This is a genomic window from Novosphingobium sp. SG751A, assembly GCF_013149295.1.
Taxonomy (GTDB): domain Bacteria; phylum Pseudomonadota; class Alphaproteobacteria; order Sphingomonadales; family Sphingomonadaceae; genus Novosphingobium.
This window is the reverse complement of the sequence record NZ_JABGCB010000001.1, coordinates 113,133-169,098: the sequence shown is the minus strand read 5'-3', so window position 1 is coordinate 169,098 and position 55,966 is coordinate 113,133. Positions and strand designations below refer to the sequence as shown.

At 63.2% G+C, this 55,966-nt stretch carries 56 protein-coding genes and 1 tRNA gene (2 of these 57 only partly in view); 21 read left to right on the top strand and 36 right to left on the bottom strand.

What is annotated here, in order from left to right:
* The 6 genes from FHW96_RS00835 to FHW96_RS00810 form a co-directional block, all read right to left on the bottom strand.
* On the bottom strand, positions 1-667 hold the 5' portion of the coding sequence (locus FHW96_RS00835; protein WP_172338663.1) for a PepSY domain-containing protein. The gene continues 902 nt to the left of window position 1, outside the view; the window shows 667 of its 1,569 coding nt (coding positions 1-667); it begins with the start codon at positions 665-667; the stop codon falls past the left edge of the window.
* Positions 601-891 carry a hypothetical protein gene (locus FHW96_RS00830; protein ID WP_216650721.1) on the bottom strand — a complete coding sequence of 97 codons (291 nt, stop codon included), beginning with the start codon at positions 889-891 and terminating at the stop codon, positions 601-603. Before FHW96_RS00830 ends, FHW96_RS00835 begins: the two co-directional genes overlap by 67 nt.
* Positions 879-3,329: a TonB-dependent siderophore receptor gene (locus FHW96_RS00825; RefSeq protein ID WP_172338662.1), complete on the bottom strand. Its 2,451-nt coding sequence runs from the start codon at positions 3,327-3,329 to the stop codon at positions 879-881. The genes FHW96_RS00830 and FHW96_RS00825 overlap by 13 nt, the downstream gene beginning before the upstream one ends.
* Positions 3,330-3,408: 79 nt before the next feature.
* Positions 3,409-4,377 (bottom strand): FecR domain-containing protein, encoded by a 969-nt coding sequence (locus tag FHW96_RS00820; RefSeq protein ID WP_371815605.1) that lies wholly within the window; start codon positions 4,375-4,377, stop codon positions 3,409-3,411.
* Positions 4,378-4,881, bottom strand: coding sequence for a sigma-70 family RNA polymerase sigma factor (locus FHW96_RS00815; protein WP_371815604.1), 504 nt, complete (start codon positions 4,879-4,881; stop codon positions 4,378-4,380).
* A 143-nt stretch (positions 4,882-5,024) separates the two neighbouring features.
* Positions 5,025-5,441, bottom strand: a complete 417-nt coding sequence (locus FHW96_RS00810; RefSeq protein WP_172338661.1) for a helix-turn-helix domain-containing protein — start codon at positions 5,439-5,441, stop codon at positions 5,025-5,027.
* Between the two features lie 65 nt (positions 5,442-5,506).
* Here FHW96_RS00810 and FHW96_RS00805 point away from each other — a divergent pair, with 65 nt between their 5' ends.
* Complete coding sequence (locus tag FHW96_RS00805) at positions 5,507-6,334, top strand: class I SAM-dependent methyltransferase (RefSeq protein ID WP_172338660.1); 828 nt, start codon at positions 5,507-5,509, stop codon at positions 6,332-6,334.
* A gap of 17 nt (positions 6,335-6,351) precedes the next feature.
* On the opposite strand, the gene FHW96_RS00800 is transcribed toward FHW96_RS00805, so the two are convergent.
* Positions 6,352-7,182 carry an aldo/keto reductase gene (locus tag FHW96_RS00800; RefSeq protein ID WP_216650720.1) on the bottom strand — a complete coding sequence of 277 codons (831 nt, stop codon included), beginning with the start codon at positions 7,180-7,182 and terminating at the stop codon, positions 6,352-6,354.
* A 203-nt stretch (positions 7,183-7,385) separates the two neighbouring features.
* Between FHW96_RS00800 and FHW96_RS00795 the strand changes: the two genes are divergently transcribed.
* Positions 7,386-8,555, top strand: a complete 1,170-nt coding sequence (locus tag FHW96_RS00795) for a purine nucleoside permease (RefSeq protein WP_172338658.1) — start codon at positions 7,386-7,388, stop codon at positions 8,553-8,555.
* Positions 8,556-8,591: 36 nt separating this feature from the next.
* Here the strand turns inward: FHW96_RS00795 and FHW96_RS00790 are convergent, their stop codons facing one another.
* On the bottom strand, positions 8,592-9,395 hold the full coding sequence (locus FHW96_RS00790) for a nickel permease (protein ID WP_172338964.1): 804 nt from the start codon (positions 9,393-9,395) through the stop codon (positions 8,592-8,594).
* Positions 9,396-9,824: 429 nt separating this feature from the next.
* Between FHW96_RS00790 and FHW96_RS00785 the strand changes: the two genes are divergently transcribed.
* On the top strand, positions 9,825-11,825 hold the full coding sequence (locus FHW96_RS00785; protein ID WP_172338657.1) for a TonB-dependent receptor: 2,001 nt from the start codon (positions 9,825-9,827) through the stop codon (positions 11,823-11,825).
* On the opposite strand, the gene FHW96_RS26615 is transcribed toward FHW96_RS00785, so the two are convergent.
* Positions 11,758-11,994, bottom strand: coding sequence for a YccF domain-containing protein (locus tag FHW96_RS26615; protein WP_371815609.1), 237 nt, complete (start codon positions 11,992-11,994; stop codon positions 11,758-11,760). The two genes, FHW96_RS00785 and FHW96_RS26615, sit on opposite strands and share 68 nt — an antisense overlap.
* Between FHW96_RS26615 and FHW96_RS26610 the strand changes: the two genes are divergently transcribed.
* Positions 11,935-12,420 (top strand): tyrosine-type recombinase/integrase, encoded by a 486-nt coding sequence (locus tag FHW96_RS26610; RefSeq protein WP_371815603.1) that lies wholly within the window; start codon positions 11,935-11,937, stop codon positions 12,418-12,420. The genes FHW96_RS26615 and FHW96_RS26610 overlap by 60 nt on opposite strands.
* Positions 12,421-12,540: 120 nt before the next feature.
* Here FHW96_RS26610 and FHW96_RS00770 read toward each other — a convergent pair whose 3' ends face one another.
* Positions 12,541-13,320, bottom strand: coding sequence for an SDR family NAD(P)-dependent oxidoreductase (locus FHW96_RS00770; protein WP_172338656.1), 780 nt, complete (start codon positions 13,318-13,320; stop codon positions 12,541-12,543).
* Positions 13,321-13,420: 100 nt separating this feature from the next.
* Between FHW96_RS00770 and FHW96_RS00765 the strand changes: the two genes are divergently transcribed.
* The gene (locus FHW96_RS00765) at positions 13,421-14,317 is read left to right on the top strand and encodes a LysR family transcriptional regulator (RefSeq protein ID WP_172338655.1); all 897 of its coding nucleotides are present in this window, start codon (positions 13,421-13,423) and stop codon (positions 14,315-14,317) included.
* A 100-nt stretch (positions 14,318-14,417) separates the two neighbouring features.
* Here FHW96_RS00765 and FHW96_RS00760 read toward each other — a convergent pair whose 3' ends face one another.
* Positions 14,418-15,320: a LysR family transcriptional regulator gene (locus FHW96_RS00760; RefSeq protein WP_172338654.1), complete on the bottom strand. Its 903-nt coding sequence runs from the start codon at positions 15,318-15,320 to the stop codon at positions 14,418-14,420.
* Positions 15,321-15,411: 91 nt separating this feature from the next.
* Between FHW96_RS00760 and FHW96_RS00755 the strand changes: the two genes are divergently transcribed.
* Positions 15,412-16,356, top strand: coding sequence for an NAD-dependent epimerase/dehydratase family protein (locus FHW96_RS00755; protein ID WP_172338653.1), 945 nt, complete (start codon positions 15,412-15,414; stop codon positions 16,354-16,356).
* A 188-nt stretch (positions 16,357-16,544) separates the two neighbouring features.
* Complete coding sequence (locus FHW96_RS00750) at positions 16,545-18,275, top strand: amidohydrolase (protein WP_172338652.1); 1,731 nt, start codon at positions 16,545-16,547, stop codon at positions 18,273-18,275.
* Between the two features lie 114 nt (positions 18,276-18,389).
* On the opposite strand, the gene FHW96_RS00745 is transcribed toward FHW96_RS00750, so the two are convergent.
* Positions 18,390-19,694, bottom strand: a complete 1,305-nt coding sequence (locus FHW96_RS00745; RefSeq protein ID WP_172338651.1) for a sigma-54 dependent transcriptional regulator — start codon at positions 19,692-19,694, stop codon at positions 18,390-18,392.
* The gene (locus tag FHW96_RS00740; protein WP_172338650.1) at positions 19,691-21,418 is read right to left on the bottom strand and encodes an ATP-binding protein; all 1,728 of its coding nucleotides are present in this window, start codon (positions 21,416-21,418) and stop codon (positions 19,691-19,693) included. Before FHW96_RS00740 ends, FHW96_RS00745 begins: the two co-directional genes overlap by 4 nt.
* Before the next feature lie 238 nt (positions 21,419-21,656).
* On the opposite strand from FHW96_RS00740, the gene FHW96_RS00735 reads away from it, so the two are divergent.
* Genes FHW96_RS00735 through FHW96_RS00725 form a run of 3 tightly spaced genes read left to right on the top strand, consistent with a single transcriptional unit; the run spans position 21,657 to position 26,194 of the window.
* On the top strand, positions 21,657-23,021 hold the full coding sequence (locus FHW96_RS00735) for a dicarboxylate/amino acid:cation symporter (protein WP_172338649.1): 1,365 nt from the start codon (positions 21,657-21,659) through the stop codon (positions 23,019-23,021).
* A gap of 52 nt (positions 23,022-23,073) precedes the next feature.
* Entirely contained in the window at positions 23,074-24,570 is a 1,497-nt protein-coding gene (locus FHW96_RS00730; protein WP_172338648.1) for an alginate export family protein, read from the top strand.
* Positions 24,542-26,194 carry an NAD-dependent malic enzyme gene (locus tag FHW96_RS00725; RefSeq protein ID WP_253950665.1) on the top strand — a complete coding sequence of 551 codons (1,653 nt, stop codon included), beginning with the start codon at positions 24,542-24,544 and terminating at the stop codon, positions 26,192-26,194. Before FHW96_RS00730 ends, FHW96_RS00725 begins: the two co-directional genes overlap by 29 nt.
* 75 nt (positions 26,195-26,269) lie before the next feature.
* Here FHW96_RS00725 and FHW96_RS00720 read toward each other — a convergent pair whose 3' ends face one another.
* From FHW96_RS00720 to infA, 6 genes are all read right to left on the bottom strand, one after another.
* Positions 26,270-27,382, bottom strand: a complete 1,113-nt coding sequence (locus FHW96_RS00720) for an integrase arm-type DNA-binding domain-containing protein (RefSeq protein WP_172338646.1) — start codon at positions 27,380-27,382, stop codon at positions 26,270-26,272.
* 162 nt (positions 27,383-27,544) lie between these two features.
* Positions 27,545-27,620, bottom strand: a tRNA-Phe gene (locus FHW96_RS00715).
* 113 nt (positions 27,621-27,733) lie between these two features.
* Complete coding sequence (gene yacG / locus FHW96_RS00710; RefSeq protein ID WP_172338645.1) at positions 27,734-27,895, bottom strand: DNA gyrase inhibitor YacG; 162 nt, start codon at positions 27,893-27,895, stop codon at positions 27,734-27,736.
* A complete protein-coding gene (locus FHW96_RS00705; protein WP_172338644.1) occupies positions 27,892-28,848 on the bottom strand; it encodes a ribonuclease E/G in 957 nt (318 codons plus the stop codon). The genes yacG and FHW96_RS00705 overlap by 4 nt, the downstream gene beginning before the upstream one ends.
* A gap of 6 nt (positions 28,849-28,854) precedes the next feature.
* Complete coding sequence (locus FHW96_RS00700; RefSeq protein ID WP_172338962.1) at positions 28,855-29,424, bottom strand: nucleoside triphosphate pyrophosphatase; 570 nt, start codon at positions 29,422-29,424, stop codon at positions 28,855-28,857.
* A 10-nt stretch (positions 29,425-29,434) separates the two neighbouring features.
* On the bottom strand, positions 29,435-29,680 hold the full coding sequence (infA, locus tag FHW96_RS00695; RefSeq protein ID WP_168605162.1) for a translation initiation factor IF-1: 246 nt from the start codon (positions 29,678-29,680) through the stop codon (positions 29,435-29,437).
* A 239-nt stretch (positions 29,681-29,919) separates the two neighbouring features.
* Here infA and FHW96_RS00690 point away from each other — a divergent pair, with 239 nt between their 5' ends.
* Both FHW96_RS00690 and uvrC read left to right on the top strand, forming a co-directional pair.
* A complete protein-coding gene (locus tag FHW96_RS00690) occupies positions 29,920-32,550 on the top strand; it encodes a TonB-dependent receptor (protein WP_172338643.1) in 2,631 nt (876 codons plus the stop codon).
* A gap of 84 nt (positions 32,551-32,634) precedes the next feature.
* A complete protein-coding gene (gene uvrC, locus FHW96_RS00685) occupies positions 32,635-34,572 on the top strand; it encodes an excinuclease ABC subunit UvrC (RefSeq protein WP_172338642.1) in 1,938 nt (645 codons plus the stop codon).
* Positions 34,573-34,818: 246 nt separating this feature from the next.
* Here the strand turns inward: uvrC and FHW96_RS00680 are convergent, their stop codons facing one another.
* Together FHW96_RS00680 and FHW96_RS00675 are read right to left on the bottom strand one after the other, a co-directional pair.
* Positions 34,819-36,024, bottom strand: coding sequence for a GNAT family N-acetyltransferase (locus tag FHW96_RS00680; protein ID WP_371815602.1), 1,206 nt, complete (start codon positions 36,022-36,024; stop codon positions 34,819-34,821).
* A gap of 127 nt (positions 36,025-36,151) precedes the next feature.
* Positions 36,152-38,257 (bottom strand): sodium-translocating pyrophosphatase, encoded by a 2,106-nt coding sequence (locus FHW96_RS00675; protein WP_172338641.1) that lies wholly within the window; start codon positions 38,255-38,257, stop codon positions 36,152-36,154.
* A 279-nt stretch (positions 38,258-38,536) separates the two neighbouring features.
* Here FHW96_RS00675 and FHW96_RS00670 point away from each other — a divergent pair, with 279 nt between their 5' ends.
* Entirely contained in the window at positions 38,537-39,544 is a 1,008-nt protein-coding gene (locus FHW96_RS00670; protein ID WP_172338640.1) for a fatty acid desaturase, read from the top strand.
* 4 nt (positions 39,545-39,548) lie between these two features.
* Complete coding sequence (locus tag FHW96_RS00665; protein ID WP_172338639.1) at positions 39,549-39,743, top strand: hypothetical protein; 195 nt, start codon at positions 39,549-39,551, stop codon at positions 39,741-39,743.
* A 9-nt stretch (positions 39,744-39,752) separates the two neighbouring features.
* Here the strand turns inward: FHW96_RS00665 and thiL are convergent, their stop codons facing one another.
* The 4 genes from thiL to hisG are packed head-to-tail and all read right to left on the bottom strand — an operon-like array spanning position 39,753 to position 43,061.
* Positions 39,753-40,622, bottom strand: coding sequence for a thiamine-phosphate kinase (gene thiL / locus FHW96_RS00660; protein ID WP_172338638.1), 870 nt, complete (start codon positions 40,620-40,622; stop codon positions 39,753-39,755).
* 5 nt (positions 40,623-40,627) lie between these two features.
* On the bottom strand, positions 40,628-41,077 hold the full coding sequence (nusB, locus tag FHW96_RS00655) for a transcription antitermination factor NusB (RefSeq protein ID WP_172338637.1): 450 nt from the start codon (positions 41,075-41,077) through the stop codon (positions 40,628-40,630).
* Between the two features lie 29 nt (positions 41,078-41,106).
* On the bottom strand, positions 41,107-42,402 hold the full coding sequence (gene hisD / locus FHW96_RS00650) for a histidinol dehydrogenase (RefSeq protein WP_172338636.1): 1,296 nt from the start codon (positions 42,400-42,402) through the stop codon (positions 41,107-41,109).
* On the bottom strand, positions 42,399-43,061 hold the full coding sequence (gene hisG / locus FHW96_RS00645; protein WP_168605171.1) for an ATP phosphoribosyltransferase: 663 nt from the start codon (positions 43,059-43,061) through the stop codon (positions 42,399-42,401). The genes hisD and hisG overlap by 4 nt, the downstream gene beginning before the upstream one ends.
* Positions 43,062-43,102: 41 nt before the next feature.
* Between hisG and FHW96_RS00640 the strand changes: the two genes are divergently transcribed.
* Positions 43,103-44,167, top strand: coding sequence for a DUF2332 domain-containing protein (locus FHW96_RS00640; RefSeq protein WP_172338635.1), 1,065 nt, complete (start codon positions 43,103-43,105; stop codon positions 44,165-44,167).
* On the opposite strand, the gene FHW96_RS00635 is transcribed toward FHW96_RS00640, so the two are convergent.
* The 3 genes from FHW96_RS00635 to FHW96_RS00625 are packed head-to-tail and all read right to left on the bottom strand — an operon-like array spanning position 44,151 to position 45,668.
* Positions 44,151-44,930: an SPFH domain-containing protein gene (locus tag FHW96_RS00635; RefSeq protein WP_253950664.1), complete on the bottom strand. Its 780-nt coding sequence runs from the start codon at positions 44,928-44,930 to the stop codon at positions 44,151-44,153. The genes FHW96_RS00640 and FHW96_RS00635 overlap by 17 nt on opposite strands.
* A 19-nt stretch (positions 44,931-44,949) precedes the next feature.
* Positions 44,950-45,393 carry an NUDIX domain-containing protein gene (locus tag FHW96_RS00630; protein WP_172338634.1) on the bottom strand — a complete coding sequence of 148 codons (444 nt, stop codon included), beginning with the start codon at positions 45,391-45,393 and terminating at the stop codon, positions 44,950-44,952.
* The gene (locus FHW96_RS00625; protein ID WP_172338633.1) at positions 45,390-45,668 is read right to left on the bottom strand and encodes a BolA family transcriptional regulator; all 279 of its coding nucleotides are present in this window, start codon (positions 45,666-45,668) and stop codon (positions 45,390-45,392) included. Before FHW96_RS00625 ends, FHW96_RS00630 begins: the two co-directional genes overlap by 4 nt.
* 58 nt (positions 45,669-45,726) lie before the next feature.
* Between FHW96_RS00625 and FHW96_RS00620 the strand changes: the two genes are divergently transcribed.
* Positions 45,727-46,317, top strand: coding sequence for a J domain-containing protein (locus FHW96_RS00620; RefSeq protein WP_172338632.1), 591 nt, complete (start codon positions 45,727-45,729; stop codon positions 46,315-46,317).
* Here the strand turns inward: FHW96_RS00620 and FHW96_RS00615 are convergent.
* From FHW96_RS00615 to FHW96_RS00595, 5 genes are read right to left on the bottom strand one after another with little or no spacing between them, the layout of a single operon-like run.
* Positions 46,314-46,751, bottom strand: coding sequence for an SRPBCC domain-containing protein (locus FHW96_RS00615; protein ID WP_172338631.1), 438 nt, complete (start codon positions 46,749-46,751; stop codon positions 46,314-46,316). The two genes, FHW96_RS00620 and FHW96_RS00615, sit on opposite strands and share 4 nt — an antisense overlap.
* A 13-nt stretch (positions 46,752-46,764) precedes the next feature.
* A complete protein-coding gene (locus FHW96_RS00610; RefSeq protein WP_172338630.1) occupies positions 46,765-47,415 on the bottom strand; it encodes a glutathione S-transferase family protein in 651 nt (216 codons plus the stop codon).
* A complete protein-coding gene (locus FHW96_RS00605) occupies positions 47,412-47,918 on the bottom strand; it encodes a VOC family protein (RefSeq protein WP_172338629.1) in 507 nt (168 codons plus the stop codon). Before FHW96_RS00605 ends, FHW96_RS00610 begins: the two co-directional genes overlap by 4 nt.
* Entirely contained in the window at positions 47,915-48,577 is a 663-nt protein-coding gene (locus tag FHW96_RS00600; RefSeq protein WP_172338628.1) for a glutathione S-transferase family protein, read from the bottom strand. Before FHW96_RS00600 ends, FHW96_RS00605 begins: the two co-directional genes overlap by 4 nt.
* A 52-nt stretch (positions 48,578-48,629) precedes the next feature.
* Positions 48,630-49,415: a VOC family protein gene (locus FHW96_RS00595; protein WP_172338627.1), complete on the bottom strand. Its 786-nt coding sequence runs from the start codon at positions 49,413-49,415 to the stop codon at positions 48,630-48,632.
* A 67-nt stretch (positions 49,416-49,482) separates the two neighbouring features.
* Between FHW96_RS00595 and FHW96_RS00590 the strand changes: the two genes are divergently transcribed.
* A complete protein-coding gene (locus FHW96_RS00590) occupies positions 49,483-50,148 on the top strand; it encodes a helix-turn-helix domain-containing protein (RefSeq protein ID WP_172338626.1) in 666 nt (221 codons plus the stop codon).
* Positions 50,149-50,160: 12 nt separating this feature from the next.
* On the opposite strand, the gene FHW96_RS00585 is transcribed toward FHW96_RS00590, so the two are convergent.
* Positions 50,161-50,805 (bottom strand): glutathione S-transferase family protein, encoded by a 645-nt coding sequence (locus FHW96_RS00585; RefSeq protein ID WP_172338625.1) that lies wholly within the window; start codon positions 50,803-50,805, stop codon positions 50,161-50,163.
* Between the two features lie 88 nt (positions 50,806-50,893).
* On the opposite strand from FHW96_RS00585, the gene cobS reads away from it, so the two are divergent.
* Entirely contained in the window at positions 50,894-51,886 is a 993-nt protein-coding gene (gene cobS / locus FHW96_RS00580) for a cobaltochelatase subunit CobS (protein ID WP_168605183.1), read from the top strand.
* Between the two features lie 225 nt (positions 51,887-52,111).
* Here the strand turns inward: cobS and truA are convergent, their stop codons facing one another.
* Both truA and fmt read right to left on the bottom strand, forming a co-directional pair.
* Positions 52,112-52,858 carry a tRNA pseudouridine(38-40) synthase TruA gene (truA, locus tag FHW96_RS00575; RefSeq protein ID WP_172338624.1) on the bottom strand — a complete coding sequence of 249 codons (747 nt, stop codon included), beginning with the start codon at positions 52,856-52,858 and terminating at the stop codon, positions 52,112-52,114.
* A complete protein-coding gene (gene fmt / locus FHW96_RS00570) occupies positions 52,855-53,763 on the bottom strand; it encodes a methionyl-tRNA formyltransferase (protein ID WP_172338623.1) in 909 nt (302 codons plus the stop codon). The genes truA and fmt overlap by 4 nt, the downstream gene beginning before the upstream one ends.
* Before the next feature lie 53 nt (positions 53,764-53,816).
* Here fmt and recR point away from each other — a divergent pair, with 53 nt between their 5' ends.
* From recR to rmuC, 3 genes are all read left to right on the top strand, one after another.
* Positions 53,817-54,413 carry a recombination mediator RecR gene (gene recR, locus FHW96_RS00565; RefSeq protein ID WP_172338622.1) on the top strand — a complete coding sequence of 199 codons (597 nt, stop codon included), beginning with the start codon at positions 53,817-53,819 and terminating at the stop codon, positions 54,411-54,413.
* 92 nt (positions 54,414-54,505) lie between these two features.
* Complete coding sequence (locus FHW96_RS00560; RefSeq protein ID WP_172338621.1) at positions 54,506-55,075, top strand: peptide deformylase; 570 nt, start codon at positions 54,506-54,508, stop codon at positions 55,073-55,075.
* 52 nt (positions 55,076-55,127) lie between these two features.
* Positions 55,128-55,966: the 5' portion of a DNA recombination protein RmuC gene (gene rmuC / locus FHW96_RS00555; RefSeq protein ID WP_172338620.1), read on the top strand. The gene runs 565 nt beyond the window's last position; the window shows 839 of its 1,404 coding nt (coding positions 1-839); it begins with the start codon at positions 55,128-55,130; its stop codon lies off the right edge, out of view.

Sequence of the window (55,966 nt, the reverse complement as noted above, 5' to 3'; positions counted from 1 at the left end):
TGATCAGCCCGGTAAAACTGATCATAAGGCAGAAGGGCAGGGCCAGAACGCCCGCAACATTATGGGCGTCGAGCCAACTGCGCTGGCCTTTGCGCGGGCGGAACGTGAAGAAATCGGCGAATATCCGCCGGTGCGTGATGATCCCGCTGATGATGGCCACCAGCATGGCGATGGCGGCAAAGCAGACCAACCAGCGTCCAAGCCGGACTGGCGCGTGAAGATCGAAGTGGAAGTAATACAAGAAGTCGCCGCCCATGGTCTCGCGCCCGTGCAATTGCCCGCCGGTGCGCGGGTCGAGATATTCGGAGCGGAAGCCGCCTTTTTCCCCCTTCCACAAAATTTCCGTCACCGGGTTGCGCGCATTGGGCAGATCAATCCGCCACAGACGCGCATCGGGTGCTGCCTGGCGCAGGCGGTCTATGGCATGGACGGCGGCTTGCGGGTCGGCCGCCGCGCCGCTCAATTCGGGCCGCATCCACAGGGTGATTTCCTGCCGGTAATAGGTCAGCGAACCGCTCAGGAAGATCGCATAGAGCAGCCAGCCCGGAAACAGGCCTGCCCAACTATGCAGAAAGGCCATGGTTTGGCGAAAACCGTCCTTCATCGGCCGCCGCCCAGCCATCCCGCCAGCGCGAACATAGCGGCGGGCAGCAGGATAATCGCCCATGCCGTCGCACCCTTGCGCGGCAGGAATGCCGCCAGCGCCGCCATAACGAACAGGACATAGGCGGCGATCTGCGCCGTCACCACGGCCTCGATCCGTGGCATCGGCAATATCGCGGCCAGCCCGGCAGCCGCAGCGGCGGCCAGCAGATAGCCGCCGCCCAGCCCAGCCAGAATGCGGTTCAGGACAGCCTTTCGCCCCGGCACGGCCCGTTTCACCAGCGCCACGCCAGATCGACGATGACATTGCGCCCTTCGCCATAATAGCAACGGTTGGTGCCGACGCAGGACGCGATATAGCGCTTGTCGAACAGGTTGTTCGCCTTGGCCGAGAGTTCCAGCCCCTGCAGTCCGGGTAGCCACGCGCCGAGATCAAAACGAACCGAGGCATCGACCAGTGTGAAAGCAGGAACGCGCGAATAATTCGCGGCATCGCCAAAGGTCTCACTGGTATGGCGCAAGCCTCCCGCCAGCGTGATGCCCCGCGGGTCGGCATAGTTGAGCCAGAATGAGGCATTGTGCCGGGGCACCGCCATCAGGCGCAGCCCCTGCTGCGCGCGTGATTTAACCGTGAGATCGGCCGGGTCGATGCCCGATACGGTGTCATTGCTGTTTGTGACGCGGGAATCGAGCAGCGTATAGGCGCCTATCACGTTGAACCCGGCCGGAAGCTTGACATTCCCTTCCAGTTCCAGCCCGCGCATCCGCACCTCACCTATCTGCACGTAGAACAGCGCATGGTCCCGGTCGGCGGTGAGATAGTTCTTGCGCCGCAAGTCAAAGATCGCCGCCGTAATGAAGCTCTGACTGCCCGGCGGCTGGAATTTCATGCCCAGTTCATACTGGCGGCCCTTTTCCGGGTCGAAGGATTTGCCCGAATAATCCGATCCATATTGCGGCGTAAAGCTTTCAGCATAGCTGAAGTAGGGGGCCAGCCCATTGTCGAAATTATGGAGCAGCGCCGCGCGCTTGGTCAGCGCCGCATTGCTGTTGTCCGAAGCGCCCGCCGGGAGATAGGAGGTCAGCCTGTACCGGGTCCAGTCCTGCCGCAGGCCCAGCAACAGGCGCCAGCCCTCATAGGCGATCTGATCCTGTGCATAGAGGCCGACCTGCCGATTGTCATATTGCTGATTGCGAAAGGGCGCGCGGGCCGGGATTGTTTGATAATAGGTCGGCGCGAACAGATCGAGCGTCGGCGCGGTCACAAATTCCCGCACCGTGCTGTATTTGAAAGACTGTGCGTCCAGCCCGATCAGCACCTGATGCGCAACCGCGCCCGTATCGAATTTCAGCGTGACGCGATTGTCGATGGTGAAATCGTCGGACTTCTCGTTCAGACCGAAAGCCTGCCGCGTGACTGTGCGCAGATCGGCGGCGAGGGCGGCGATATAGATATTCCGATTGTCCAGCTTGTTGTTGGTATAGCGGAAATTCTGGTTGAATTTGATCGCGTCGCTGAAGCGGTGCTCCAACTGATAGCCGGCCGAAGCGACTTCGCGGCGCCAGCCCTGATAATTGGGATCGCCCGTGAACAGGTTGGTGGCAATGCTGCCATTGGGATTGGCGATGATCGTGCCGATGGTGGGCAGCCAGTTCAGCGTCGATCCTTTGAAATTGTCCTTCTGATAATGAGTCAGCAGGGTGAGGGTGGTTCGCCCGCCCGGTTTCCAGGTCAAGGAGGGGGCCACCATCACCCGCTTTCGATTGGAAAAGGCGGTCATGCCGTTCGTATCGAAATAGGTGCCGGACAGGCGGTAAAGCAGGCGGTGATCCTGCGTCAGCGGCCCGGTCACATCCGCCGCTATCTGCTTGCGATCAAAGGTGCCGTAACGCAGCAGGATCTCGCCTCCCGCCTTGGGCTGCGGCCGTTTGCTGACCATGTTGATGAGACCGCCGGGCGTCGATTGGCCGAAGAGGACAGAGGTGGGGCCTTTCACAACCTCCACCTGTTCATAAAGATAGGGATCGAGAGCGCCGCTGGCATAGCCTGTGCCGCTCAATCGCAATCCGTCGATATAGCTGTTGGTGGCTGTGCCGGTTGTGCCGTCATTGCCGAAACCGCGAATGGCCAAGGCATCGCCGCCATAGGTCACGCCCTTGGTATTGGCAAAGACGCCCGCGCTGTAGGTCACGGCATCTCCGACCGAGAGGATGCTCCGTTCGCGGGCCCGCTCCATCGACACCACGGAAATCGACTGGGGCGTCTCGCGCAGCGGGGTGTTTGTTTTCGTGCCGATGGCGGTCACGACGATATCATCGCTTTGCACCGGTTCCATTCTCACAGGCGTCCGGGCCGGAGTATGCGTTGGGGCTGAGGCGGGTTTGTACGTCGCCCGCGTCACGCGCCTGACCAGCGTAAATCCGCCATGACCATCCGGGCGAGCCTCTGCGCCGCTCCCTTGCAGCAGGCGTTCAAGCGCCTGCGCGGGCGTATAGGCGCCGCGCAGGCCCGCCGTGCTTTGACCGCGCACCAGCACCGGATCGAATGCGATCATCACGCTCGTTTTCCGGCCAAGCTGGGCGATGGCGCCGCCCAGCGGACCGGCGGGAATGTCGATGTTTTGGGCCATCTGCGGGGTTTGGGCCTGCGCCTGCATCGGCGGCGCGCCAAGGCCCATCACCACCATCGCAACAGCCGCCGCGCCACACATTTCCCTGAACTTCACCACTTGGAAAACCCCTTTGCAAAACCGCTTCACAATGGGGACGGGCGAGTTTGGAAATCGGGAACCTGAAATCGGAAAATTATTTTGCCCGGGTCACGACGGGCGAACCGTCAGGCGCGCGCGACAGACGAAGCCCGGTCGACCGCACAATGCCTTCGAGCGCGCGATCGGGATCGGCCAAGGGATAGCTGCCCGAGACCCGGACGCCGGAAAGCGCGGCGGCGTCAAAACCCACCGGTTGCGCGCGATAGCGGTTGAGTTCGCGCAGCACGCCCACGACCGGCTGATCGTCGGCGGCGAGCCAGCCTTGCGCCCAACCGGCGGCGGCGTCCGGATCTACCGGGCCAAGGCGGACCAGTTTTCCCTGTGTCATGCGCACGCGATCACCGGGCCAGAGATCGGCGCAATCGGCGGCGCTGGCTTTTGCCGGGCAGGCCCGCACATGGGACTCGATGACGGTGACAGTCGTTGCATCGTCATCGCGGCGCACGACAAAGGCGGTGCCCTTTGCGGTGGCGCTGCCCTCGATTGTCTCCACGATGAAGGGGCGCGTCTTATCCTTGGTCACGCGCGCCAGAATTTGCCCACGGAACAAGGTGACGGCTCTGCGGTCATGGCTGCGGCGAAAGCTCAGCGCTGCGTCCGTGTCGATGGCGATCGCGCTGCCATCGGCCAGCGTCACACGGCGCTGCTCGCCTCGCGCCGTTTCATAGTCCGGGAACCATGTGCGCACCGCCATGGTCTGTGCCGTGAGCCATCCGCCGCCGCCCAGCAGGAGCAGGCCGAGGGCCAACCCGCCCCAACGGCCGGTTTTGTGTGATCGGCGTTCGACCACGGTTTCAATCACTTCCCGGCCGATACTGTCCGTGCCTTCGAACTGTACGTCGATCCCGCGCATCCGCTCCATCGTCAGCCGGTGCAGAGGGTTTTCCTGACACCATGCCTCGCAGGCGTCGCGATCATCCTGTGTCGCTTCGTCGGTTGCGAGCTGGGCCGCCCAATAGGCGGCCTGCGCGATCATCTCGGGGGTGGGGCGAGGCTCGGTCACTTAGTCAGCATAGGCCAGCGCGTAGCAATGGGCATAGACCTGCGCGACATAGCGCTTCACCATGCGTTCCGATACGCCCAGCGCCTGTGCCGCATCGCAATAGCGCAGGCTGTCGAACCGAACCATCATGAAAGCCTGCCGCGCTTTGGCCGGCAGCGTTTCCAGCAGGCGCAGGATCGCATCGAGAAACTGCGCTGCCTCGGTCACGCGCTCGGGTGTCAGGTGGTCGGCCTCGCCCATCCGGGCTGCGTGGACCGCGAGATAGGCCCGCTCAACCTCGCGGCGGCGAATATCATCGATCAGGATGCGGCGCGCTACGGTCGAAAGATAGCTGCGCGGATCGCGGACGGTTTCATTGGTTTCCAGCACCCGGCAAAACGTATCCTGCGCCAGATCGGCCGCACGATGCGAACAGCGCGTATGGCGCCGCAGCCATTGCCTTAGCCAATCGCCATGCGAGGCATAGAGCGCCCCGACATCCATGGTTGCTGCAACGGCGGGCACGCGAAACTCCCTGATCACAAGCCTACGGGATTGGTCCGTGGCGGCGAGCTGAACTATGGAGCTTTTTAGTATAAATGCGAATTATTCGCAATAGCAAGTTTTAACATCCTTTGCAGATGTTCGCCAAACCCGCTCCACACCGTTCAGCCTTTTCCCTTTGCCTTGCGCGTGCGCTCGGCGGCGATGGTCATCAGGCGGCGGAAGGTGGGGCATTGCGCATGGCTGGGCGCCCGACAGGCCGCCGCATGGCGCAGGCCATCACGCAGCGCGCCAAGGCGATGAATGGTCCGGTCGATCTCCTCGGCCTTGGTCAATAACATTGCCCGATCAATATCCGGCGCGCCGCCATCTCCCAGCATATCGGCGATTTCATCCAGCGAGTAACCCGCCGACCGGCCCAGCGCGATGAGCGACAGGCGCTCCACCACATCGGCATCGAATGTGCGGCGAAGGCCGCGGCGGCCCAGTGACTCAATCAGCCCCTTCTCTTCATAGAAGCGGAGCGTCGATGCTGGTACGCCGCTGCTGCGGGCCAGTTGGGCAATATCGATCAATGCCATCTTGACCTCAAGTGGACTTGAGGTGGCACCATGGCGCGAATCAACAGGTCAGGCAAGGAGCGCATATGACGGATCAGCAGCCGGAAACCACAGGGTGGAACACACAGCGCAGCCAGGTGTGGGTTGAATTGCAGCCCATGCTCGACCGGCTGTTTTCGCCCTTCGAACGCATTTTGGTCGACGCGGTGGTGGCTCAGGGCGCGCGCGCCGTGCTCGACATCGGCTGCGGGGCGGGGGCGACGACTCTGGCCATCGCGCAGCAGTTGGGGGACGAGGCGGATTGTACAGGTCTCGACATTTCGCGAGACCTTGTCGATGCCGCCTCCCGCCGCGCTGCGGGAAGGGGCAACGTCCGCTTCCTGTGTGCCGATGCCCAAAGGCACGCCTTCCCGCCTGGGCAGTTTGACGCGATTGTCTCGCGCTTCGGGATGATGTTCTTCGATGATCCGGTCGCCGCTTTCGCCAATCTGCGGGCGGCGGCCCGTCCGGGAGCCGCACTGACCTGCATCGCCTGGCGCAGCGCTTCGGACAATCCCTTCATGACGGTGCAGCGCCGGGCCATCGCCGAAGTGCTGGGGCCGGAGCCGGATCCTGCCCCTGATGCGCCCGGTCAGTTCGCCTTTGCCGATGACGGGCGGGTGAGGGGCATTCTTGCCGATGCCGGATGGAGCGACATCGACATTCGGCCGATCAACGTCCCATGCACTTTGTCCACTGATGATCTGCCGATCTACGCCCGGCGCATGGGCGGGATGGACGCCATCGCGTCTGATCTGGACGAGGCGCAATGGGGCCGCCTTGAAGCCGCTTTGGATCGCGGTTTCGCCGGTTTCGCGGTCGACGGCGTCGCCCGGTTCGAGGCTGCGTGCTGGGTGGTGCAGGCCAAGCGATGATGGTCGCGCCGGGACGGCTACAGCATCTCTAGCCCGCGGCGCGCGGTCGGGCAGGGGAAGCTGCGCTCAAGCTGGGCGATGTCCTCATCGCTCAGCTTGAGATCGGCCGCCGCGCGATTGTCCTGCACGTGCCGGACCGACCCCGCCTTGGGAATGGGCAGGATGCCGGGTCGGCGCAGCAGCCATGCCAGCGCGATCCGAGCCGGGCTCGCCTGATGGCGGCGGGCCACTTCGGCAAGCGCCTTGTGTGAGAGCAGGCGCCCCTGCTCGACCGGGCTGTAGGCCATGACCGGCATCGAGCGATCCGCCAGCCAGGGCAGGAGATCCAGCTCCGGCGCGCGGCGCGTGAGATTGTAGAGGATCTGATCGGTGGCGCAGGCATGGCCTCCTGCATCGATCAGCTCTTCCATATCGGCCATATCCAGATTGCTGACTCCCCAGCGGGCGATCAGGCCCGCCTCGACCAGCCTCTCCATGGCTTCGACCGTTTCGCCCAGCGGGACCGCGCCGCGCCAGTGCAGGAGATAGAGGTCGAGATGGTCAGTTCCCAGCCGCTTCAGGCTGGCCTCGCAGGATTGGCGCAGGAGCCGGGCCGAGGCATGATGGGGATAGGCCTTGCTGACCAGAAAGACCTTGTCGCGCAGGCCCGTGATAGCTTCGCCCACCAGAATTTCGGCCTCGCCCTCGCCATACATTTCGGCGGTGTCGATCAGGGTCATTCCAAGCTCGACCCCTTCGCGCAGGGCGGCGATCTCGTCGCCGCGCCGTGCGGGGTTTTCGGCCATCATCCATGTGCCTTGCCCCAGCGCCGGGACGACGGTGCCATCGGGAAAGCGGATTGTATTCATGATCCTTGCCATGCCTTTCGCGCAGATCGCCCTAAGGCTCCTCAATAGAGCGGCAGACGCATACTGACCAGAGAAACGCGTGGGCGGAGGGCAAGTTCGGCGCTCTGTTTTTTGCAACGCCTGATCCGGTTCTTTGCGATGGATTGCAACGCGGCGATGCCTTTAGCAAGCGCGGGACACAAAACAGCGATCAGGAAGCAATCATGGGGCGTATCACCACATCGCGGCTCCGCGCCAAACTTACGCTCAACGGGCGGCGTGCGGCCCTTTGCGCGGTCATCGCGGCGGCGCTGGCCAGCGCTGGTGCCGTGACGGTACAGGCTCAGGAGCCTCCAGTTCCGACGGTCCCTGCGGTAACCCCGATCCCGGTAAAAGTCATGGTCATCGCCAATTTCGAGCCGGGGGCCGATACTGGCGACGCGCCGGGCGAGTTCCAGCTCTGGGCCGAGCGGGAGCATCTTGACGAGGTGATCCCGGTGCACGGGGCGCTCCATCCTTTGCGGCGCAACAAGGATGGGCTTTATGGCATGGTCTGGGGCGATCCGCATTCGCTGGTGGCGACGCCTGATGTGCAACTGATGGCACTGTTGCTCGATCCGCGCTTTGATTTTTCACACACATATTGGCTGTTTACCGGCATTTCCGGCGCCGATCCCCAGGCCGCCTCGGTTGGCAGCGTCGCATGGGCGCGATGGGTGGTGAGCGGCGATGCGCTGCGCGAGTTTGCCGAGAATGAAACGCCCAAGGGCTGGCCCTATGGCCTCTTTGCGATCGGCGCCAAGGCGCCGGGGCAATTGCCCACCGCCGCTGACAGTTTTGGCGGCATGACTGACATCGGTTCGCTCGGCATGGCGGTGCCGCTGAACCGGAATTTGGCGCAATGGGCTTATGATCTCAGCAAGGACGTGCCGCTGCCCGACTCTCCGGTGCTCGCCGCCGCCCGCGCGCGATGGAAGGGCTATCCCGCCGCCCAGCGTCCGCCCTTTGTGATGATGGGCGAAACGCTGGGTGCGCTGCGCTACTGGCATGGCGCCGGGCGCACCCAATGGGCGCGCGACTGGGTGAAGATGTGGACGCAAGGGCAGGGGCGCTTTGTGATGACCAACATGGAAAGCCAATTGATGGCGGGCACCATGCTGGCGGCTGCGCAGGCCGGGCTGGTGGACAGGCGGCGCGTGATGGTTCTGCGCAGTGCCAGCAATGCGTCCATGCCGCCGCCTGGGCAATCGCCGCTCGACAGCGTGGGTGACGAAGGGCCGGGCCAGGTGGCGGCTTATGAAGGTAACTATCGGGCGGGCGCGGTGGTGGTGCATCGCCTGCTGGCTGATTGGGCCAAAGTCCGCGACACTGTTCCCGGCACCCCACATCCCTAGTGCCTGAGAGTTTTCAGGGGCTTTCATCATTGGATTTCACCGCGCTCGGCGCGCGCGCCGATGGGCGGCCAACAGGCCCAGTATCGGCATGGCGATCACGGTCAGCACGCCGATGATGGTGGTGGTATTGCCGGGCAAGGGGCCGACCAGCGTCAAGGCGTCGAGCATGATATAGGCCGCCGCGCCCAGCGACAGCGTGACCACCAGCCAGCCGACCAGACGGCGAAACCGTTCGATCCGCTGCTTTTGCATCGAGCGCAGGACGCGGGCCACGATTTGGCTGTCGATCGTGTCGACCAGTATCATGCCCGCCGCAAACATCCCGATCAGCACCAGCACCGCCGCAGAGCCGCCGCGCGTCGTGGCCGCCGCGCCCCATGCCGCAGCCTGTGTGACAGTATCGAACACCAGTCCGAACATCAGCCCCACGCCGATGATCGCCACCGGCCGGTCGAGTTTGTCGACCCAGCCAGCCAGCAGTCGCGAGCGCCAGCCGGTTGGCCGAAAGGGTGTGGGCTTTAAAAGCCCGTGGAGGTTGGCGATGCCAACCACCAGCAGCATGGCCAGCACCATAACCTCGCTGGCCGAGGCAAGCCATGTCGGCGGCGAAAGCCTGTGGGCGACGGCGGCCACCAGCAGCGCCACCACGGCCACGCCAAGACTGTGGCCAAGCGCAAAAAGCGTTCCGATCCATGGGGCCAGACGCGGTTTGCGCTGGTTTACGGAAAAGACCATATTGTCGATCATGGCGATATGGTCGGGATCAAGACCATGGCGCAGACCCAGCATGAACATGAGCCCGAGCGCCGATAGATTCAGCCCGGTCGGCAGGGATTGCATCATGGCCTTGGACACCATGACGCACGGGGCATGGCGGGATTGGTGCTCGCCCATGGCTGTCTGGTTTGGGGCAGGAGGGTGTTCGAGGATGTCATGGCATTTCCTTTGGGCGCGAGGCTGTGGGGCTGGATCGCGGGTTGATAGGTTATTATGTGATGGTGTAACATATCATAATAGCTTAAGGGTTTTCTGTGAACCCCCTTCTGTCGCTGTCCTTTCCGGCCCTTGGCGCGCGGGCAAACGGAAACGTTGCCGAGCCCCTTGATCTGACATGTTTCTATGGCTTTTCGGAAGGGGGCGTTGGGGGCCTCCTTCTCGCAGGCAGATAAAATGATATGTTATCTTGTTACATAAAAAAATCTCGTCTATGCATTCCCCGTGCCTGAGGGGGCGGCACATTATCGGATCGGAATAAAAAGGACTGAAACCATGAAATTGCCCTCGCTTCTGGCAAGCACCTCGCTTGTTGCCGGCTTGATGGCGGCTGCCCCTGCATGGGGCGCCGATGCCGGCCCGAATGATGGATCGGGACCGGCCATCGTGGTCACGGCAACGCCCTTTCGACATACCCAAGATGAAACGCCCTCGATTCCCGCCAAAGTGGACGCGGAACAGATCCGGCAGGCGGGCGGGGCCAGTCTGGCCGACGCGCTCAAGGACGTGCCGGGCGTCTCGGCCTCCGGCTTTGCACAGGGGGCCTCGCGGCCGATCATTCGCGGCATGGATTCCAACCGGGTGCGCCTGCTCGAAGACGGCACGTCCATCTCGGATGTTTCTGACATCGGCCCCGACCATGGCACGCCGATCGACCCGCTCTCTGCGCGCAGCATCGAAGTGGTGCGCGGGGCGGCCACTCTGCGTTATGGCAGCCAGGCGATTGGCGGGGTGATCAACACGATCAACAACCGCGTGCCGACCACCCTGCCGACAACCCCGCTTTCGGGCGAGTTGACCTCATCCTATACCAGCGTCAATCGCGGTGGCGAGGTCGCGGGGCTGGTGGATGGCAAGGCAGGCGATCTGGCGCTGCACGCCGATGCCTATTACCGCCGCACCGGCGACTATGACTCGCCGCTTGGGCGGCAGGACAATTCGTTTTTCCATGGTTGGGGGGGATCACTAGGCGGCTCCTATTTCTTTGGCAACGGCAGCCATGCCGGGCTGGCCGTGACCCATTATGATGCCCAATATGGCATCCCCAGCGACACGACCTATATCGACATGCGCCAGACCAAGGTCATCAGTCGCAATGTGATTGAGATTGCCTCGCCTTTGCTCAAGTCGATCAATATCGACGGCAGCTATGGCGATTATCAGCATCAGGAGAAGAATCCCGACGGCTCGGTCAACACCACTTTCAGAAACAAGGAAGCCAATCTGCGCGGCGAACTGCTGTTCAACCGTCTGGGTGCGATCAGCAATTCGGCGCTGGGGGTGGAATATCAGCATCGTGATTTTTCGGCCGTCGGCGCGGACAGTTCCTATCTTCAGCCTGCCACCTCGCAAAACATCGCCGGATATGTCTTCAGCGAGGTCGAACTGGCCAAGCCGCTGCATCTGGAGGCCAGCGCCCGTGTGGAGCATGTCTCCGTCACCGGCACGCCGCTGTCGGACCAGTTCACCAGCCGCAGTTACACGCCGGTCAGCGCCGCTCTGGGCCTGCTCTATACCGCGGCGCCGGGGATCAAGCTGGGCCTGACGGCTTCGAGCACGGGGCGTGCGCCCGCGCTGACGGAATTGTTTGCGCGCGGCGGGCATGATGGCCCCCAAACCTATGAAACCGGCGATCCCAATCTGAAAGTGGAGCGGGCCAAGGCATTGGAGCTGAGCCTGCGCGCCAATCGCGGCGCCTTTCATTTTGAAGGCAGCCTCTATTCCACGTGGTTTTCCAATTACATTTATGGCGAGCTGACGGGGCGCACCTGTGATGATGACGGCAATTGCGTGGCGGGCAACGGCAATGATCTGCGCGAAGTGTTCTATCGCCAGCAGGGCGCCCATTTCCGGGGGCTGGAAGGCGAGGCGCGCTATGATTTGATCAAGAACGCCCACGCCAGTCTGACTGCGCGGGTGATGGGCGATCTGACCCGGGCTACGCTGGATGACGGCAACAATGTGCCGCGTATCGCGCCATGGCGCCTGGGGGGTGGGCTGGATTGGCAAAGCCCGCGCTGGGATGCCGGTTTCAGCTATACCCGCTATGGCACGCAGAATGACTATGGCCTGTTTGACACGCCAACGGAGGGCTACAATGCGCTCTCGGCCCATGTCGCGGTGCGTCCGTTCAAACAGCGGCAGGGCGTTGAATTTTCACTGGTGGGACAGAACCTGACCAATGACGTTCAGCGCTATGCCACATCCTTCAACAAGGATCTGGTGGTGATGCCGGGCCGCTCGGTTCGAGTTGTGGCAAGGATCGCCAGCTTCTGATGATGGTGGCTAAGGCGGCGCAGGCCCCGTTGTTCCGAACGGCCTGCGCCATCTCTCTGGTGACGATGGTTTTGCCGACCGGAAACAGGGCCAGGCCCGCCAGCTTGAAATGCCGGATGCCAAAGGGAATGCTGATGATGGAGGTGCAATTGGCAATGCCCCAGACAATATGGCGAAGAGCCAGCCAGAATCCGGCGCAGATGAACCAGACGATATTGCCCAGAAGACCGATGGCGCCGGTGCCCGGATCATCGCGGCCGGTAAGGTCGCGACGGCTGACGGCTTCCCTGCCAAAGGGAAGGAAGGCCGTTTGCCCGATGACAAAACAGGCTTTGCTCCTCTGTCCCCTTTTCCTCTCAAGGGACGCAAGGATCGCAACGCCATGCTTTCACCGCATCTGGTCGATTTGCTTCGTCAGTGGTGGCGCGAAGGCAGGCGGCGCGGGGTGACGTTGCCACATGGCTGGCTGTTCTCCGGTCACAACGGCACGGACCCGATCTCGGCCCGCCAGTTGCACCGCGTCGTGCAGGAAGCGGCCGAACGCGCCGAGATTCACAAGCAGGTGAGCCCGCATACGCTGCGGCATGGATATTAACCGTAGGCCTCGACAAGCGCGAGTCTGGCACACCAACAATGAGCATACGGTCCGCTATCTCGGCGTCGACGTTGATGATGCCCTGACGCTGCGGGATCGCGCAGCCCGGCAACCGCACGGCTAGGCTATAGTTGGTATGATCCCGCCTTCGACCCGCAGCGCCGCGCCGTTCGTCGCCGCAGCGAGCGGACTTGCGATATAGGCGACCATTGCGCCGACTTCATCTGCCTCGATCAATCGCTTGATGAGCGACAGCGGACGGAGTTTGGTGAAGAATTCGGCTTCCTGTTCGGCCTCCGGCGCATCCCTGTTATCGACAACCGAGCGAATGAAATCGGCAATGCCTTCCGAACGGGTTGGTCCGGGGAGGATGCTGTTGACCGTGACTCCTGTACCTCGGGTGTGTTCGGCAAGGCCGCGCGAAATGGAAAGCTGAGCTGACTTTGTCATACCGTAATGGATCATTTCGGCGGGCGGCAGCAGGCCGCTTTCGCTGGCAATGAAAATAACACGGCCCCAGTTTCTCTTCAGCATTCGGGGGAAATAATGCCGGGCGAGGCGTGCACCGCTCACAACATTCACCTCAAACAGGTGATGCCAGTCCTCGTCCTGGATATCAGCAAACGCCTTGGCTTCGTAAATGCCGAGATTGTTGACGAGAATGTCGGTGTCGGGAACGGCCGCGATCAGAGTGGCGGCACCTTGGGCTGTCGCAGGATCGGCAAGGACGGGATTTACGCTGCCCCCAATCTCGGCGGCGGCGGCCTCGAGTTTGGCTTGGTTGCGACCGGTGATGGTGACAGCGACACCCTCGGCAGAGAGGCGTTTGGCGATTGCCAGGCCGATCCCTGCGGTCGATCCGGTCACGATGGCGGTCTTGCCGTTGAGTTTGAGATCCATGGTTGACTCCTGAAAGTGGCGATCAATTGGCCCATGAAATAGACATCCTCCCTATTGATGCCTAGAATGAACCTCATCATTTCAGAAGTGAATTTAAATCATGGATAACCGATTTGGCGATATCGAGATATTCCTGACCGTTGCGGCGGAGGGCAGCTTTGCAGATGCCGCGCGCGCGCTGCGTCTCACCCCGTCGGCGGTCAGCAGATCCATTGCCCGGCTGGAAAAGCGGCTCGCCGTCACGCTGCTGCGGCGGACAACGCGCGCCTTGGCATTGACGGCTGAAGGCGCATCCTATCGCGACCGGATGAGCGCCCTGATTGCAGACATGGCCGAAGTTGAAGGGAATCTGCGTCAGGCAAATCAGGGGCCCCGCGGGTTGCTGCGCATTAATGCCTCGCCATCCTTCGGAGTTACATGCCTCATCCCGGTTCTTCCCGGTTTTGCCGAAAGCCATCCGGCTGTGAAGGTCGAACTGACGCTTACCGACAGCATCGTCGATCTGGTCGAGGAGCGGGCGGACATTGCCATTCGCATCGGCCCTCTGCGCGAGACGCGGCTGCGTGCCAAGAAGCTGGGGTACAGCCGCATGGCGCTTGTCGCCAGTCCTGAATATCTTGCGCGTCGCGGGACCCCCCGGACGCCCGACGACCTCGACGCGCATGACTGCCTGCGCTTCAGCTTTCGCCGCTCAATCGACAGTTGGCCGTTTCAAGTTGGTGATCGCATTGTGCAGAAGCCGGTGGAGGGACGCTTTTTCGGCAATTCGGGCGAGGTCGTGCGGCAAATGGCGGTTGCGGGTTGCGGCATCGCAAGACACGGCGTCTTCCATGTCGCAGCCGACATCAAGGCCGGGAGGCTGGTTGAGGTACTGGCAGACTTCAATCCCGGAGATGGCGAGGCCATTCATGCTCTTTACGCGGCAGAGGATCGTGCGTCGACGCGGATACGGGCGTTCCTTGATTATCTGGATTCAATCGAGTTGTTCGCGCGGTGATGTCAATTTATGGGGACAGGGTGAAGGATGAATTGGTGTCATTCGCAAATCGATCTCCCGCAGGCGGTCGGGCTCGTCGTTGTTGGATCATCCTATAAAGTTATGCCCGTTGAGCGGCTTGCGTGATCCCGGTAAATGCCTGGACGAGCGCGTCGAACGTGAACCTGTAGCGGCTGCCGTTTCGGAGGTCCTCGTGCATCACGATCCACACCGGCAGGGGCAGATCGAATAAGTCTGCCAGCACGCGGCAAAGATCCGTGTCGCGCCTGGCAACGGCGGTCTGGCAAATACCGATGCCGAACCCGGCGCGAATGGTTTCGAACTGTGCCGCCGCATCGTCGACGCGCAGGGCGAACATTGAGCGTTCGATCCCAGGCAAATGGCGCATGCCGGCCCTGGTGAACGGCGTTTCGGCATCAAAGCCGATCAGATCGTGTTCGCGCAGGTCTTCGAGCCGGTTGGGCCAACCTCTTCGCTCGAGATAGCTGCGGTGTGCGTGGAGACCAAGACGGACGGAGCCGACGCTCTTCGCCACCAGCGATTTCTGCTCGGGTTGCGTCATACGTATCGCGATGTCGGCCTGGCGTTGCAGCAGGTCGTCAAGGTCGTCGGTCAACGCCAGCTCGAAGTTCAGCCCGGGTTGCGCTTGTCGCAGGCTGGTCAGGATCGCCGGCAGGTGGTGTGTCCCCACCGCCTGGCTGGCGGTGATGCGCACCGTGCCCTCCGGCATTCCCGGCGCGCCTTCGGCAGATCTGCGGAGCGCTTCCGCCGCGGAGAGAAGGGCTTCGGCGTGCGGGCGCAGCGCCAACGCGTGATCGGTGGCTGACAGACCCCGCTGCGAGCGTACGAACAGCTTGGCGCCGATCGCCTGCTCCAGCGCATCAATGTGGCGGGCAATGCTGGGCTGGGTCATCCCAAGTGCGCGCGACGCGGCCGACAGCGAGCCCTGTTGCAGCACCGCTGCGAAACTGCGGTAGACATCCCAACTTGGCTCTTTGCTCATCTATTTTCGTATAGCATCTGTACGAAATACGGCAATTCCCGTTTACTGGGATCCGCTTCATCCTACCTCCACACAAGCATGGAGGCGAAAGATGAAGAAGACAGCTTTGGTTCTGGGGGCGACGGGTGGGGTCGGCGGTGCTGTGATGCGTCGTCTGATCGCAGGCGGCTGGAGCGTCAGGGCGCTGACCCGCCGTGCCAATGTCGACTTCCCGGAGGGATGCGAGGCGGTGACGGGGGATGCTATGGATGGGGTTGCGGTCGCATCGGCGGCCGAGGGCGCGTCGGTCATCGTCCATGCGGTCAACCCGCCGGGCTATCGCGACTGGGATCGCCTGGTCCTGCCGATGCTGGACAACACGATCCGCGCCGCGTCGGCGAGCGGAGCGCGCATCCTACTGCCGGGAACGGTTTATAATTTCGGGCCAAACGCGTTCCCGAACATTGACGAAGGTGCACCGCAGATGCCGAAGACCCGCAAGGGCAAGATCCGCGTGGAGATGGAGCAGCGGCTCCGCGCGGCTGCCGAACAGGGACGGTGCACGGCTTTGATCGTCCGGGCGGGCGATTTTTTCGGCCCCGGCGCGGCCAATAACTGGTTCGGACAGGGGCTGGTGACTCCCGGGGCTCGCCCCAAGGTCATCCGCAACCCGGGCTCGCGGGGTGTCGGCCATCAATGGGCGTATCTGCCCGACGTCGCCGAAACCATGGTCCGGCTGCTGGAGCGCGCGGATCTGCCGGCCTTCGGCTCATTCCATATGGAGGGTCACTGGGATCACGACGGGCGCCAGATGGTGCAGACCATTGCCCGCGTGCTCGGGGATCCCGTTGTTCCGATCCGCCCGCTGCCATGGTGGCTGCTCCGCGTCGCCGCGCTGGTGGCGACCACGCCGCGCGAGATGATGGAGATGCGCTATCTCTGGCAACAGCCGGTCCGCCTGACCAACGCCCGGCTCGTGGCTGCACTGGGTGGTGAGCCCCGGACGCCGCTTCTGGAAGCGGTGCGCACCACGCTGAGCGATCTGCAGTGCATTTGAGGGCGCCGCAAGCATAGCGGCGCTTGGGTCCGCCCCGCATAGCCCGATTATACGTAGCTTTGCGCCATAGAGGGTGGGGCAGAAGTGCTTATGAAGGGTCCTGCAAACAGAATGGGGCGGGCGCCAGGTGGTCGGACAAAGCAACCAACCAGATCTTGCCAAAGTCACGTAAAGGGGGAGCCTTTGTCATGCTGCATCATCGCGCCAGACTGCCACTGTCCCATGCCTTATGGACCGGTTCACTTTTGATCAGCGTCGCATTTGCGCTGCCCGCCTTTGCCAAACCTGCTCCGGCGGTGGATCTTATTCTGCACCATGGCCGGGTGTTGACCGTGGACAAGGCCTTCTCGATCCGCTCGGCTGTCGCGATCAAGGGGGAGCGTATTGTCGCGACGGGCGGCGAGGAACTGCTGCGACGCTATAAGGCGAATAAAGTCATCGACCTTGGCGGGCGTACGGTTCTGCCCGGCTTTACCGACACCCATCTCCACCCCTATCCCGTGGCCCCAAGCGATATTCCCGTCGCCAGCGCGCATTCGGTCGCCGAAGTGCAGGCGATGCTGCGTGAGAAAGCCAAGGCGTTGGGACCGGGGCAATGGATTACAGGATCGCAGTGGCAGGAAGCCAATCTGGTGGAGAACCGCAATCTTTCCCGCGCCGATCTCGATGCTGCCGCGCCCGATAATCCGGTGTGGCTGGTGCGGGCGGGGGCGCATTCGGGCGTTGCCAATTCGGCGGCGCTTAAAATCGCGGGGATCGACCGCGACACGCCTGATCCCAAATCTGGTCTGATCGAGCATGATGCCAAGGGCGAACCCAATGGCATCATCCGCGAAAGTCTTGATCTGGTCCGTCGGCATATCCCGCCGCCCACATGGGAACAGATGCGGCCTGCCAATATCGCCTGGCTCAAATCGATCCTGGCGCTGGGCATTACCAGCTTTTTCGACGCCAGCGGCAGCTTCAATGACGAACCGCTCGACAAGGGCGGTATCGCCAATCCGCCCCCGACCCTCACTTTCCGCCGCGCGCAAGCGCTTTATGCGGAGATGGGCGCCGAGTTGCCGCGCATCACCATGTATATCGACCATGCCGGAGCTCAAAGACTCAAGGCTTTTGGCCACCACACCGGCTATGGCGATGAACATGTTCGCCTTGGCCCGATTGGCGAGATGAGCGTGGATGGCGGCTTTACCGGGCCGACGGCCTGGTTGCTCGCCGATTACAAGGGCCAACCCGGCTTTCGCGGCAAGGGGCGGATGACCGACGCTGAAATTCTGGAACTGACCCAAAGTGCCGCTGCACTGGGTTGGCAGATGGGCGTCCATGCCATTGGTGATGCGGCCATCGTGCAGGCCGTCGATGCCTATGCCAAAGTGCTTGATAGCCAGAAGCTGACCGGCAAGGACCATCGCTGGTTTCTCGATCATTTCACCATCATGCCGCCTGATGCCACCATGGCCACGATGAAAAAACACGCCATCGCCATCGCCCAGCAGCCCAATTTCCTCTACAATCTCGAAGGTCGCTATGAGGCGACGCTCGATGACTGGCGGCTGGCCCATAACAATGCAGTGGTGACTCCGGCGCACAAGTTCGGCCTGTTCATGGCCTTTGGCAGCGACAATTTGCCGGTCAACCCCATGGTGGGTCTCTACGCTGCCATCACGCGCAAGGGGCCTTCGGGCCGGGTGCATGGTCCAGAGGAAGCCATTGGCCGCAAGGAAGCCATTCGCCGCTACACCGCCGATGGTCCATTTCTGTCGTGGGAAGAAGGCACCAAGGGCACGATCGAAAAGGGCAAATATGCCGATCTGATCGTGCTGCCCTTCGATCCGCTGACGGCGGCGCCCGAGGTCATTCTGGCGGGCAGGGTGGATATGACATTCCTGGGCGGCAGGTTGGTTTATCAAAGATAGGCGGCCTAGGGCGTAAACAGCGCTTCGGAGGCGCTGTTTGGCCATTGACGGGCCGTCCTTCTGGTCGGCGATGGAAAGCGAGGGCCCCGTGAGGCCCTGAGTACTTGGGCTGCATCACTTGTTGTTCAAGATTTCAGTCCGCATTGCGCGCAGGTCGAGCCCCAGCCGTTTGGTGCGGTAATAGAACGTCTTACGCGGGATGCCCAGCAGGCTGATCGCGCGGGCGATTTCGCCTTTCGCCTCCATCAGCGCCTGCCGGATCGCCGCGCTTTCAAACGCGTCGATGCGTTCGGGCAATGAGGCAATCCCCTTGCCCGAGGGGCTGTCCCTGTGCCCTTCCAGCCCCAGACAGAAGCGTTCCGCGAAATTTTCCAGTTCGCGCAGATTGCCCGGCCACTCCCTTGCGCACAATTCATGGATGCTGTCATCGACCGGCGGGGCCGCCCGCTTCAGCCTTTCGGCCGCCTGGTTCAGGAAATGGGTAAAGAGCAGGGGTATGTCCGCCCTTCTTTCCCGCAGCGGCGGCATGCGCAGCGGCACCCCGGCGATCCGGTGATAGAGCGCGTCCGAGATCCTGTCCCGCCCGCCTTCGTCCATGCTGGCCATGATGCGGGTGTCGATGGCTTCGGGCTGGCGCGTTTCCAGCCCGATGGCCCGTTTTTCGGCAAATTGCGCCAGCCTGCTTTGCAATTCGCCGCCGGCCTGATCCAGATTGTCGAGGAACAGTGTGCCGCGATGGCAGGTGGAGAGGAGGCCGCCGCGGGCAAACATCTCCTTTTCGATAATGGCGGCCGGAATGACCGCGCAATCCACCGTCAGGAAGCGATGCCTTGAACGCGCGCTGGTGCGATGGATGCAGCGGGCAAAAAGTTCCTTGCCGGTGCCGGTCTGACCCTCGATCACAAGATCGATGTCGCTCTGGCCCAGCACGGGGATCATGTCGCGCAGTCGCCGGATCATGGGGGTTTCGCCCAGAATCGCGTGGTGGGCCGCGCTTTGTGCCGCCTGTCGCAACGCCCGGTTTTCCAGTGCCAGCCTGCGCGCCTTGGTCGCCCGGCCGACCGCGGCCAGCAGTGCATCGGGGGCAAAGGGTTTCTCGATGAAATCCCACGCCCCGGCCTTGAGCGCGTCCACCGCCATCTGGACATCCGCGTGGCCCGAAATCAGCAGCACGGGAAGATCGCGGTCGCGTTCCTGCAACAGACGGAACAGGTCCACCCCGGACATGCCGGGCATGCGGACATCGGAAATGACGATGCCGTCAAAATCCGAGCCGATCACCCGCGCGGCCTCGGCCCCGCCGGCAAATTCCATCACGCCATAACCGGCAAGAGACAGCAGCTGGGTGGTTGCCTCGCGCAGATCGTCATCGTCGTCCACAAGGGCAACGCTGGGTAGGGCGGCGGGCGTGCGGCTCATGCCGCGCGCCTCATCGCCATGGCGAAACAGGCGCCCGTTGCCCCCGGCCGGTCGACATGGCGCAGCGACCCGCCCGCATCGGCCATGATGTCCTGCGAGATGACCAGCCCCAGGCCAAGCCCATCGGGACGGCTGGTGACAAAGGGGATGAACAATTGCCGTTTCACCTCTTCGGTAATGCCGGGGCCATTGTCGGCGATGGTCAGTGTGACGCTTTCATCCGTCGGCATCAGATCCACCGTGATGGCCGGAGATGGCACCTCGCGAAGAGCCTGCGCCGCATTTTGCAGCAGGTTGACCAGCACCTGCTCCAGCCTGACCCTGCCGCCTTCGACCTGGCAGCTTGCCGCCAAGCTCTCATGCGGCAGGGTGATGGAGATGCCCTTCAACTGCTCCTTGAGGATCAGCAGAGCGCCCTCGATCACCTCGCCAATGGCCACGGGGCTGAGATCGGTCGCGCTGCGGCGGGAAAACCCCCGCAGTTCCGATGTCACCGCGCCGATGCGGTCGGCAAGGCGGGCAATCGATGCCAGATTTTTGTGGACCATCCCGTTTTCGCCGCGCTCCAGCAGCATCCGGCTGGTATCGGCATAGGTGCGGATAGCGGCCACGGGCTGGGCCGTTTCATGCGCGACGCTGGCGGTGATCTGGCCCAGAGAGGCCAGACGGTTGGCCTGTCGCAACCCTTCGCGCAGATCCGCTGCGCGGGCCTCGAGCGCGGCGCGTTCGTCCATTTCGCGGCGCAGGTCCGCCGTGCGGTCGGCCACGGCCTGTTCCAGCTCTTCGGTCCGCGCCATGCGTTCCCGTCCGCGTTCGCGCCACATCCACATCACCGCCGCCATGGCCAGCACCATCGCCGCGGCCAGCATAGCGGCGCCCTCTGCGAGAAGGGTCACCCGTTCGACCGGGCGCAGAAGATTGATCGTCCACCCCGGCTGCGCCAGAGCGCCGCGCAGCAGGATCATCCGCTTGCCCTCAAGGCGCGGCCCATCGTCATCAAGGCGGAACGGCGCGAAACGTGCGGGCGTGGGGGGCAGCATGGATTCGGCATCGAAACTGGCCAGCGCCGCGCGGGAGAGGGGGCGCGTAAGGGCAAAGCGCCATTGCGGTTGGCTGGTCACCAGAATGATGCCGTTGGGTTCGGTGACAAAGGTGGCATCATCGCCCTTGGCCCATGCGTTTTCAACGGCGTCGAATTCCAGCTTGATCGCCACCACGCCGCCCTGCGGGGTGCGCTGGGCGATATAGAGGCCGGGGCGGCGGCTGACCGTGCCCATGGCGAAATGGCTGGCGCTCCCCTTGGCCAGAGCGTCGCGGACATAGCGGCGGGTGCTGTAATCGGTGCCGACAAAGCTTTGGGGTGATCGCCAGTTGCTGGCCGCGATGGCCGTGCCGTCGTGCGCGATGACATAGATGATCGGTGCGCCCGTGGTCTTGACCAGCTCCTCCAGCTTGCGGTTGAGCGCATCGCGGGCGACCATATTGCCCTGAAGCGCGGCGGCCACATCGCGGTCATCGGCAAGCGCGATGGGGAGCAGGCGGAAGCGAGCGATCTCGCTGGTGATCAGCGCCTTTCGCATGGCCATGTCGGTGCGGGCGGTTTCCATCTCCTGTACCATGCCTCGATGCCGGACCAGCATGTGGGCCAGGGTCGCCGCCATGGCTGCCGCGATCAGGCTGATGATTGCCCAGCGCATCGGGCGGGAATGATTCGCAGGGTGCATGGGGTGATTTTAGCCCGGTACGGGCGATGTGCCAATATTTGCACTTTGGCTGTGCCGGAGTATGTCATAAGTTGCCCATAACAAAGTCGGAGTATTGGCATAAATAACTGAATAATAATAAATATAATGCATTCTCTCCACGCCTTTTTTCCGCATCCCGCCCGGCCATAGGCTGGGGCAAGGCCACGAACCCACAGAAGGTTCGCCACGGCCCAAGGAAAGGACTGAAGGCCAAGCCATGCATCACATTGCCCCTGCAGGCGCCAGCGCGTCGCCCTCCGACATGCGCCGCCCCTGGTATGGACATCTCTATGTCCAGGTTCTGTTTGCCATTGCCGGGGGTGTTCTGCTCGGCCATTTCCACCCCCAATGGGGCGAGGCAATGAAGCCGATTGGCGATGCCTTCATCAAACTGGTCAAGATGATCATTGCCCCGGTCATCTTTCTGACCATTGCGACCGGGATAGCGGGCATGCGCGATCTGGCCTCGGTGGGCCGGGTGGCGGGCAAGGCCTTTGCCTATTTCCTGACCTTCTCCACGCTGGCGCTGTTTGTCGGGCTGATCGTGGCCAATGTTGTCCGTCCCGGCGCGGGGCTGAACATCGACCCGGCCACGCTGGATGCCGCCAAGGTGGCCGATTATGCCGAAAAGGCCCATGAAACCACGGTCACCGGCTTTCTGGTGGGCATCATCCCGGACACCTTCGTGGGCGCCCTGTCCGAGGGCAGCATCCTGCAGACGCTGTTCGTGGCGATCCTGTTCGGCACCAGCCTTGCCCTGCTGGGCGAACGCACCGAGCGCCTTGTGGGGGCGCTGGAGGAAGTGTCGCTGGCGATCTTCAAGGTGGTGTCGATCCTGATGCGCGCCGCGCCTTTCGGAGCCTTCGGGGCCATGGCCTTCACCATCGGCAAATATGGCACGGGGGCGCTGGTCCATCTGGCCGGGCTGGTGGCCACTTTCTATCTTACCTCGCTGCTCTTCGTGATCGTCGTGCTGGGTCTGGTTGGTTGGGCCTGCGGTTTCTCTATCTTCAAGCTGGTGGCTTATCTCAAGGATGAGCTGCTGCTCGTGCTGGGCACATCCTCGTCCGAAAGCGCGCTGCCCAGTCTGATCGAAAAGATGGAGCGGGCCGGTTGCCCCAAGTCGATCGTCGGCCTTGTGGTGCCCACGGGCTATTCCTTCAATCTGGACGGCACCAACATCTACATGACGCTCGCCGCGCTCTTCATCGCGCAGGCCTGCAATGTCGATCTCAGCCTTGGTCAGCAATTGTCGCTGCTGGCGGTGGCGATGCTCTCGTCCAAGGGTGCGGCGGGGGTGACGGGCGCGGGCTTCATCACGCTGGCGGCCACCTTGTCCATCGTGCCCAGCGTGCCGGTGGCAGGTATGGCGCTGATTTTGGGCATTGACCGCTTCATGAGCGAATGCCGGAGCCTGACCAACTTCATCGGCAATGCGGTGGCCACAGTCGTGGTCTCGCGCTGGGAAGGCCAACTGGACACGGCGCAACTGGCGCTTGCCCTTGATGGCGGGGCCGCAACGAGCGCGCCGTTCGCCCCGGCGCCCTTAACCCCCGAGCAGGCCCCTCAGGCCGCAGAATAAAAAGACAAAGGGGTGGCGCCAAGACCGCCCCGACTGACCGGAGAGTTCCCCCATGACCAGTTTCCCGCGACGCCCCGGCGGCGGCGCTGCCCTTTTGCTCGCCCTTTTTTCCGGTGCTGCGGCCCATGCGCAGGTGGTCGGCCCGCCCGATCGCATCAGCCAGGCGCTGGCTGCGCCCCTGTCCGAAGCCTATCCGGCCGATGGCGCGGGCGATGGTGTGACCAGCGCAGGTTATAACCAGTCCCGCTGGGTCGAGGATTGGAGCAGGCTGCGCGATCCGGCCAAACGGCGGAGCGCGATCGACCACCTCAAATTCATTCCGGTCGATGCGGCGGGCGATATCTACGTCACGCTATCGGGCGAATTGCGGCTGCGCGTGAATGAGACCACCAACCCGGATCTGAAAGATGCGCAGGCCCAAAGGCAGGATATCGCCCGCATCGTGGGCGGGGCGGATCTGCACATCGGATCGCATGTCCGCGTCTATGCCGAACTGGCCCATGCGGGTATTTCGGGGCGCAATATCGGCACGCCCTCGGGCTATCTGGACAACAGCGCCATCGTTCAGCAATCCTTTGCCGATGTCACCGCCAAGGTGGCAGGGGTCAAGCTGGGGGTCCGCTATGGCCGCCAGACTTTTTCCGACGGGCCGAATCTGCTGCTGGTCCCTCGCGACAACAACACGATCTTTCTGTCCTATAACGGCTTTCGGGGCTGGGCCAAGGCGCGCCATATGCGGATCGACGTGTTTGATTTCACCCCCACTCGCCCCGGACAGCAGGGGGCGGGCGACGATCTGAACAAGGATACGCGCCGGTTTTCGGGTATTTCGGGAGGCTTGCGCATCCCCAATGACTGGCTGGGTGGATCGAAGCTCTATCTCGATCCCTTTTACTGGCGCCTGCGCAACACGGCGGCGGTCTGGGGGCCGACAACCGCCCATGAGATGCGCGAATTCTACGGCCTGCATCTGTGGGGAGATGCCGGGCCGGTCAATCTCGACTGGACCGTCAACTATCAGGGCGGGCAGTATGACAATCGCCAGATCGCGGCCTGGCAGGTGCTGATGGCGCAATCCTATCGTCTTGGACGCGACCGCTCGGCGCCGCGCGTTGGCTTTCATGCCGATTATGCCACCGGCGGCGGGGCCTATGGTTCGGGTAAGCTCAAGACCGCGCTCGCGCCCTTGGGCAACAACATCTATTACAGCTATCAGCTCTATGCCACGCCGACCAACCTGATCGCTATTGCGCCCAATTTCAGTTTCCAGCCCGCATCGAACCTGCGCGTATCGCTGGAATATCAGTTTTCATGGCGCGAAACGGTTCATGACGCGGTCTATCGCGCCAATGGCACGGCCTTTGCCGGAACCCAGAATGCGGCAGGGCGCAAGATCGCCGAAACGGCCCGCGCGCAGGCTGTCTGGACCTTGTCGCCCCATGTTTCCGTGACCGGCCGGTATGAGCATCTCCATGCCGGTCCGGCGCTGACCAATGCCGGTTTCAAAAGCTCGGATTTCTTTGCCGGCTGGATCAGCTTCCGCTTCTGAAGAACAGGAGGATATTATCACACTGCATGGCTACGGCACGGCAAGAGCGCTCCTGAGCGATCCGCTGACCAACAAAGGCACCGCCTTTACACAGGAGGAGCGTGACCATTTTGGCCTCCATGGACTGTTGCCGCCCCATGTCGGCACGCTGGAGGCCCAGATCGAGCGGCGGCGGCGCGCGCTTGATGCGCTGCCCGACGATTTCCATCGCTATATTTTCCTGCGCGAGCTTCAGGACGCCAATGAGATCCTGTTTCAGGCGCTGGTGCAAAGCGATCTGCCCCATATGCTGCCGCTGGTCTATACGCCAACGGTGGGCGAGGGGTGTCAGCGCTTCAGCGAAATCTGGCGCAAGGTGCGGGGCTTGTTCATCTCATGGCCCAATCGCGATCGGATCGAGCATATGCTGGCCAATCCCGCGTTTGACCGGGTCAAGGTGATCGTGGTTTCCGATGGCGAGCGTATTTTGGGGCTGGGCGATCAGGGTGCGGGAGGGATGGGCATCCCTATCGGCAAGCTGGCGCTCTATACGGCCTGTGCGGGGATACATCCGGGCGAGGTGCTGCCGATCCTGCTGGACGCAGGCACCGACAATGCGGCGCTGCGTGATGATCCGCTCTATGTGGGCTGGCGCCATGCGCGCGTGCGGGGCGATGATTACGACCATTTCGTCGATCAGTTTGTGGATGCCGTGGCCCGGCGCTGGCCGCATGTGGTGTTGCAATGGGAGGATTTTGCAGGCGCCAATGCCTGGAAACTGCTCGACCGGCACAGGGCAAGGCTGCCCTCCTTCAACGATGACATTCAGGGCACCGCTGCCACCGCCGTAGGCACCCTGATGGCCGCCGTCCGGCGCGTTGATCGCCCGTTGCAGGATCAGCGGATCGTGATGTTCGGCTTCGGGGCGGCCGGGGCGGGCATAGCCGACCTGCTGGTTCAGGCCATGGTGGAGGATGGCGCAAGCCCGGAGCAGGCGCGCGCCGCCATTTGGCCAGTGGATCGTATGGGGCTGGTCATGGAAGGGCAGGGCGGCCTTTCCCCCGCCCAGCGCCGCTATGCCCGCCGTCCGCAGGATATTGCCGGATGGGGTTGTGAGAGCGATGCCGCGCCTTCGCTGGCCGCCGTGGTGCGCCATGTCGGGGCCGGCGTGCTGGTGGGCACATCGGGTCAGCCGGGCGCTTTTTCCGAAGAGGTTATCCGCGCGATGGCCTCGGCCTGCGATCGGCCCGTGGTCTTTCCCCTGTCCAATCCGGTCTCGCATTGCGAAGCCCATCCCGCTGATGTGCTGGCATGGAGCGAGGGGCGGGCGATCATCGGCACGGGCAGCCCCTTTGCCGTCGAGGGCATCACACAGGTCAACAATGTCTATGTCTTCCCGGGCATCGGCCTTGGCGTTCTGGCGGCCCGTGCATCGCGGGTGAGCGACGCGATGTTTCTGGCCGCGGCACGTACCATTGCGGGGATGAACGGGAACGGCCCCCTCCTGCCGCCTGTCGAAAGGCTGCGTGATGTCGCGCTCGAGGTGGCTTGCGCGGTCAGCCAATGCGCAGGAGGCCCCGGCCGGGCCGAGATTGCCGCCATGATGTGGGAGGCGCAGTATCCGGGCGCATGCGCTTCGAGATGATGGTTGAGATTCAGGCTGCATTTGGGGAGCCGCTTTTCCAGCGGCAATCAACATGCTGCGCAGCAAAGGCGGCATTTAAAAGCCCGGTCGATGCAGGAGCGGCGGCCCTGCGGAACCGCCAGCGGGGATCGACCGCATAGCCCAATGCGGCCTTGATTCGTTGAGCAAGGTGCTGGCCGTTGCACGGAAACCATGGGCGGTTACGTCGTCCTTGCTGTAACCCATACGACGCATCGCGGCGTTGAGCGTGTTGTCGGTGATCGGGCGCTTGTCGGAGCGTACGCTGGGGAACAGGTAGCGTCCTGATCCGGTGAGCGGGTGAAGCTCCTTAAGGATGTCTATAACCTGATCGGTTAAAGGGACCCGGTGCAACCGTCGCATCTTCGTCTTTTCCGCATGGATGATCCAGATGCGCCGCTCAAGGTCGAACTCGCTCCATTCCGCGCTTCGCAACTTGCCAGGTCTCACGAAGACGTGCGGGGCCGTGCACAGCGCCAGCCTTATGGCAGGTTGCCCATCATAGGCATTAATGGCCCGCAGCAGTCCGCCCAGAACTTCGGGATCAGTAACCGCCGCGTAATGTTTCGTCTTGGGTGTGACGAGCGCACCTTTAAGATTGGCCGAGACATCATACTGCGCGCGGCCCGTGGCGATTGCATAGCGGAAGATTGTGCCGAACGTGCTGCGGAGGCGATTGGCGGTCTCATGGCACCCGCGCAATTCGATTTTTCTAAGCACATCAAGCAATTCAGGCGCCGTCAGTTCCGTGATGGGGCGGTCGCCGATATCGGGCTTGGCAAAATCGAGCAGCCAGCGCAGCTTGGATATGGTCGAGATCGAGCGACCGTCTCTCTCAAGCTTGCCGAGCCATTCCTTGCTGATCGCCTGAAATGTATCCTGCGAGCGGGCCCGTTCGTCGCGCTGCTTGTCCTTGCGGATCTGGGCAGGATCATGGCCCTCTGCCAGGGCCTCACGGGCGGCAGCCCTCATGGCCCGGGCCTTGGCGAGCGGCAGGTCGGGATAGTTCCCGAGAGACAGAGTTTTCTGCTTGCCCCCGAAGCGGTAATTAAATCGCCAGAGCCGTCCACCTGTCGGCATGATGAGCAGGCAAAGCCCTAGCTCATCGCTCAATTTGTAGGGCTTATCTTTTGGTTTTGCGGCATTAATTGCCAGTGCGGTGAGAGCCATGATGGTATCGTCCTGATGGTGTGATTGCGCATACCAACAAGAGTACCATCAGATGGTCCGGGTACAACCGGACCCGCCCGGACATTACCGGACTAGCGGTCCGGAAAAAATGGCAGAATTCTGCCATTTTTGGATGTCTTAGGACGGTCTGGAAGGGGGCAATGGTGCCTGGGGACGGGATCGAACCGCCGACACCGTGATTTTCAGTCACGTGCTCTACCAACTGAGCTACCCAGGCATTACCATTTTTACCGTTTAGGAGAGGATGTTGTCATCGCCTCGCTGCCGGTGGACGGGCCTATGGCTAACCGGATCGGTCTTGGCAAGCCAAAAAAACACCTTTGATGAAACTTATTTGTCATCCTCCCCATTTGCGGGGTTTCCGGGCAGGGCATAGCCGTCCGACAGCCACTGCATCAGGTCGCGATCGCGGCAACGGGTTGAGCAAAATGGCTTATGTGATTCGCTGCGGGGCTTGCCGCAGACCGGGCATTTGCGATTTTGTTGGGTCATAATGTCACCGCCTGCGCGAATCCGCCGTCCAGAGCAAGACCCGCATCTTCCTGAAATTCCAGCCGCCGCCCGCTGCGCTGGGCCAGTTCCTCGCGCCATGCAGGCGTGATGGCCGCCATCACCGAGGGATGGGCGCGCAGCAGCAGCACCCCGGCTTCCTCGACCCTTTCGGCCCTGCGCAGCAAGAGACGCGCCGCCGCACCCGCCCGCGCATGGGTCAGCCGCGCCAGCAGTGAAGGCCGCTCCATCCGCGCCACGATCTGCACAAAGCCGAAGCCGTTCATCGCTGTGCGCTCGTGCGTCCAGCCTTCCAGCGCCTGCGCCAGCACGGTATCGACCGCCTGCCGCTCGGCCTTGGCCTCCAGCGTGGGGAAATCAATGCCGATGGAGCCGCCCAGATCGAGCCGCCTGATGGTCGCCGCCACCGCCTCGGCCGCCGCCAGCGCCAGCGCGGCAGGGGGCAGGGGGCCGTCGACATCGATCACCGTCATCGCGGGCGTGGGCGAAAGCACCAGCGCGCCGCCGGCAAAATCGACCGCCCCGCTCCATGCCTCGCCCCACACATCCTCCCACACGCCGGAGGGGAACTGGCGCACCACGCGCGCGTCGGGCAGAATATCGGCAAGGCGAGGGGCAGGGCGCAGCGGCGCATCGCAGGGGCGCGAATGGGCCAGCTTATAGCGCCCGGTTTCGGCCATGGCGCTGCGCAGGATTTCGATGCGTATGGGCGCGCCCTCGCTTGCCTCGCGCGGCAGGCGGTCGACAAGCGCCTCCTCGCCGCTGCTGAGGCGCAGGACGCCCCGGCGCGACCCGGCCGCGCGGCGGATCAGGATCGCGTCCTCAACCTGACCCGGCGCGGCGCGTCCGGGCCAGTCGATCTTGGCAGCCACCACTTCGGCTCCATCGAGCAGCACCGCGCGATCCTCGCCGATGCCTTGCTCGATCAGCCACATGGGCGCTTAATCCAGGGGATAGGAGGCGGCGCGCAGCAGCGCCCGCGTTTCATACAAAGGCAGGCCGATCACACCGGAATGGCTGCCCGACAGGCGCCGGATCAGTGCTTCGGCCCGGCCCTGAATGGCATAGCCGCCCGCCTTGCCCAAGCCTTCGCCGCTGGCGATATAGGCCTCGATTTCCTGATCGGTCAGGTTTTTGAAGATAACCAGCGTCTCAACCTGCTTGACGCGCTCGCGCCCGTCGGGGCCGATCACGCAAACCGATGAGATGCACAATTGCCGCCGCCCGGAAATCGCGCGCAGCATTTCGCGCTGCAATTCCACAGTATCGGCCGGAGGCAAAACCCGCCGCCCCAGCGCCACCGATGTGTCGCCCGCAATCACGACCTCATCGCTCGCGCGATCCACCGCCCGCGCCTTTTCCACCGCAAGACGGCGGGCATAGGCGCGCGGCAATTCGCCCTTCAGCGGCGTTTCGTCAATGTCGGGGCTGGCGATCCGGTCGGGCACCACGCCCAGACGCGCCAAAAGATCCCGCCGCCGGGGCGAGGATGATGCCAGAACAAGCCGCAAAGGCCCGGCCTCAATAAGAGCCGGGGCCACCGCGACCGGGCATGAAGCGATAGGTGATACGACCCTTGGTCAGGTCATAGGGGGTCAGCTCGACCAGCACCTCGTCGCCCACCAGCACGCGGATGCGGTTCTTGCGCATCTTGCCTGCGGTGTGGCCGAGGATCTCGTGATCGTTCTCCAGCCGCACGCGGAACATCGCGTTGGGCAGCAGTTCGACCACTTGGCCGCGCATTTCGAGCAGTTCTTCTTTCGCCATCCGTAAACTTCGGTTCTCTAATAAGAGGGGAGATTGGCGCGCGCCATAGACGCAGATACGGCAAAAGGAAAGCCAAACTCGCGCAAGGTATGCCCAGTTGTGCCAGTAAGCCGCGAAAATGTAGCGTGGATGCGACAATATGTTACCTTGCCGCGCTTGCGAAGGGGCGGCCTAAACGGCATCCGCATAGCCCTGACAGCCATACCAATCATAAGGTTCTGTCTCAGGGAGTATCCGTTTTGCGCAAGTTTGCCCGCAAGTTCACCGCCAAGTTCGGGGTCGCCAGGTTTGGGTATGTCCCGGTATCGCTGGTTTGGGTGATGGCCTCCGGTGGGTCTGTGCTGGCCCAGACGCAAGCTGCGCCTCTGGCGGTGGAAGCCGCGCCGCTTGCCGCCGCTGATACACCTGTGGCTGAAGCGCCCGCAGAAGGCGCCTCCGACGATGCCACGACCACGTCGACCAAAACGCCGGTAACGCGCGGGCGTGAGATCGTGGTTGTGGCCGACCGGATCAAGGGACAGGTTGAGGCGCCCCAGCCCCCCGTGGCGGTGTTCGATGAAGAAGACATTGCCGCCTATGGCGCAACCACGGTGGACGACCTGATCACCGCCATCTCGCCCCAGACCGGCAGCGGGCGCGGGCGGGGGGCGTCCGGCCCGGTCATTCTGGTCAATGGCCAGCGCATCACCAATTTCCGCGAAATGATGAATTACCCGCCGGAATCGATCCGCCGGGTCGAAGTCCTGCCCGAAGAAGTCGCGCTGCGGTTTGGTTACAGCGCCGACCAGCGGGTGGTGAACATCATCCTGAAAGATCACTATCAGGCCCGCACGGTCGAGGCCGAACTGGCCCTGTCGGACAGCATCGGCGCCAATACGCTCAAGGGCATGGCCTCGGTGCTGAAAATCGACAAGGGCAAGCGGATGAACCTGACCGTCAAGGCCGACCGCACCAATCCGGTCACCGAGGCGCAGGCCAAGATCCTTCAGGCCAGCGGCACCACGCCCACCGTGGCGAGTGATCCCAGCCCGGCGGCCAATCGCACGGTTGTGTCCAATACCAAGGACTATTCGCTCAACGGCACCTATACCGCGCCCATCGGCAAGGATGGCATAGGCGGCAACATGACCTTCAACGCGCTGGCCTCGCGCGCGGATGTAACGGGGCTGGCGGGGCTTAACACCTATTCGCCCGCCACCGATGTGCTGCGCACCTTTGACGGGGCGCTGACGCGGCGCACGCTGACCGACACTTATTCGGCCGGGGCGGGGCTCAACAAGCGCCTGCTCGACTGGAACCTGTCGGCCACCGCCGACATCAGCCATGTTGACGCCACCACCACCACGGCCAACCGCGTGTCGGATAATGCCGTTCTGGCCGCTGCTCTGGCCAGCGGTATCGCGCCCAGCGGCGGCTTTACCACCGCCAAGAGCAAGACCGACACGGTGACCACGCTGGTCACGCTGAGCGGACGCCCGGTTGCCTTGCCGGCGGGCAAAATGGCCGTCACAGTCAAGGGCGGTTTCAATTACACTGCGCTCAACGCCAGCAGCACCAGCACGCTCAGTCCCACATCGAACCTGAAGCGGGGTGATGCCTCGCTGGGCGTCAATCTGGGCATTCCGCTGACCAGCCGCCGCGAACATGTGGGCGAGGCGCTGGGCGATATCACGCTTAATTTGGCGGCTTCGGCTGATCACCTGTCCGATTTTGGTGAATTGGTGGACTGGAGCGCGGGCCTGACGTGGAACGTCACCGACAAGCTGGGTTTTCAGGCCAGCTATATGTATGACGAGGCAGCGCCTTCGCTCTCCAACCTCGGCTCGCCGCTGGTGGCCACCTATAACGTCTCGGTCTATGACTTTGTAAAGAGCCAGACCGTGCTGGCGACGGTCATCACCGGGGGCAATTCGGCGCTGGTGAAGGAGCATCGCAACGACATCAAGCTGGGCATGAACTGGACGCCGCCGATCCTGAAGGGCGCGTCCAATCTGGTGGTGGAATATTTCAACAACCGGTCCAGCAATGTCACCAGCGCTTTCCCGACCACGCTGACCACCGCGATCGAGGCGGCCTATCCGGGGCGCGTGACGCGCGATGCTACCACGGGGCTGATTACTTCGATCGACCGCCGCGCGATCACTCTGGCCGAAACGCGCGATGAGCATGTGCGCTGGGGCTTTAACATCGGCGGCAATATGGGCAAGGAAATCAAGGCGCAAGGGCGCGGGCCGATGGGCATGTTTGGCGGTGGCCCCCCGCCGGGTGGCGGGCGTCCGGGCGGGCCGGGCGGAGCGGGGGGGCCGCCGCCGGGCGGCGGCATGGGCGGTCCTCCTCCGGGTGGTGGCGGTCCTGGCGGTCCGGGCGGCGGTCGCGGCGGGCGCTACGAAGGCCGCTGGAACCTCTCGCTCTATCATACCGTCTATTTCGTAAACCGGGTGCAGGTGGCGGCCAGCGGTCCTTCGCTCGATCTGCTGGGCGGCGATGCGCTCTCGGGCGGGGGTACGGCGCGACACTCGCTGGAGGGCGAGGGCGGCTTCTTTTTCAAGGGCATCGGTCTGCGCATGAACGGCACGTGGAGCGCGCCCACCCATGTCAACGGCAGCGGCGTACCCGGTTCGACCGACCTGCGCTTTGGTTCGCTCTTCAAGCTGAATACGCGGCTGTTCTTCGATCTGGGGCAGCAGAAGCGGTTGGTGAAGGAAACGCCCTTCTTCAAGGACGCGCGTTTCAGCATCGGGGCCAAGAACATCTTCAACCAGCGCCAGCGCGTGACCGACAGCAATGGCAACACGCCGCTGTCCTATCAACCGCTGTATATGGACGCGCAGGGGCGCACTATCGAGGTGGAATTCCGCAAGATGTTCTGATCGGGTTTGATGATCGGGCAAAAGTTGGGGGAGAGGCGGGCTGCGCCTCTCCCCTTTTTGCGTGATGGGGCCTATCTGGGCGGGATGGTTGACGATGCGAACAATCCGCCCGACCGCGCGGCGGACCGGTTTAATGAGGACAAGGCGGTCAGCCTGATCCGGGGCGGGGGCGAGCGGCCCGATCTTGACGCGGGCGTGGCGGCGATCCGCGAGGTGCTGGCCACCTTGCCGGTGCGGCCCGGCGTATACCGGATGCAGGATGCGCGCGGCGATGTGCTTTATGTCGGCAAGGCGCGGGCGCTGCGCAATCGCGTGGCCAATTATACGCAGGTGGATCGCCTGCCTCTGCGCCTGCAACGCATGGTGTCGCAGACACGCAGCATGACGATTGTCACCACCAACAGCGAGGCTGAGGCCCTGTTGCTGGAAGCGCAGCTCATCAAGCGGTTTCGCCCGCCCTATAACGTATTGCTGCGCGATGATAAAAGTTTTCCTTTTATTCTGCTGCGTTCCGACCATGACTTTGCGCGGATTATGAAGCATCGCGGGGCGCGTCGGGCGGTGGGCAATTACTATGGCCCCTTTGCCAGCGCCGGATCGGTCAACACCACGATCAACGCGCTGCAGAAACTGTTTCTGCTGCGAAGCTGCACAGATTCCTTTTTCAGCCGCCGCGACCGGCCCTGCCTGCTCTATCAGATCAGGCGGTGTAGCGCGCCCTGTGTGGAGCGGATCAGCAAGGAGGATTACGGCGAATTGGTGCGTCAGGCCAAGGACTTCCTTGGCGGCAAGAGCAACGCGGTTCAGCGCGAGATCGAGGCCCAGATGAGCGCGGCGGCCGAGGATCTCGATTTCGAGCGCGCCGCCATGCTGCGCGACCGTCTGCGTGCGGCCACTTTCATTCAGGGTTCGCAGGCCATCCATGCCGAGGGCTTGCCCAATGCCGACATCTTCGCCTGCGCCGAAAAGGCGGGGCAGATCGCCATCCAGGCCTTCTTCATCCGTGGCGGCCAGAACTGGGGGCACCGCGCCTTCTTCCCGGCCCGCACCGAGGGCATGGAGATGGGCGAGGTGCTGCAAAGCTTCATGGCGCAATTCTATGAGGAAGTGCCGCCCCCGCGCGTCATCCTGCTCGACCGCGCTCTGCCCGAGGCCGATCTGCTGGCCGAGGCGTTGAAGGAAGGCGCGGGCGGCAAGGTGGAAATCGCCATCCCCCAGCGCGGCGACCGCAAACGCCTGCTTGAACAAGCCGAGCGCAATGCGGTCGAGGCGCTTGATCGCCGCATGGCTGAAAGCGGCAGCAAGGCGAAAGTCTGGCGCGAAATGGCCGATTTCCTCGAACTGGACGAGCCCGTCCGCATCGAGGTTTATGACAACAGCCATATTCAGGGCCAGCACGCCCTTGGCGCGATGATATGCGCTGGGCCGGAAGGTTTCCTGAAAAACCAATATCGTAAGTGGAACATCCGCGAGGCCCAGACCAATGACGACTTTGCGATGATGCGCGAGGTGATGACCCGCCGCTTTGGCCGCGCGATGGAGGAGGACCCTGACCGCGATAAGGGCCAGTGGCCCGATTGCGTGCTGATCGATGGCGGCAAGGGGCAGATGAGCGCAGTGAAGGCGGCGCTGGAGGAACTGGGCGTCGAGGATTTGCCGCTGATCGCCATCGCCAAGGGGCCGCACCATGGCCGCGACGGGCGCGAGGTCTTCCACTTTCCCGACGGGCGCGAGAAAATGCTGCCCGTCAACTCTCCCGTCCTGTTTCACCTGCAACGCCTGCGCGATGAGGTCCACCGCTTTGTCATCGGCGCCCACCGCGAAAAGCGCAGCCGGGCGATCACCGCATCGCCGCTGGACGAAATTCCCGGCATCGGGCCTGCGCGCAAGCGGGCTTTGTTGCTGCATTTCGGCACGGCCAGTCGCGTGCGGGCGGCGTCGCTGGATGACCTCATGCGGACGCCCGGCGTGTCAGAGGCGGTGGCGCGGGCGGTGTATGATTTTTATCATCCGGGGGGGTGATTGGGGTTTCGCTGGTTTATTGAAGGTGCCTCCGGCGGGCAAAGGGCCTCGTCCCCTTGCAATCCCATTAATGGATGGCGGCGGTGGTGTCCTGTTCATGAAATAAAAGCCTGCGGCGCTGGTATGCAGCGCCGCAGGCTTTAAAAATTCAGACGCTTGGTCCGACACTTTGCGGCCACTGCACTAGCGCAACGCAGACATTAAAGGGAGCGCGAGGGTCTGGACCCTCGCATCTAAGCTCCCCTCTTAAATCCCAAACCCCGCCCCGCCCAATTCCCGCCGAGCCATCACCCCAAACAGCCCCCGCCGAACCGCCCCGCCGATCTCGATCGACACACGGCCCACAGGGCGGCGCTCGTGCCACAGGTGGGTGATCATCGGATGGGTTTCGTCGGCGCAGCTATCGACCCAGCCCAGCCCCGGCATATCCAGCATCGCCAGATTTTCGCGCTGCAACAACACGCCGGGGGAATAGGCGCTCAATGTCTCGTCATAGGCGGTCTTGAACATGAAGGCGCCCGGCTTGGTCATGAAGGTGGCCAGCATGGCGATGGGGCGCCCGTCCAGCATCATGGACAGCCGTTCGAGCCGCCCGCGCGCCGCTGCGCCATGCAGCCCTTCTCGCCACAGTGCCGTGGTCGAGGGCAGGCAGGCCAGCGCCGATCCGGCCTCGCCCTTCCACCCTGCGGCCTCCAGCTTAAGGAAATCCTTGCACCATGCCGACAGGTCGTCCTCGCCTCCATGGCGCAGAAACTCCAGCCTGCCTAATTCGGCCAGACGGTTGGCCTGACGTCGGTATTCCTTGCGCTTTTTGCCCGAAACCGCCGCTTCGAAATAGGCTTCGGGCGACAGGTCGCTCTGCAGCATCACATGCTGCTTGCGCCCGACCAGCGCGGCGTTGCGCCCTTGCTCGTTCAGCACATCGCGCAAGGCATCGGCCACAGCCCCCGACAGCGGCAATTCGCCCAGATGCAGAAACAGGCCCAGCCCGCCCTGCGCGTCGGCCCACGCCAGCAGCGCCCGCCAGAACGACCTTTCCATCCCCCGCGCCACCAGCGGCGCGCCAAGGAAGCCATTGGGATGCGCCCAGCTTGCCCAATGCGGGATAGGGCGGGTGTAATAGCGGCTCTGGCGTATGATCGGCATGATCCCGGCCAGATCGCCGCTCATTTCAAAGCGCAATATCCGCACCCGCCCATCGGGATCCAGCCCGCGCAGGGCAGGCAGCAGATACCAGCTTTCGAAAAACGGGTTCGGCTCGCTAGCCCACATGGCAAGAGCGTCCCATGCCAACATCGAGCCCATATCCTGCATCTCGCGCCAGTCGACGCTGCGGATTTCGCCCGCAGGCGCCGGTTTGGGCGGCAATTGCGGGGTGGGCATCGGGCCGGATGGCAGGCGCGAGGGCGCGACAACAGGCTCGGCGCGAATAAAATTGGGCTGGCTCGCCACAGTTACCTCTTGAGCGCAGAAAATATGCGCCAAAGATTAAGGGGAAAGCCGGAAAGGAAGTATGAATAAGCGGGAAATTTTCCGGCCCTGCGCCCGGCGTAATGACCGGGCGCAGGGCCGGAAGCAATCAGCCAACATGCCCCGCCAGCGCCGCCAGCAGCAGCAGCGCGACAATATTGGTGATCTTGATCATCGGATTGACCGCCGGGCCTGCGGTGTCCTTATACGGATCGCCCACGGTATCGCCGGTTACGGCGGCCTTATGGGCATCGCTGCCCTTGCCGCCGTGATGGCCATCCTCGATATATTTCTTGGCATTGTCCCACGCGCCGCCGCCGCTGGTCATGGAAAGCGCCACGAACAGGCCCCCCACGATCACCCCCAGCAACAGCGCGCCCAGCGCGGCAAAACCATTGGCCTGTCCAGCCACCAGCGTGATGACATAATAAACCAACACCGGCGCCAGAACGGGCAGCAGGCTGGGGACGATCATTTCCTTGATCGCCGCCTTGGTGACCAGATCGACCGTGCGAGCATAATCGGGCCGCGACGTGCCCGCCATGATGCCCGGATTGTCGCGGAACTGTTCGCGCACATCGACCACCACATCGCCCGCCGCGCGGCCCACCGCCGTCATGCCCATCGCACCAAACAGATAGGGCAGCAAGGCGCCCAGCAGCAGCCCCACGATGACATAAGGGTTTTCAAGGCTGAAATTGACGGTCAGATGCGGAAAAAATTCGCGCAAGTCTGTGGTATAGGCCGCAAACAGCACCAGCGCGGCCAACCCCGCCGAACCGATGGCATAACCCTTGGTCACCGCCTTGGTCGTATTGCCCACCGCGTCCAGCGCATCGGTCCTTTCGCGCACCGAGGCTTCCATATCGGCCATTTCGGCAATGCCGCCCGCATTGTCCGTCACCGGCCCATAGGCGTCGAGCGCCACCACCATGCCTGCCAGCGCCAGCATCGCGGTCGCCGCATAGGCAATGCCGATCAGGCCCGCCCATTGATGGGCAAGGATGATCCCTGTCACGATCACCAGCGTGGGCAGGGCAGTCGCCTCAAGGCTGACGGCAAGGCCCTGAATGACATTGGTGCCATGGCCGGTCACGCTGGCCTTGGCGATGGATTTGACCGGGCGGTATGACGTGCCGGTGTAATATTCGGTGATCCAGATTATGAGGCCCGTGATCACCAGTCCCAGCAGCGAGCAACGGAACAAGGCCCCGCCGGTCAGGCCGGAGGCGTCAATCGGCGTACCGAAATCGCCAACTGCCGTATGGATAGCCCAGCCGATGGCCGGGATCGACAGGATCGCGGTGACAAGGAACCCCTTGTACATTGCCCCCATGATATTGTTGCCAGCGCCCAGTTTGACGAAATAGGTGCCGATGATCGAGGTGACGATGCAGACCCCGCCGATCAGCAGGGGCAGGCTCATCAGCGCCATCAGATTGCCCGCGCCTTTGACCAGCAGCGCCGTCAGCACCATGGTGGCGCCCACCGTCACCACATAGGTCTCGAACAGATCGGCGGCCATACCGGCGCAATCGCCCACATTGTCACCCACATTGTCGGCGATGACGGCGGGGTTGCGCGGGTCGTCCTCGGGGATGCCTGCCTCGACCTTGCCGACCAGATCCGCGCCGACGTCTGCCGCCTTGGTAAAGATGCCGCCGCCAAGCCGCGCGAAAATCGATACCAGCGAAGCCCCCAGCGCCAGCGCCGTCAACCCCGTCACAACGGTCCGGTCATTGGGGGCAAGGCCATGGCCAAAACTGCCCGTGGAGGTCAGATGCCAGAAGAACCCGGCAATCGCCAGCAGCGCCAGTCCAGCCACCAGCATCCCCGTGATCGCGCCCGCGCGGAAGGCCAGCGTCAGGCCCGCCTGCAAGCTATGTTGCGCAGCGGCGGCCGTGCGCACATTCGAGCGCACCGAGACATTCATGCCGATAAACCCGGCCGCGCCCGACAAAACCGCGCCCAGCACAAAGCCGATGGCGGCAATTTTGCCCAGAGCCAGGGCAATGATGATCGCCGCCACAATGCCGACAATCGCAATCGTGGTATATTGCCGCTTGAGATAGGCCTGCGCGCCTTCCTGAATGGCGGCGGCAATTTCCTGCATCCGGGGCGAACCGGCGCTCGCGCCCAAAACTTGTCTGCTTGTGATGTAACCGTAAACAACGGCCAAGGCCCCCAGGCCCATGGCGATCAGCACCAGGTTCATAGCTATCCCCTCTGCTTTTCGGTCCTGCCGGGAAAATCCGGCATTCCCTGTCCGGGCCTGCTCTTGTTCGATCAAACAGTGCCCATCGCTTGCATAGGTATAGGGGGCGCAAAAGTCAGCGCAAGGGCGATTTGATCCGACCGGCCCCGGAATGGGACAGATTGTCTATTAAGATTCTGTTAGGGATTTTTCCAAGGCCCATCATGGTTTACAAATGGTTATCGACCGATTCACCAAATCCGGAATCGGGTCCGTTTTGCATGAACTGGGGCATGAAAAATGCTGGAAGATCCAAAGCTCGATCACGGTGCGATCAAGGCGCCTGTTGAACCTGCACTTTATGAGCCCGCGCTGGATACGGGCGGCGCGCCCGCGCTTCCGCTGGGCCGCAGCGATGGGCTGGACCGGCACACGCGCCGCGATCTGCGCAAGGAAGAGATCGAGATCGCGCGCCAGTTTCACGGCGGGCGGATGTGGCCCTATGCGGTGGCGGCCTTTGGCTGCTTTGCCCTGTGGGTGTCGTTTTTTCCACTGGCGATCATGGGTTACCTTAACCTGCCGCTGGCCTGCCTGATCTCCTGCGTGATCGCCACAGGCGGCTATGTGACCAGCCATGAGGCGATGCATTCAAACATCGCGCGCAAGGGTGAGAAGCTGCGCTGGCTTAACGAAGCGGTGGGCGCGGTTTCGACCATCCCCATCGTGTTCCCGTTCTCCATGGCACGGATCATGCATCTGGAGCACCACTATCATTGCAATGATCCGCTGAAAGATCCCGATTACACCGACGAGGCGCCCAACTGGTGGATGGCGATCTATAAGACCTGGTATAACCGCCAGCCCGGCGTTGATGGCTCGATCCATCATTACAAGCGCATCCTCTCCGAAATGGGCACGCCCGAGGCCAAGCGCGCGCTCAAGGAAACGATGCTGCTGCAATTGTTCTTCATGGCTGTGCTGTTCACCATGTCGTGGAATGGCTACGCTATCGAGGCGGCTTTGCTCTGGTGGCTGCCGCGCCATGTCGGCCTGTCCTATATCCGCTTTTACCTCAGTTGGGCGCCGCATCACCCGCGCGAGGGCAAGACCGGTCGCTATGAGAACACCAATCTGTTCAAGAGCAAGCTGGGCCATGTGATGTCGATGGGGATGCAGTATCACATCATCCACCACATGTATCCGGGCATCCCCAACCACCGCACGAAGCACGCCTATTACGCGATGCGCCATATTCTGGAGGCGCGCGGGGTGGATGTGTCGCCGCTTCCGGCTGTTAAGGGGAACTGAACCGATGGAAAATGTGTTCAAACAGATCTTTTACTGGATGCCGTTCCTTTTCGGAATCGGTTTCATCGCGCCGCTCATCGCCCAGACGATGAACCTGTGGCATTGGCAGGCGCCTTTTGGTCTGTCGAATATCGGCTTTGGCCTGATCATCGGCGGGGCATGGGGCCTGCAGACCGTGATCCGCGGGCGTTGGATATAATTTGGGGATTTAGTGTTGATAGCCCAGTGAGCCAAGGGGAACCGCGCCGTTGATCAGCACCGGCGCCTCCTGCCTTTTGCCCACCACGCCGATCCGGTGCATCGGCAAAGGCAACACCAGTTCGGGCGGAGCGGTTAGCAGCAATTGATAATCATCGCCCCAGCGCAAAGCCTCATCGCGCCGTTCCGGCGGACAGGCGAGGGGAATCGCCGCGCTCTCAAGGTTGATCGTCACCTTGCTGGCTTTTGCAATGCGCGAAGCGTCGAGCAGCAGTCCGTCCGACACGTCCATCATCGCGGTAACAAAGGGCGCCAGTGCCTGCCCTTCGGCTATGCGGGCCAGCGGGCGGCGGTAGGCAAGGCTGTTTTTGGCCGGACCTCCCTCGCGCAGGGCCTCAAGCCCGACCATGGCCGCGCCGATTGGCCCGGTGATGTAAACCAGATCGCCTACCTGTGCGCCATCGCGCCCCGGCACCGGCAGATAGGAGGCGCGCCCGATCGCGGTCAGGCCGAGCACCTGCGGCCCATTGCTGCTGACCGTATCGCCGCCCAGCAGCCGCGCGCCATATTCATTCAGCGCCTCGGCCAGCCCGGCGAGAAAGCGTTCCTCTGTGCCGGCCAGTTGATAGGACAGCAGCACCCCCATCGGCACGGCGCCCTTGGCAGCAAGGTCCGACATATTGGTGGCCACCAGTTTCCACGCCACGTCGGCCGGATCCTGATCGGCCAGAAAATGCACCCCCGCCACCATCGTGTCATGGGTCAGCACCAGCGTCTCGCTGCCAAAGGGCAGCACCGCGCAATCATCGGTCAGGCCCCGTGCGGCGGGATCGCTGGCCAGCGCGCGCAGCGCCTCGATAAAGGCCAGTTCCCGCCCCAACCGGGTTAACGCGCCGCCCGCGCGATGGCGTCGAGCACGCCGTTCACGAATTTGGCTTCGCGCTCGTCAAAGAAGGCATGGGCAACATCGACATATTCATTGATGACCGTGGGTGCGGCCACATCGTCGCGGGCCAGCAATTCATAGGTGCCCGCGCGCAGGATCTGCACCATCGTCTTGTCCAGCCGCTCCAGCCGCCAGCCTTCGGCCAGCTTTTCGGAAATGCGCGCGTCGATTTCCTCGGCCCGCGCCAGCACGCCCTTGACCACATCGTCGAAATGGATGCGGTCGGCATCGGCAAACTGGATGTCCTCGATTTCCACGCCCAGACGGTGGCGGTGGAATTCATCGAGCAGCGTGGGCAGAGCTGTGCCTTCCATCGCGTGCTGATACAGCGCCTGCACCGCGCCAAGGCGGGCGACCGAGCGGGACTGGGACTTGGGAGCTTTGCTCATCGAAAAATTCCTTATTGGGCCAAACGGCCTTATTGACCCAGCCTGATCGCGACAGAGCGACCATGGGCGGGCAGCCCTTCGGCATCGGCAAGGGCCACAGCGGCCGGGCCGATAGCAGCCAGAGCCGCTTCGTCAAGTTGCAGGAAACTGGTGCGCTTCATAAAGTCTAGCACGGAAAGCCCGCTGGCGAAACGTGCGCGGCGGCCGGTGGGCAAAACGTGGTTTGGCCCGGCAACATAATCGCCGATCGCCTCGGGCGTGTGGCGGCCAAGAAAGGCGCTGCCCGCATGGCGGATCTGGGCGAACAGGGCGTCGGGATTGTCGGTGGCGATTTCGACATGCTCGGCGGCCAGTCGGTTGGACAGGGCCGGGGCCTCGCCCATCAGATCATCGACCACGATCACCACGCCGTAATCGTCCCACGACTGGCGCGCGGTGGCCTGCGTGGCAAGGCCCTGCAATTCCACCTCGACCGCCGCGATCACGGCATCGGCAAAATCGGCATCGTCGGTGATGAGGATCGACTGCGCCACCGGGTCATGCTCGGCCTGCGACAGCAGATCGGCGGCAATCCACGCCGGATTGTTGCGCCCGTCGGCCACGACCAGAATTTCCGAAGGCCCGGCCACCATGTCGATGCCCACCACGCCGTAAAGCTGGCGCTTGGCCTCGGCCACATAGGCATTGCCGGGGCCGACGATGACATCGACCGGACGAATCCGATCCGTGCCATAGGCCAGCGCGCCCACCGCCTGAGCCCCGCCCACGCGCCAGATTTCGTCCACGCCCGCCAGATGCGCGGCGGCCAGAACCAGAGAATTGACCGCGCCGCGCGGGGTGGGGGTGACCACCACCAGACGCTCGACACCCGCCACCTTGGCCGGAATGGCGTTCATCAACAGCGAGGAGGGATAGGCCGCCCGACCGCCCGGAACATACAGCCCCGCCGCGTCCACCGGCCGCCACACCGCGCCAAGGCGCACCCCGGCATCATCGGTATAATCGCGGTTTTCTGGTTTTTGCGCCGCGTGATAGGCGGCAATGCGCCGCGCCGCGGTTTCCAGCGCCGCGCGCAAGGTGGGTTCGAGCGCGTCAAACGCGGCGCGGCATTCCTGCGCGCTGATCCGCCAATCGGCCTCGGTTTCCAGCGCATGGCCGTCAAAGCGCGCCGTATAATCGGCCAGCGCCGCATCGCCGCGCGCGCGCACATCGGCCAGAACCGAGAGCACCACCTGCGTCACGCCCGCATCGCTTTCGCGCCGGTCGCCCACGATTTTCTCGAACGCCTCGGCAAAGCCGGCGTCCTGCGAATTCAGCCGGATCATGCCTCGACCTTTTCCGCCGCCATCTTGCGGAACTGTTCGACCAATTCGCCCACGCGCGGATCGGTTTTCAGCGCCGCGCGGTTGACGATCAGCCGCGCCGAGATCTGCATGATGACTTCCGTCTCGCGCAGGCCATTCTCTTTCAAAGTGCGCCCGGTCGACACCAGATCGACAATCCGCCCCGACAGGCCCAGCATCGGCGCCAGTTCCATCGCACCGTTCAGCTTGACCACCTCGGCCTGAATGCCCTTGGCCTCATAGTGCTTGTGGGTCAGATGCGGATATTTGCTGGCCACACGCAGGTGGCTGGCGCTGGCCGTATCGCCCGCATCGACCGGCTCGGCCACCGACAGGCGGCAATGGCCGATGTTAAGGTCAACCGGCGCATAAAGGTCGGGATAGGCGAATTCCTCGACCACATCGGACCCCACGATCCCGGCCTGTGCCGCGCCATGCGCCACGAATGTGGCCACATCGAACGCGCGCACGCGGATCAGCCGCATGTCCGAGCCTTCGACGGCAAAGGACAGCGCGCGCGACTTCTTGTCATGAAACTCCGCTTCGGGCACGACACCAGCGCGCGCCATCAACGGCAGAGCTTCATCGAGGATGCGCCCCTTGGGGATCGCAAAGGTGAGCGGTTTGGACGAGAATGACATGCGCGCCGCATTAGTTTGCATTGGAGCCTAGAGCAACCGCCATGACAGCACAGAATCCGATCATGGAAATCGCCCATATCCATGACACTCTGGAATGGCAGGCGCGCCATTGCGATCAGAACGGCGCGCCGATCACTGCGCGCGTGCTGCGGGGCATGGCGGGGTTGCTGTCGGGGCCGTCTCTGGTGGGGGTGCGGATGCGCAACTGGCCGGGGTTAAGTCTTGAGGATGCGATGCCGCTGCGTCTGGCGGGCGGGCTGCATTATCTCTGGCTGTCGGGCGCGGAACCGGCGCTGGGGTCGGTTTATCGCGGCGAGGTGGAGGATGCGGGGGCAATTGTGGCCGAGGTTGTGGCGCGTCACGATGCAGCGCTCTTGCCATGGTTCGACGGGCCGCCCCAGACCAATGAGGCGGGGCGCTCGGCAGGGATTATGGCGGGGCTGCTCTGGCTCTCAGGGCGCTTGGAATCGCGCTTTGAAATGAATGAGATAGGGTGCAGCGCAGGCGCCAATACGATGATGGATCGCTATGCCTATAATCTGGGCGGCGTCCAAGTTGGTCCGGCCGACAGTCCGGTTTTGATTCGCCCCGAATGGCGCGGGCCTCCGCCGCCCTTGGGCAAGGTCGAGATCACCCATATCGAAGGCTGCGACCGCGCGCCCATCGACCTGTCCGATCCGGCGGCGGCGCTGCGTCTGCGGGCCTATGTCTGGGCGGAAAATCATGAACGCATGGCGCGGCTTGATGGCGTGATCGCGCTGGCGCGGGAGCGGGCGCCGATCCTGACGCAGGCCGATGCCGCCGATTGGGTCGAGGGCCGCCTTGCTGCGCCACAGGAAGCGGGCGTGTGCCGGGTGCTGTATCATTCGATCGTCTGGCAATATCTGGGCGACGAACGCCGCGCGCGGATCACCACGGCGATGGAGGCTGCGGGCGCGCTGGCCGCGGCGGAGCGCCCGCTGGCATGGGTGATGCTGGAAACGAATCGCGCCACGTTCCGTCATGAATTGCGCGTGCGTTACTGGCCCGGTGGAGAAGAACCGGTGCTGCTGGGCGCGGCCCATGCCCATGGCGCGTGGGTGGAGTGGTTTAATCCTTGCGGCTGATGGCCTTGGCCGCCTCAAGGATTTCGGTGGGGAACATGGCGATGATCGTCGAATTATGCTCGACGCCGATCTCGCTCAGCGTCTGCAACCGGCGCAATTCCAGCGCGCCGGGAACCTGCGCGATCACCCGCGCCGCCTCGCTCAGCCGCAGCGAGGCTTCGGCCTCGCCCTCGGCCTTGATGATGCGGGCGCGCTTTTCGCGGATGGCCTCGGCCTCGCGGGCGATGGCGCGCTGCATCTGTTCGGGAATGTCCAGATCCTTGATCTCGACCGCATCGACCGCCACGCCCCATTGCGCGCAGGTCTGCTCCAGCAGAGTCAGCAACCGGGCGTTGATCGCGGCGCGGTCTTTGAGCATCTGGTCCAGATCGCTTTGCCCGATGGCGTCGCGCATCCCGGTTTCGGCCGCCTGAACCACCGCGCTTTGCCAATTCAGTACCGTGGTGATCACCCGCGCCGGATCGACCGCGCGAAACCACAGGACCGCATTGACCCGCACCGCCACGCCATCGCGCGTCACGGTTTCCTGTGTGGAAAGGGCAAAGGTGATGACGCGCAGGTCCACCTTGACCACCCGGTCGATCACCGGGACCAGCCAGAACCAGCCCGGCCCCTTGGTTTCGGCAAGGCGGCCGAGGCGGAACACCACGGCGCGTTGAAATTCCTGATTAATACCAAAAGCTTTGAGCGCCAGCACCGCCGCGATGATAAACAGCAGCGTGAGCATGGGGTGATAGGCGGCAATAACGAACAGGGAATCCATCGCAGGCACCTTTCCCGTTTCAGGCGCCCAGAACGCGCCCCAGCATTTCACTCATATCCTCAGGATAGATCGTTTCGCGCCATCCGGCGATCTCTTTGCGCGCAAACCAGCGATATTCGCGCATCACGGCCTGTTCGGTCGGCGTATGGCCCGAAGTGTCGATGGCGGGATCGGCCACACGCAGCAGGAAATAGCGATCATCCCCCGTCACCGGTTCACCCGCAAGGGTCACGAAATCGCTGATAACGCGGGTGACTTCCGGCCCGCAATCGGCCTCGATGCCGGTCTCCTCATAGAGTTCGCGCGTGGCGGCCTCCTCATAGGTCTCGCCATCCTCGGCCTCGCCGCCCGGCGCGCACCAGAAGGGCGCGCGATCATCGGGGGTGAAGCGGAAGAGCAGCAATTCCTCCGTCTCATTGAGCAAAAGGATGCGCGAGGCGCGGCGAATCCGGCGTTGGCTCACGCCGCCTCGCCCGGGGCAAAGGCACGGATCGCCAGCGCATGGACGCGCTGGCCCGGAATATCGCCCAGCGCCTGATTGACCATCCGCTGCCGCATCACGCGGTTCACGCCCGTAAAGGCGGCGCTCTCGATCACCACGGTGAAATGTGATTCGCCGGTGCCATCGTCGCCCATATGGCCCGCATGGCTGCTCGAATCATTGATGACATCAAGCCGCGCGGGAGCAAAAGCGGCGCTCAGGCGTTGGGTGATTTCCGTGGCAATCGGGCCGGACATAATGGTTTCCTTTAAGCGGGGCCTTTTCTCCTAGCCCATTTGTCGCCAAGGGGAAAAGATGGTTCAGGACAGATTTCACGGCAGGGTTAGGGACGCGCAGCGCTCATGCGAATGGCCCGGATGCGAGGAAGCGGGCGAATTTCGCGCGCCCGGCGTCAAGGCTTCGGGCTTTGACGGGCCGGGCCATTATCGCTGGTTTTGCCTTGAGCATATCCGCGCCTTCAATGCCGGTTACGACTATTTCGAGGGCATGAGCCCGGAGGAAATCTGGGCCGCGCAATCGCCGATCCACGGCTGGGAACAGGAAACGCGCGCCTTTCGCCCCACGGCGGGCATCGATTCGGCGCCGCGTTGGGCCGATTTTGCTGATCCTCTGGATGCGATAAGCCAGCGCGCGCGCCGCGCCAAGGAGGCAATGCGCCCGATGGCATGGCCCGATGGCCGCATTGCCAGCCCTGAGGAAAAGCGCGCGCTCGACACGCTGGGGCTGGGGGTGGATGCGGATCGGCGCGAATTGCGGGTGCGTTATTCCGATCTGCTCCACCGCTATCACCCCGACCGCAACGGCGGCGACCGTGCCCACGAAAACAAGCTGCAACAGGTGGTCGAAGCCTATCAGATGCTGCGCAAATTGCCGGGGTTTGCTTAAGCTTCGGCCAGCGCCGCCAGTTGGTCGGCACAGGCGCCCCACCCGGCGGTAAAGCCCATGGTTTCGTGCTGCGCCATTGTCTCGGCGCTCCAGTGGCGCGCGCTGGCGGTATAGCGGGTGCCTTCGCCTTCCGGCTCGACCTGCCAGATGCCGATCATGAACGGGCCGGACGGCTCCAGATCGCCATTGACCGCATCGGTGGTGACAAAGCGCCGCCCTTCGTCCCATGCCAGATAGATGCCGCGCATCGGCATCACCTCGCCCTCGGGGCCGAACATCGTCATTTCGCAGGCCCCGCCCGGACGGCGATCCTGATGCCCCACCTCGGCCCGCCATGGCGCGGGACACCACCATTCGTTCTGGCGGTTGACCATGATATCCCAAACCTTGGCGGTGGGGGCGGCGATATAGCGGGAGATCGACAATTCATGCATGGGTAGCGTTTCCTCAATCACGATCCGGGGCGCCCAGCGGGAAATAGGCGCGAAAAGGCCGCGCATCCTCAACACAGCGCGAAACCGGCGGCAGGGCCAGCAGATGTGCCCGCCAGCCGCGCAGCTTTGGGCAATCCTCAGGAATGCGCGTGACCCAATCGGCATAGAATAGCGAGGGCGCGGCAGCGCATTCGATCAGCGTGATTGCATCGCCCGCCGGATAATCCTCCAGCCAGTCCTCAATCCAGCGATAGGTCCGCAGCAGGCGTTCATCGACCCGCGCCTGCACCGCCTCGGACACTGTGCCGTGGCGGATCGCCTCATCGACGCTTTCCTGCATGGCGTTCATCACGTAATTGTCGAAAACCCGGTCGATCATACGGGTGCGGATCGCCGCATCGGGATCGGCGGGCAACAGCGGGGCAGGGCCGGGATGATGCAGCGCCAGATATTCGATGATCGTGCTGGCCTCGAACACCTGCGTTTCGCCATCGACCAGCAGGGGGAATTTGCCCATCGGGCTGGCCGCCTGCACCTTAGCGTAAAATACGGGGTTTTGCCCATCCAGCATGCGAAAGGTGAAAGGCGTCTCGTTGGCGTAAAGCGCAATCAGCGCCTTCCACGTATAGGACGAGAAGGGGTGGCCATAGAGTTCGAGCATCATGCGCCCTTTCGCGCCGCTTCGATGGCGGCAATGTCAACTTTCACCATCGTCTGCATCGCGGCAAACACCCGCCCGCGCGCCGCCGGATCAGGGTCGCCCATCCCCTCGATCAGCGCGCGCGGCGTGATCTGCCAGCGCACGCCCCAGCGATCCGCGCACCACCCGCAGGCCATCGTGCGCCCGCCATCGGAAATCAGCGCATCCCAATAGCGGTCGGTTTCCTCCTGCGTTTCGGTTGTCACCTGTATCGAAAAGGCGTCGGTATGCTGCGTGTGCCCGCCGCCATTCAGGCCGATGCAGGGGAAGCCCAGCAGCGTGAATTCCACCACCAAGGCGTCGCCCGCCTTGCCCCCCGGATAATCGCCGGGCGAGCGCATGACATTGCCCACCGCCGTATCGGGAAACAGACCGGCATAGAATTCCGCCGCCGCCTCGGCCCCGCCATGCTCGTTCTTGTCATACCACAGACAGAGCGTGCCCTTGCTTTTGCCCCACTGGCTCATACCTTCGCCTCCGATGATGCCGCTTGGGCAGCCGCCTGCGCCGCCGCGATCAGCGCATGGTCGATCGCCTTGGCCTCGGCATAGCTGGCCCGCTGCGTCAGGCGTTCGCCATAGGCCACAAATTCCGGCAATTCGGGCAGGGTCTTGAACATCGTGCCCCACAAAACATGGCTGCCCACATAGACATCGGCCATGGTGAAGCGCGCGCCGCACACATAATCCGACCCGCGCAAATGCGCCGCCAGCGTGTCCACCACCAGATCATAGCAGCCAAAGCCGACGCTGACCTTCTGGCGTTCATTGGGTTCAAACCCCATGGATCGCGCGGTGATCGCCTGTTCCAGCGGCCCTGCGGCAAAGAACAGCCAGCGGTAATAGGCGGCCCGCTCCTGGGCGGTGGGGGCCAGCGCCCCGCCGCTCTCTGTCTCGGCCAGATAGGCGCAGATGGCCGATGTCTCGGCAATCGGATAATCGCCATCCGCGCTGTGATGCACCAGCGTCGGCAATTTGCCCAGGCCATTGGCCGTCAGCAGCGCTGCCGGTTTGGGCGCGCCATATTCGACGATCACCTGTTCGTAATCGGCCCCGACCTCATGCAAGGCCCAGCGCGCGATCTGGCCGCGCGACATCGGATTGGTGAAAAACGTATAGCTGGCCATGGCGCATCCTCACGAGAACATTGATGGAACAATATCGCGAATGGCGCCTCGTTCAAACCAGTTTCTGGCCCACAATGGCAAAAGCCGCGCCTTGCGGGTCCAGCGCGTTGATAATCCAGTCTCCACCCGGAACTTCGACCGGCCCGTGCAGCACATTGGCCCCGCCCGCGAGCGCCGCCTGATGCGCCGCGTCGAAATCGGCCGCGCGGATATAGTGATTCCACCCGCCCACCGACACATGGGGCGGCTTGGGCATCATCGCGCCGATGGTCACGCCATTATGGCCAAGGAACTGATAGGTGCCATAGCTGCCCATATCCATCGACCCGGCAGGCTCCCAGCCGAAGATCTCGGTGTAGAAGGCCAGCGCCGCGTCGAAATCGCCGGTGTACAATTCGTTCCAGCCCACGCTCTGCGCCTCGGTGGCGGAAAAAGCGACCGAAGGGGCGGCGTCCGGTCCCGGATTGGGCTGCATCAGATAGAAGCTGGCGCCCCACGGGTCCATGACCATGGCAAAGCTGCCCTCTGGAATATCCATGTGCGGCATCAGCGCCCGCCCGCCGCGCGCCAACACCTGCGCCAGCGTGGCGTCCAGATCGTCGACACCGATATAGCCCACCCACATCGGATGCGCCCCCTGCGACAGCATTTCCTCCGACAGCGGCAGCACCCCGCCGACCTGACGCCCATCTGCGCGCGCGATATGACCATAGAACAGCGGCGGCTCGGCCCCCGGCGTGATGGTCCAACCTATGGCGGATTCATAAAAGGTCTTGGCCCCGGCGGCGTCCTTGGTCATCAACTCGTACCAGATCCAGCTTCCCAGCAGCTTTTCCATGTCGCTCTCCCGGACTTCATGCGATTCGTATCGACAGAGCGTGGCACTATGGTTACAAAATACAACCATGAAGTTGGGAAAAGTAACCTCCAGAGCGACCGATGGCCATGGGCGCTGGTATGGCGACGCATGCGGGGCGGCGTTTGGCATGGAATTGCTGGGCGAACGCTGGGCCGGGCTGGTGCTGCGCGAACTGATGCTGGGCGCGCGGCGGTTCACCGATCTGCGCTTTGCCCTGCCGGGGATCAGCGCCCGTGTTTTGACCGAGCGATTGAACGGGCTGGAGGCGGCGGGCCTCGTCCAGCGCGACGAGGAGGAGCGGCTCTATGGCCTCACGCCATGGGGGCAGGCGGCCGAGCCGGTGCTGCTGGCCATGTGTCGATGGGCGCTGATGTCGCCGGATCGGGATATGGCGCTGGCGATCTCGCCGGTGGCGCTGATGCTTTCCCTGCGGGCGCTGATCGTGGCGGAGAAGGCGGCGGAGATGGACATGACCTGCGCCATCATCATCGCGCGGGAAGGTTTCTCCCTGCAATTGCGCGGCGGCCAGTTGACCGTCCAGCGCGGCGGAGCGGGGGGCGATTTCACGCTGACTGCCCCCAACACCGCGCCACTCAAACGCTTTATCTATGGCAAGGCGCCGCTGGCGACCTTGCCCGATGTCGCGCTGGGTGGCGATGCCTATACGGCCATGATGTTCGCCCGCTGCTTTGCGCTTCCTGACACAATTTAGGCCGGAGACGGTTTAGGCCAATCCTGCGGCCTTGGCCTGCCCGATCTCCATCGCCGCCACGCTTTGCCATGCCGGGCGGGCGGTCACGCGATCATACCATGCGGCAATCGCCGGAAAGCGCGCCGGGTCCAGCCCCGCGCCAATATATTCAGCCGTGCGCAGCAGGCTGGCCACGGCCACATCGCCCAGCGAAAATTCGCCCGCCAGCCAGCCATCGGCAGGCGTCACGCCCTCCAGATAGGACAGCACCTCGTTGAACTTTGCAATCGCGGCCAACGCCGCCTCTTCATCCCCCGCCACGCCGCGCAGCCGGGGCAGAACGAAGCGGTTGAAGATCGCCGGCCCAAGCGCCGGCACCATGATCGTATCGGCCAATTCCTCGAACCACACTGCGCGGCCGCGTGCGCGGGCCTCGGCCGGATAGATCGGCGCATCGGGGGCCAGCGCGTCGAAATAGGCGCAGATGGCGGTGGAATCGCAAAGCCGGTAATCACCGTCCTTGATCGCGGGAATCTTGCGAAACGGGCTGGCGGCCAAAAAATCGTCGCAAGGATCGGCAAAGCTGAAGGGTGGCATGTCGAGCGTCAGGCCCTTTTCCGCCGCGACCACAGCCACTTTGCGCACGAAAGGCGAAAACAGGGCGCCGAACAGTTCCATAATAATTTCTCTCCCCAAGGTGAATCTGGTTTCCAAACCCTGCAAACATATTGCAGCCGCGAGAAGCAGCGGCTAGCAGTTTCGCGCGATGACCGAGATTCAGAACATTCAGCCCGACAGCCGCTCGACCACGATCCTGAGCGCCCCCGACATCACCGTTGATGTGCGCGAGGTGTTCGGCATTGATATCGACATGAAAGTCCCCGCCTTTTCGGTGGCGGACGAACGCGTGCCCGACCGCGACGACACCTATGTGTTCGACCCGGACACCACGCTGGCGATTTTGGCCGGTTTTGCCTATAACCGCCGCGTGATGGTTCAGGGCTATCACGGCACCGGCAAATCGACCCATATCGAGCAGGTCGCTGCGCGACTGAACTGGCCCTGCATCCGCATCAACCTTGACGCGCATATCAGCCGTATCGACCTGATCGGGCGCGATGCCATCGTTTTGAAGGATGGCAAGCAGGTCACCGAATTCCGCGAAGGCCTGTTGCCATGGGCGCTGCAGACGCCGACCGCGCTGGTGTTCGACGAATATGACGCGGGCCGCCCCGACGTGATGTTCGTGATCCAGCGCGTGCTGGAAACCGAGGGCAAGCTGACCCTGCTGGACCAGAACCGCGTGATCCGTCCGTCCAAGTGGTTCCGTCTGTTCGCCACGGCCAACACGGTAGGCCTTGGCGATACGTCGGGCCTCTATCACGGGACTCAGGCGATCAATCAGGGCCAGATGGACCGCTGGAACATGGTCGTGGCGCTTAACTATCTGCCCCATGCCACCGAAACCGGCATTGTCCATAAGAAGGTGCCCGGCCTGCCTGAACGTACCATCGCCGATATGGTGCGCGTGGCCGACCTGACCCGTGCGGGCTTCATCAATGGCGATATTTCGACCGTGATGAGCCCCCGCGCTGTCATCACCTGGGCGCAAAACACCGAAATCTTCAAGGATGCCGGTTTCGCCTTCCGCCTCTCGTTCCTCAACAAGTGCGATGAGACCGAGCGTGTGCTGGTGGCCGAGTATTATCAGCGCGTGTTTGGGACTGATCTGCCCGAGAGCGTAGTGGCGCGGGCTTAAGAGAGGCCTCCGGCGGGCAAAGGGACTCGGTCCCTTTGCAATCCCATTTTGGGGTTGCGCTTTGGTCCGATAATTGCGTGATGATATTTAAAGCCTGCGGCGCGGATAATGGGCGCCGCAGGCTTTTAATTTTGGAATGTTGCGCCCAAAATCCAGGGCCGAGCTGGCGCACAACGCAGACAGTAATGGGAGCGCGAGGGTCTAGACCCTCGCATCAATCCTATCTTATTCCCCCGGATAAACCGCCCGGTTGAAAAACAACCCATCAGGCGGCGCATTCACCGGCAGCGCCTGCCTGTCGCGCGCCGCCAGGGCTTCGGCCACCCGTTCGACAGGCCATCGCCCAAGGCCCACGAAGGAGAGCGCCCCCACCATCGAGCGCACCTGATGGTGGAGATAGCTCCGCGCGGCGGTTTCGATGATCACCTGATCGCCCTGCCTGCGCACCGAAAGGCTGTCGAGCGTCTTGAGCGCCGAGGCGGATTGGCAATGGACCGAGCGGAAGGTGGTGAAATCGTGATGGCCCACCAGCGCCTGCGCCGCCTCATGCATCGCCTCGGCATCGAGCGGCTTGTTCACCTGCCATGCGTGGTGCAGGCCGATGGTCAGCGGGGCGCGGCGGTTGACGATGCGGTAGATATAGCTGCGTCCGATGCAGGAAAAGCGCGCGTGCCAGTCATCGGCCACCATCTTGCAGTCCAGCACCGCGATGGGGTTGGGCCGCAGGTGGTAATTCATCGCCTCCATCAGGCGGAAGGGGGCAATGTCCTTTTGAATATCGACATGGGCGCGCATGAAAAGGGCATGGACCCCGGCATCGGTGCGCCCGGCGGCAAACATCACCGCCTGCTCGCCGGTAACGCGCTGGATCGCTTCTTCCACGGCCTGTTGCACGGATGGGCCATGGGCTTGCCTTTGTAGGCCCATGAAAGGCGTGCCGTCAAATTCCAGTGTGAAGGCGAAGCGTGTCATGAAAGGCGGATCCCGGCCGGGATCGGGCGCCCCCGCAGCAGGTCGGGCACGGCCATGGCCGGTTTGCCCGCGCGCTGGATAGTGCTTACCCGGATCGCGCCCGCGCCGCAGGCAATGGTCAGCGCATTGTCGAGAGCCTCGCCCGGTTCGCCCGCCCCTTCGGCCAGATCAGCCGAGATCACCTTATAACGCTCGCCCTCCAGTTCAAAGAACGCGCCGGGCACGGGCATGAAGGCGCGGATCTGGCGCAGGACCTGCGCTGCATCGGCGGTGAAATCCAGCCGCGCTTCGGCCTTGTCGATCTTGTGGGCATAGGTGATGCCATCCTCGCTCTGGGCCCGCGCCGGATAGGCCGCCAGATCGCCAAGCACCTGAACGATCAGCCTTGCGCCCATCGCGGCCAATTCCTCGGTCAATTCGCCGGTGGTCTTGTTGTCGATGGGGGTGCGCCCTTCCAGCCGCACCGGGCCGGTGTCCAATCCGGCCTCCATCTGCATGATGCCCACCCCGGTTTCCTCGTCCCCGGCCAGAATGGCGCGCTGCACCGGCGCGGCCCCGCGCCAGCGCGGCAGGAGCGAGCCATGCAGATTGAGGCAGCCATGCACCGGCGCTGCCAGCACGGCGCGCGGCAGGATCAGCCCATAGGCCGCCACCACCGCAACATCGGCGTTCAGCGCGGCGAAGGCTTCCTGCTCCTGCGCGCCCTTCAGCGAGACCGGATGACGCACCTCGATACCCAGTTCCGCCGCGCGCTTATGCACCGGGCTGGGCGTCAATTCGCGTCCGCGACGGCCGCCGGGGCGGGGGGGCTGGCTATAGGCCGCGACAACCTGATGGCCCGCAGCCACCAAGGCCTCCAGCGCCGGAACGGCAAATTCGGGCGTGCCCATATAGATGATGCGCATAAGTCACTTTCCGGCTCTTTGCCTTTGCTCTGCGCCGCCCTATCTGGAGCGACATGGCATCGCAAGAGATCGAGACACTGGCGCAGGTTTTGGCGCGCCTGCCGGGGTTGGGGCCGCGTTCGGCGCGGCGGGCCGTGCTTTGGCTGATTAAACGGCGCGACACTTCGCTGGGGCAATTGCGCGACGCGTTGGAGGTGTTGCAGGACCGGCTGGTGGAATGCACCACCTGCGGCAATGTCGATACGACCAACCCTTGCGCGATCTGCGCCGATCCGCGCCGCGATGCGCGTTCGATCTGTGTGGTCGAGGATGTGGCGGATCTGTGGGCGCTGGACCGGGCGCGGCTGTTTACCGGGCGCTATCATGTGCTGGGCGGGCGTCTGTCGGCGCTGGACGGGGTGCGGCCAGAGGACCTGTCGATCACGCCTTTGATCGAGCGCGTGGGCGCGGGCGGGATTGATGAGGTCGTGCTGGCCATGAACGCCACGTTGGAGGGGCAGACCACCGCGCATTACATTGCCGAGCGGCTGGAGGGCATGCCGGTGCGCGTGACGCAACTGGCGCATGGCCTGCCGGTGGGGGGCGAACTGGACTATCTGGACGAGGGGACTTTGGCGCAGGCTTTGCGGGCCAGAAGGCCCGTTGCCTGAAAAAAAGCGGGCAAGGCGGCCGGTCGGCTGACGATTACAGAAATCGGACACTGCGCCTTGCGCAAGGGGCGGGGTGCGATTATCTGGCCCTCATGGCTATCCGACCGATCCTCGAAGCGCCCGATGCGCGCCTGAAGCAGATTTCTGCCCCCGTCACCGTGTTCGATGATGAGCTTAAAACGCTCGTCGCCGATATGTATGAGACGATGTATGACGCGCCGGGCATCGGTCTGGCGGCCATTCAGGTGGGCGTGCCGCTGCGCGTGGTTGTGGTCGATCTTCAGCCCGAAGATCCCGATGCCGAGCCGGAAGTCTGCACCTCGCATGGCGGGCATGAGCATACGCACCAGCCGGTGAAGCGCGAGCCGCGCACCTTCATCAACCCGGAAATCCTTGATCCTTCGGAAGAACATTCGGTCTATCAGGAAGGCTGCCTGTCGGTTCCCGATATTTATGCCGAGGTTGAACGCCCCGCCACCTGCCGCCTGCGCTGGCAGGATCTGGACGGCACGGTGCATGAGGAAGCGATGGAAGGCCTGATGGCCACCTGCATTCAGCATGAGATCGATCACCTCGAAGGCATCCTGTTTATCGACCACCTTTCGCGGCTGAAGCGCAGTATGGCGCTCAAGAAGCTGGAAAAGGCGCGCAAGCTGGCTTGATTCGGGGGCGATTGCCTCCTAGGTTCACGGTTCGTTCTGATTGGAGTAAGCCGTGGAATCTGCCTTGTTTGTGATTGTTGCTCTGGTCGTCGGCGTGGGGCTGGGCTGGTTTTTCGGCCAGCGCCCCATGGCCGAATCGCAGGCAAGGCTGGCCGAGCGCGAAAAGGCTTTTGCCGAACTGGACGAGCGTTTCCGCCGTGCGATCACCGATCTGGCGGGGGCCAGCGAACGGGCGATGCGGGCCGATGGGCTGGCGCAGGCGCTGGAGGATGCGCGCGCCGATATGTTGCGCGCCCAGCGCGATCTGGCCACTCTGCGCGCACAGGCCGAGCATTTCGAAGAGCAAAAGCGCCTGCTGATCGAATCGCAGGAGCAATTGCGCCGTGAGTTTGAGCTGGCCGGTGCGCGCGTGCTGGAGCGAGCTCAGGAGGCGTTTCTTTCCCGCGCCGAGGCCCGCTTTACCCAGAGCGAGGAAAAACAGGCCGAGCGGATCAATTCCGTGCTGGCTCCGGTTGGCGCGCGTTTGAAAGCCTATGAGGATCAGGTGAGCGCACTGGAAAAGGGGCGCGTCGATGCCTTCGGGCAGCTGACGGGCCTGATCCAGTCAATCCGCGATGGGCAGGAGAAAGTGCGCGAGGAAGCGGCGCGTCTGGGCAATGCGCTGACCAATGCGCCCAAGGCGCGCGGGCGCTGGGGCGAACAGGCGCTGCGCAATGTGCTGGAGCAATGCGGCCTTTCCGAGCACACCGATTTTGTGACCGAGCATTCGATCGACACCGAGGAGGGGCGGTTGCGCCCCGATGCTATCGTTTCGATTCCGGGGCAAAAAAAGCTGGTGATCGACGCCAAGGTCTCGCTCAACGCTTATCAGGAAGCCTTTGAGGCCAGCGA

What these genes read in the sequence shown, in the direction of transcription:
- FHW96_RS00785 (WP_172338657.1), top strand. Translation starts at nt 9,825, where the DNA reads ATGAAATTGCCCTCGCTTCTGGCAAGCACCTCGCTTGTTGCCGGCTTG.
- FHW96_RS00805 (WP_172338660.1), top strand. Translation starts at nt 5,507, where the DNA reads ATGACGGATCAGCAGCCGGAAACCACAGGGTGGAACACACAGCGCAGC.
- FHW96_RS00735 (WP_172338649.1), top strand. Translation starts at nt 21,657, where the DNA reads ATGCATCACATTGCCCCTGCAGGCGCCAGCGCGTCGCCCTCCGACATG.
- FHW96_RS00620 (WP_172338632.1), top strand. Translation starts at nt 45,727, where the DNA reads ATGGTTCAGGACAGATTTCACGGCAGGGTTAGGGACGCGCAGCGCTCA.
- yacG (WP_172338645.1), bottom strand. Translation starts at nt 27,895, where the DNA reads ATGACCCAACAAAATCGCAAATGCCCGGTCTGCGGCAAGCCCCGCAGC.
- fmt (WP_172338623.1), bottom strand. Translation starts at nt 53,763, where the DNA reads ATGCGCATCATCTATATGGGCACGCCCGAATTTGCCGTTCCGGCGCTG.
- FHW96_RS00740 (WP_172338650.1), bottom strand. Translation starts at nt 21,418, where the DNA reads ATGCACCCTGCGAATCATTCCCGCCCGATGCGCTGGGCAATCATCAGC.
- FHW96_RS00720 (WP_172338646.1), bottom strand. Translation starts at nt 27,382, where the DNA reads ATGGCTCTCACCGCACTGGCAATTAATGCCGCAAAACCAAAAGATAAG.
- uvrC (WP_172338642.1), top strand. Translation starts at nt 32,635, where the DNA reads ATGGTTGACGATGCGAACAATCCGCCCGACCGCGCGGCGGACCGGTTT.
- FHW96_RS00665 (WP_172338639.1), top strand. Translation starts at nt 39,549, where the DNA reads ATGGAAAATGTGTTCAAACAGATCTTTTACTGGATGCCGTTCCTTTTC.
- cobS (WP_168605183.1), top strand. Translation starts at nt 50,894, where the DNA reads ATGACCGAGATTCAGAACATTCAGCCCGACAGCCGCTCGACCACGATC.
- FHW96_RS00670 (WP_172338640.1), top strand. Translation starts at nt 38,537, where the DNA reads ATGCTGGAAGATCCAAAGCTCGATCACGGTGCGATCAAGGCGCCTGTT.
- truA (WP_172338624.1), bottom strand. Translation starts at nt 52,858, where the DNA reads ATGACACGCTTCGCCTTCACACTGGAATTTGACGGCACGCCTTTCATG.
- FHW96_RS00595 (WP_172338627.1), bottom strand. Translation starts at nt 49,415, where the DNA reads ATGGAAAAGCTGCTGGGAAGCTGGATCTGGTACGAGTTGATGACCAAG.
- hisG (WP_168605171.1), bottom strand. Translation starts at nt 43,061, where the DNA reads ATGTCATTCTCGTCCAAACCGCTCACCTTTGCGATCCCCAAGGGGCGC.
- FHW96_RS00605 (WP_172338629.1), bottom strand. Translation starts at nt 47,918, where the DNA reads ATGAGCCAGTGGGGCAAAAGCAAGGGCACGCTCTGTCTGTGGTATGAC.
- FHW96_RS00790 (WP_172338964.1), bottom strand. Translation starts at nt 9,395, where the DNA reads ATGCAATCCCTGCCGACCGGGCTGAATCTATCGGCGCTCGGGCTCATG.
- FHW96_RS00640 (WP_172338635.1), top strand. Translation starts at nt 43,103, where the DNA reads ATGACAGCACAGAATCCGATCATGGAAATCGCCCATATCCATGACACT.
- FHW96_RS00675 (WP_172338641.1), bottom strand. Translation starts at nt 38,257, where the DNA reads ATGAACCTGGTGCTGATCGCCATGGGCCTGGGGGCCTTGGCCGTTGTT.
- infA (WP_168605162.1), bottom strand. Translation starts at nt 29,680, where the DNA reads ATGGCGAAAGAAGAACTGCTCGAAATGCGCGGCCAAGTGGTCGAACTG.
- FHW96_RS00730 (WP_172338648.1), top strand. Translation starts at nt 23,074, where the DNA reads ATGACCAGTTTCCCGCGACGCCCCGGCGGCGGCGCTGCCCTTTTGCTC.
- hisD (WP_172338636.1), bottom strand. Translation starts at nt 42,402, where the DNA reads ATGATCCGGCTGAATTCGCAGGACGCCGGCTTTGCCGAGGCGTTCGAG.
- FHW96_RS00705 (WP_172338644.1), bottom strand. Translation starts at nt 28,848, where the DNA reads ATGTGGCTGATCGAGCAAGGCATCGGCGAGGATCGCGCGGTGCTGCTC.
- FHW96_RS00745 (WP_172338651.1), bottom strand. Translation starts at nt 19,694, where the DNA reads ATGAGCCGCACGCCCGCCGCCCTACCCAGCGTTGCCCTTGTGGACGAC.
- FHW96_RS00635 (WP_253950664.1), bottom strand. Translation starts at nt 44,930, where the DNA reads ATGGATTCCCTGTTCGTTATTGCCGCCTATCACCCCATGCTCACGCTG.
- FHW96_RS00585 (WP_172338625.1), bottom strand. Translation starts at nt 50,805, where the DNA reads ATGGAACTGTTCGGCGCCCTGTTTTCGCCTTTCGTGCGCAAAGTGGCT.
- FHW96_RS26610 (WP_371815603.1), top strand. Translation starts at nt 11,935, where the DNA reads ATGCCGGATGCCAAAGGGAATGCTGATGATGGAGGTGCAATTGGCAAT.
- FHW96_RS00560 (WP_172338621.1), top strand. Translation starts at nt 54,506, where the DNA reads ATGGCTATCCGACCGATCCTCGAAGCGCCCGATGCGCGCCTGAAGCAG.
- FHW96_RS00755 (WP_172338653.1), top strand. Translation starts at nt 15,412, where the DNA reads ATGAAGAAGACAGCTTTGGTTCTGGGGGCGACGGGTGGGGTCGGCGGT.
- FHW96_RS00760 (WP_172338654.1), bottom strand. Translation starts at nt 15,320, where the DNA reads ATGAGCAAAGAGCCAAGTTGGGATGTCTACCGCAGTTTCGCAGCGGTG.
- FHW96_RS00795 (WP_172338658.1), top strand. Translation starts at nt 7,386, where the DNA reads ATGGGGCGTATCACCACATCGCGGCTCCGCGCCAAACTTACGCTCAAC.
- FHW96_RS00770 (WP_172338656.1), bottom strand. Translation starts at nt 13,320, where the DNA reads ATGGATCTCAAACTCAACGGCAAGACCGCCATCGTGACCGGATCGACC.
- nusB (WP_172338637.1), bottom strand. Translation starts at nt 41,077, where the DNA reads ATGAGCAAAGCTCCCAAGTCCCAGTCCCGCTCGGTCGCCCGCCTTGGC.
- FHW96_RS00800 (WP_216650720.1), bottom strand. Translation starts at nt 7,182, where the DNA reads ATGAATACAATCCGCTTTCCCGATGGCACCGTCGTCCCGGCGCTGGGG.
- FHW96_RS00765 (WP_172338655.1), top strand. Translation starts at nt 13,421, where the DNA reads ATGGATAACCGATTTGGCGATATCGAGATATTCCTGACCGTTGCGGCG.
- FHW96_RS00600 (WP_172338628.1), bottom strand. Translation starts at nt 48,577, where the DNA reads ATGGCCAGCTATACGTTTTTCACCAATCCGATGTCGCGCGGCCAGATC.
- FHW96_RS00615 (WP_172338631.1), bottom strand. Translation starts at nt 46,751, where the DNA reads ATGCATGAATTGTCGATCTCCCGCTATATCGCCGCCCCCACCGCCAAG.
- FHW96_RS00810 (WP_172338661.1), bottom strand. Translation starts at nt 5,441, where the DNA reads ATGGCATTGATCGATATTGCCCAACTGGCCCGCAGCAGCGGCGTACCA.
- FHW96_RS00610 (WP_172338630.1), bottom strand. Translation starts at nt 47,415, where the DNA reads ATGATGCTCGAACTCTATGGCCACCCCTTCTCGTCCTATACGTGGAAG.
- FHW96_RS00590 (WP_172338626.1), top strand. Translation starts at nt 49,483, where the DNA reads ATGAAGTTGGGAAAAGTAACCTCCAGAGCGACCGATGGCCATGGGCGC.
- recR (WP_172338622.1), top strand. Translation starts at nt 53,817, where the DNA reads ATGGCATCGCAAGAGATCGAGACACTGGCGCAGGTTTTGGCGCGCCTG.
- FHW96_RS00750 (WP_172338652.1), top strand. Translation starts at nt 16,545, where the DNA reads ATGCTGCATCATCGCGCCAGACTGCCACTGTCCCATGCCTTATGGACC.
- FHW96_RS00625 (WP_172338633.1), bottom strand. Translation starts at nt 45,668, where the DNA reads ATGTCCGGCCCGATTGCCACGGAAATCACCCAACGCCTGAGCGCCGCT.